Origin of the sequence: Pseudomonas sp. P1.31 (assembly GCF_001269815.1) — a bacterium.
In the GTDB taxonomy this organism is placed as follows: Bacteria; Pseudomonadota; Gammaproteobacteria; order Pseudomonadales; family Pseudomonadaceae; genus Aquipseudomonas; species Aquipseudomonas rustica.
The window spans coordinates 343,556-390,212 of the sequence record NZ_LHVN01000003.1 but is presented as its reverse complement, the minus strand read 5'-3'; the positions used below and the strand labels follow the sequence as shown (position 1 = coordinate 390,212).

Sequence of the window (46,657 nt, the reverse complement as noted above, 5' to 3'; positions counted from 1 at the left end):
CAGGCTGCGATCTTTTGATGTTGTTTTTCAAGATCAAAAGATCGCAGCCTGCGGCAGCTCCTACAGGGAATTGTGGGTAATAAAAGCCCCGGGACTTGCGTCGCCGGGGCTGTGTATAACGTGCGAAGAATCAGTGCCCGCCCAGATAGGCGTTACGCACCTCCTCATTCACCAGCAACTCTTTACCGGTACCGGTCAGGCGAATCTCGCCGTTGACCATCACATACGCCCGATCCGACAGCTTCAGCGCATGGTTGGCGTTCTGCTCGACCAGGAAAATCGTCATCCCGGTTTTCGCCAATTCCCGCAGGGTCGCGAAAATCTGCTTCACCACGATCGGCGCCAGGCCCAGGCTCGGTTCATCGAGCAGCAACAACTTCGGCCGGCTCATCAACGCCCGGGCAATCGCGAGCATCTGTTGCTCACCACCGGACATGGTCATCGCCCGCTGTGTCCGCCGCTCTTCCAGTCGCGGGAACAGCGCGAACATGCGCTGCATGTCCTCTTTGGCGTACTTGTCGCCAATCGGGATGGTGCCCATCAACAGGTTTTCCTCGACGGTCATGTCAGGGAACACCCGCCGTCCTTCCGGTGACTGCGCGATGCCATTGGAAGCGATGTAGTGCGAGGACTTCTGGGTGATGTCGACGCCTTGATAAATGATCTGCCCGCCGGCTGCACGCGGCTGGCCGAAAATCGACATCAGCAGCGTCGATTTACCGGCCCCGTTAGAGCCGATCAGGCTGACGGTTTCCCCCTCGTTGATCTGCAGCGAAACACCTTTGAGCGCCTGGATCGGTCCGTAGAACACGTCGAGGTTTTTGAGTTCGAGGATCGGTTGCGTCATACCAGTTCCTCTTCGTCGGCGCCGAGATACGCCGCAATCACTTTCGGATCATTACGAATCGCTTCAGGCCCGCCTTCGGCGATGACGATGCCGTGATCCAGCACCACGATGTGGTCAGAAATGCTCATTACCATGCCCATGTCGTGTTCGATCAGCACCACGGTCAGATCGTGCTCGTCGCGCAGCAGCCGGATCATCGCGCTCAGCGCCTCGGTTTCCTGAGGGTTGAGGCCGGCGGCCGGTTCGTCGAGGCAGATGATCTGCGGCCGCGTGCACATGGCCCGGGCGATCTCCAGACGGCGTTGCTGACCGTAGGAAAGTTCACCGGCGAGACGGTTGGCGCAGTCCACCAGATCGACCACTTCCAGCCAGTAGAACGCAACATCCAGTGCGTCGCTTTCAGCCTTGCGGTAGCCCTTGGTGTTAAGAATGCCGGCGAGCATGTTGCGGTTGACCCACATGTGTTGGGCCACCAGCAGGTTTTCCAGCACCGACATTTCCTTGAACAGACGAATGTTCTGGAATGTCCGCGCCAGCCCCGCACGGTTCACCAGGTGCGTGCCACCGAACATCTTGTAGTACATGCGACTGAGGAAGGATTTCGGCGAAACGAAATCCGACGCTTTGAACGACTCGCCCAACAACTGGATGACGTTGGTCTGCTGGCCGCGCACGTTGAGCTCGATCTTGCCGCCGGAGGCTTTGTAGAAACCGGTCAGGCAGTTGAACACAGTGGTTTTGCCAGCGCCGTTAGGGCCGATCAAGGCGAAGATCGAGTTGCGTTTGACCTTCAGGCTGACATCGCTCAAGGCCTTGATGCCACCGAAATGCATCATCAGTTTTTCAACAGAGAGTACGACTTCACTCATGGCGCAGTCCTCTCATAGTGAATGGCACCTTTGCGTGGAGTGACCCCGGTACGGCTGATGCGGATCAGCCCACGTGGTCGCCAGATCATCATCAACACCATCAGGATGCCGAACAGCAGCACGCGATATTCAGCGAAGCCGCGCAGCAGTTCCGGGGCGACGGTGAGTACGAAGGCTGCAATCACCACGCCGATGGTCGAGCCCATGCCGCCGAGGACGACGATGGCCAGGATCAGTGCCGATTCGAAGAAAGTGAACGAGGTCGGGTTAACGAAACCTTGATAGGTGGCGAAAAACACACCGGCCAGACCCGCCGTCGACGCGCCAATGGTGAACGCGGAAAGCTTGACCAGCACGTGGTTGAGGCCCATCGAACGGCAGGCGATTTCGTCTTCACGCAAGGCTTCCCAGGCACGGCCGACCGGCATCTTCACCAAACGGTGTTTGATGTACAGCACAGCTAATACCACGAGGAACAACACCGCATAGATGAAGTAGTACTTCACGTCCGGGTTGTAGGCGATGCCGAAGAACTCATGGAACGGCACCCCGCCATCCTTCGCCCGTTTGCCGAACTCCAGACCGAAGAACGTCGGCAGTGGCGCCGGCATGCCGTTCGGGCCGCCAGTCAGCGACAACCAGTTGTTAAGGATCAGGCGAATGATTTCACCGAAGCCCAGGGTCACGATCGCCAGATAGTCGCCGTGCAGGCGCAGTACCGGAAAACCGAGGATGCAGCCGGCAAGGCCCGCAGTGATCGCCGCCAGCGGCAGCACCGTCCAGAAGCCCAGACCGAGGTACTGATAACCGAGCGCCAGACCGTAGGCGCCGATGGCATAAAACGCCACGTAACCGAGGTCGAGCAGACCGGCCAGACCGACCACGATGTTCAGCCCCAATCCCAACAGCACGTAGATCAACCCGAGGATGACCACGCCCAGCAAATAGGAGTTGGAAACAAACGGCACGATGACAGCCAGCACAATCAGCAGCGGGATGATCCAGCGCAGGCTCGATTTGTGATCGGCTGGCAGTACATGCACACCCGACCCGGTGCTCTCGAAGCTGTCGAGAATTTTCAGGCCTTTGGGGGTTTGCAGGAACAGGCTGAGGGCAAACCGGCCGATCATGATAACGCCAATGATCCACGCCACACGGGTCGATTCGAGGTTGAAGCTGTAACCGTCGAGGACGACGCCGACAATCGGCCCGAATACGATCAGGGCAATCAGGCCGGCAAGAATCGCCTCAACCAGACTTTTTTTGATATCGATGGTTTTTTTGGTGGTTGAAGACATCGCTTACACCTTCGACACAAGAGGACGGCCCAACAGGCCCTGCGGCCGGAAGACCAGAACAAGTACGAGCAGCGAGAAGCTGAACACGTCTTTGTAGTCGGAGTTGACCAGGCCGGAGAACAGCGACTCGGAAATCCCGAGAATGATCCCGCCGAGCATCGCACCGGGCAGAGAGCCGATACCGCCGAGCACCGCAGCAGTGAATGCCTTGATGCCGATGATGAAGCCGGCATAGAAGTCGAACGTGCCGTAGTTCATGGTGATCAACACACCGGCCAATGCCGCCATGGCTGCACCGATGATGAACACGTAAGAGATCACGCGGTCGGTGTTGATCCCCAGAATCGAGGCCATTTTGCGGTCTTGCTGAGTGGCACGGCACATGCGCCCGAGCTTGGTGTACTTGATGATGTAGGTCAGTACGCCCATGCCGACGAACGCGGCCACCAGAATGAAGACTTTGGTGTAAGTCAGTTGCACGAAGCCGGTGCCGATGTCGACACGCCACGCGCCAGTCAGCAAGGTTGGCACGCCTTGTTGTTTCGCGCCTTGAGCGATCTGTGCGTAGTTTTGCAGAATCAGGGAGATACCGATGGCGCTGATCAGCGGTGCCAGTCGGGTGGAGTTGCGCAGGGGTTTGTAAGCGACTCGTTCAATGACCCAGCCATACACCGCCGTGACGACGATGGTGAAGATCAGTGTGCCGAGCATCAGCAGCGGGAAAGATTCGATACCGAAGTAAGCCAGCAGAGCCAGACTGATTGCCGCCAGGTAAGCAGAAATCATGTAAACCTCGCCGTGAGCGAAGTTGATCATGCCGATGATGCCGTAGACCATTGTGTAGCCGATGGCGATCAGGCCATAGACCGACCCGAGGGTCAGACCGTTGACCAGTTGCTGCAGGAAAATACCATCCATAACGCAATCTCACGCAGTGAGAACCTGCACGCCTGTGGACGTGCGGCTCTTCTAGGGAAAATACAGATTTACGTCGGAGCAATGTCAGCCACGATCAGCCTGACCACCACCGCCCCCTGTAGGAGCAAGGCTTGCCCGCGAAAGCGATTCAACATTCAACAAATGCTGTCGCCTGTCAGTCCGTCTTCGCGGGCAAGCCCGGCTCCTACAAAGGAACCGTGGGATCAACTGATCGCGTCAGCCCTTACTTCTGTTTTTCCAGCTGGTGATATTTGCCGTCCTTGTCCCACTGGTAAACCACGTAGTCGGAGACTTTCAGGTCGCCCTTCGAGTCCCAGGCTTTTTCGCCCATGACGGTTTTCACCGGGTTTTTCTTCAGCCAGGCAGCCGCTTCTTCGCCCTTGTTGGACTTGGCGCCGTTGAACGCTGCGGCCAGGGTTTGTACCGAAGCGTAGGCGTACAGGGTGTAGCCCTCAGGCTCGGTGCCGGCCTTGCGGAACGCGTCTACCACTGCCTTGCTCTCTGGCAGCATGCGTGGGTCGGCACCGAAGGTCATCAGCACACCATCCACGAATTGCGGGCCACCCGCGGTGGTTACCAGTTCATCGGTCACAATGCCGTCATCGGACATGAACTTGACGTCTTTCAGGCCTTGCTCACGCAGTTGACGAACCAGCGGACCGGCTTCCGGGTGCAGACCACCGAAGTAGACGACATCGGCGCCAGCGCCACGGATTTTGGTGACGATGGTGCTGAAGTCTTTTTCGCCACGGGTCAGGCCTTCATACAACACTGGCGTCACGCCACGCTTGACCAGTTGGGCCTTGGTGGCATCCGCCAGGCCTTGGCCGTAGGTGTCTTTGTCGTGCAACACAACGACTTTTTTACCCTTGAGCACATCGACGATGTAGTCGCCGGCAACGATACCTTGCTGGTCGTCACGCCCGCACATACGGAACATGGCGCTGAGGCCGCGCTCGGTCACTTGCGGGTTGGTGGAACCCGGGGTGATCGCGATTACGCCGGCTTCGTCGTAGATTTCCGAGGCTGGAATGGTGGAAGACGAGCAGAAGTGGCCGACCACGCCAGCGACTTTCTGATTGACCAGATCCTTGGCGACCGTTACCGCTTGTTTCGGTTCGCAGGCGTCATCGCCTTTGACCAGAACGATTTTTTCCCCGTTGACGCCACCTGCCGCGTTGACCGAATCGGCCGCCGCTTGTGCACCCTTCATGTACTGCTCGCCAAATGCCGCGTTGGCGCCCGTCATTGGACCCGCTACACCGATTTTGATATCAGCCTGAGCAAACGCGGAAACACCCAACGCAGTAGCCACTGCGAGGGCCAGAAAGCCTTTCTTGTAAAACGTCTGGGACATGAGGTGGTGCTCCAAGGTTTTTTTTAGTTGGCACTGCGACTTCACTTCACTGAATGCGCAGAGCAAGGGCCGTGCCATCGGTTTTTTATTCTTCAAAAAGTCGCTGCTTTCTTGTTATTTCGACTGTTTCGTTCCCATTTTCATTGGGCGTGCAACCGTCTAAACCGCGGAAGGTGAAACCATTTATTTTTTCAGGCGCAACCCGCATGCGCCATCATTGCAACCGCGGCACCAAACGACGTGCAACCAGCCTGTAACAGCCCGCGTCACCGAACTGCACACTGCTGGTGCGGGACTGCTACAACCCGCACCATTACAGGCTAGTCGCTGCATCGAAAAGCGCCGCTTCCGGCAACATAATTCAACACTCAAATCACGATGCGCAGGCACTGGCCCGCGTGATACAGCGAGAACCCGGCCTCGTACAGGCAACTGCGCAAGCCCACGCCCGCCAAGGGCTGCATCGGTGCAAAGGGAATTGGCAGGGCCTCGGCATTGCCGTTGCACAAGTAATCGGCGAAGGCTTTGCCGACCACCGTGCCAGTGGTGACGCCACGGCCGTTATAGCCCGTGACAGCGACTAGACCCGGTGCCGGCTCAAACAGACGCATCAGGTGATCGGGCGTAAACGCGATGCGCCCGGTCCAGGTGCATTCCCATTCGACGGGTTTCAGTTGCGGGAAGTAATGCTGCTGCACCCGATCGGCCCAGGCCTTGAGAAACCAGGCCGGTTTTTGATTACCGTTGCCGAGGCTGCCGAGCAATAACCGCCCTTCTTTATCGCGGCGGATGCTGCTCAACACCTGGCGGGTATCCCACGAGCCTTGCCCACCCGGAAGAATCTCCTGCGCAGCGTCTTCGGTCAGCGGCACCGAAGCGACCTGATAGTAATAACCGGGGAAGAAATTGCGTTTGAGTTCAGTCCAGTCGCCCTCGGTGTAGGCGTTGGAAGCGATGACCACTTGTTCGGCGAGTACCGAACCGTGCTCGGTTTGCACCGACCATTTCGCGCCCTGACGCTCGAGTCGAGTGACCGGTGAATGGTCGAACATCTGCCCGCCGAGGCCGAGCACCGCGTTCGCCAGCCCGGTGACATAAGCCATCGGATTGAGCGTGCCGGCGCGACGATCGAGCAGTGCGGCGGCGATTTTTTGCGTCCCGGTGGCTTGTTCGCAAGCCTTGCCGGTGAGTAGCTCGACCGGTGCGCCGCGACGTTTCCATTGTTGCTCGCGACTGCGCAGATCGGCCTCGCCCTTGGCGTTGTGCGCCATGTGCAGCGTGCCTTCGCGGCGCAACTGGCAATCAATGTTGTACTTGTCCACAAGGCTGAACACCAGCGCGGGCGCGGCCCCGAGCATGCGATTGAGCTGACTGCCGACCGCTTCACCGAAACCGGCTTCGATCTCGTCCGGTGGAATCCACATGCCGGCGTTGACCAACCCGACGTTGCGCCCGGAACCGCCATGGCCAGCGCGATGAGCCTCCAGCACGCAGACGCTTTTGCCCTGTTCCAACAGATGCAGCGCGGCGGACAACCCAGTAAACCCGGCGCCGATCACACAGACATCGACTTTGACTTCACCCTTGAGCGCCGTGTTATCCGGCCTTTGCGGCGTAAGTTTTTCCCACAGACATTCTTCGCGTAACGGCATTGCCAGACTCCAACAGAAACCTAACCAAATGCGCTTGTGGGGCCGCCAAAAGATCGCAGCCTTCGGCAGCTCCTACAAAACCGCAGCCTGGCGCCACCTATGTAGGAGCTGCCGAAGGCTGCGATCTTTTCAGTTTTTCCTCCATCCTCAGTCGAACGTAATGCCCTGCGCCAGCGGCAACTCCAGCGAGTAGTTCACGGTGTTGGTCTGGCGGCGCATGTACCCGCGCCAGGCATCCGAACCCGATTCACGGCCACCACCCGTTTCCTTCTCACCACCAAACGCACCACCAATCTCCGCACCGCTCGGGCCGATGTTGACGTTGGCGATCCCGCAATCACTGCCCACCGCCGACATAAACTGCTCAGCCTCGCGCACGTCAGTAGTAAAGATGCACGACGACAACCCTTGCGGCACCGCGTTGTTCAGGCGCAGTGCTTCCTGGAAATCTTTGTAACCAACCACGTACAGAATCGGCGCGAAGGTTTCGCTGCACACCACATCGCTCTGCTCCGGCATTTCAACAATCGCCGGCGACACGTAGTAAGCATTCGGGAACTGATCTTCCAGTTGGCGCTTGCCGCCAAACACCCGACCGCCCTCGCTCAACGCCTGCTCCAGCGCGTCCTGCATGTTTTCGAAGCTGTGCTTGTCGATCAGCGGGCCGACCAGATTGCCTTCCAGCGGATGGCCGATGCGCACTTTCGAGTACGCGGCTTTCAGGCGGGTGACGATTTCTTCTTTGACCGACTCATGGGCGATCAAGCGACGCAACGTGGTGCAACGCTGGCCGGCGGTACCGACGGCGCTGAACAGAATCGCGCGCACCGCCATGTCGAGATCGGCGCTTGGGCCAAGGATCATCGCGTTGTTGCCGCCCAACTCCAGAATGCTGCGGGCAAAACGCGCGGCGACTTTCGGCGCCACTTCGCGGCCCATGCGCGTGCTGCCGGTGGCGCTGATCAGGGCGACACGCGGGTCATCGACCAACGCTTCGCCGGCATCGCGACCACCGATGATCACTTGGCAAAGATTCGCCGGTGCATCGGTAAAATTCTTCACCACACGGTCGAACAGCGCTTGGCAGGCCAGTGCGGTCAGCGGGGTTTTCTCCGACGGCTTCCACACCACCGGGTTGCCGCAGACCAGCGCCAGCGTGGTGTTCCACGCCCACACCGCGACCGGGAAGTTGAACGCGCTGATCACACCGACCACGCCCAGCGGATGCCAGGTTTCACGCATGTGGTGGCCCGGACGCTCGGAAGCGATGGTCAAACCGTACAACTGACGGGACAGGCCGACGGCGAAATCGCAGATGTCGATCATCTCCTGCACTTCGCCCAAACCTTCCTGAGTGATCTTGCCCGCCTCCCACGAAACCAGTTCGCCGAGGTCAGCCTTGTATTCACGCAACACCTCGCCGAATTGACGCACCAGCTCGCCGCGACGCGGGGCCGGAATCTTGCGCCATTGCTCGAACGCATGATCTGCGCGACTGATGTGCTGCTCGACTTCGGCCGGGCCTTCCCAGTTCACGGCAGCAATGCGGCTGCCGTCGATCGGCGAATGCACCGGCACTTTGCCGTTCTGATAAAGGGCCGGGTTCACACCAAGACGATCAAGCAATGCGGCAACCATGGGTCACTCCTCAAGCAAAAAACTGAATGTGTGCGGTCGCCATTTCACGACCGGGCAGGCCATTAGTTGTAGCTTCACAATGGCGAGGCAACAAACGACCTTTACGCGAGATATCATTCCGTTTATTCATGCTGAGCATAGAAAGACAAGAAAAGGATCGGCCATGCTGAACAAACGCCACTTGCCCTCGATCACCGCCCTGCAATGCTTCGAGGCCGTGACCCGGCACCTGAGCTTCACCCGCGCCGCCGAGGAACTGAACCTGACCCAGAGTGCGGTGAGCAAGCAGGTCGCGCAGCTTGAGGAATTGTTACAACACTTGTTGTTCCTCCGCGTGCGTCGACGTTTGCAGATGACCCCGGCCGGGGATTTGTACTTGGTGGAAGTACGAAAAATCCTCACGCAGGTGGAGATGTCGACGCATTACCTGCGTTCCTACGGCGGCGAGACCGAAGTCCTACGCGTATCGACCCCGTCGACCTTCGGCGCGCGTTGGCTGGTGCCGCGCCTGAAAGGCTGGCGTTTGCGCCATCCGTCAATTCATCTGGATTTGTGCAACGAGCAAGAGGCCGATGATTTGCTGCAAGGGCGCAGTGACCTGGCTTTCTATTACGGTCAAGGCTCGCGACCGGGGACTGAGTGCCTGAAGTTGTTCAGTGAAGAACTGGTGCCGGTGTGCGCGCCGAGCAGCCTGCCGGATACGCCGTTCACTGATCCGACGCAACTCACCGATCTGGTCTTGCTGCAAAATGCCTCACGCCCACAGGCGTGGCACGACTGGTTCGACAGTCAGGGCTACCAGACCGAACACAGCTATCACGGCCCACGTTTTGAAACCTTTTATATGTGCATTCGCGCCGCACAGGTGGGTTGTGGCGTGGCGCTGTTGCCGAGGTTTCTGGTGGAAGAGGAATTGGCCGACGGCAAACTGGTCATTCCCTGGCAGCATGCGATGCCGAGCACTGACGCGTACTATCTGGCGTACCCGGAGCACGCGGCGGAAGTGCCCAAGGTGCGGGATTTCGTCAAATGGATGCTCGAACAGATCGACAATCCCCTGTAGGAGTTGCCGAAGGCTGCGATCTTTTGATCTTCAAACCCAACATCAAAAGATCGCAGCCTTCGGCAGCTCCTACGAAAATTTGTCATACGATCACAAACAGGCCATCCACAACCTGAGCCTGGGCGAGACGCGCACGCAGATCGGCATCAATGGCGCAATCATCAGGGTTGTACAACCGGACACGACGATAGGCTGCGGCCCGATCAATTTCCTGCCCCAAATATTCCCAGACCACCCTTGAACAGGAAGGCGCGCGATGATCAGCAGCCGAAACGCCAAGCTTCAATCCATTTAACCGTGTAATGCAGCTTTTGAAACTTGGGATGAGAATAGTTTGACTGATTTCGTTTGAAGTCAGCGATTCATAATCTACGAAAAAAAGGCGATCTCGCAGGTAATAAGCAACACCTTTATATCGATATCGTTCAAACCCACCTTCTACCCCAGACATCTGTAACTGCTCATTTCGCTCATACACTATGTCATCGCCTTCTTCCCGCACATGCACAAGCGAACACAGAATGGAACCCGGTTCAGTCATCGCATGGTAGTACTCGTGGTAATACCCCGTGTGAGCCTTCAGTTCTGGTGAGGATTGTTTGCGCAGGTATTTCAAAACTCTTTGTGAGACCGTTTCTTCATCGAAGAGCCTGGCTTTGCTGGTTTTTACGCCAATCAATGCAATGAACTGCTCGCTTGGCAGGCGTATTTCAAATTCTTCCACACCAAAAAAATCGCAAATCCGCTTGAGGTTAAAAGGTGCGGGCATACTATTCCCACAAAGATACTTATTAAATTGCCCACGATTAATACGAACCTTCCTACAGACCTCTGCGACAGATCTGTAGTGACTACACAGAAACCTCAAGTTTTCGGAAAAAAATTCACACATAAATCACTCAGCAAGAAACCCGGGAGAACTCACCATAGCAGCAACCAGCATCACATTTGAGCAACTTGCGAAATTGCATCGGATGAAATATGGCTGGATATTACGACTCCTGAAAGGCTTCAGGACTGGCGACACCATTAATTCGCCAGCACTAACAAAGCAAGGAGCTTGGAATGCTAGACATCATCAACGACTTTCTGTCAGGCAAGGTATTAATACCTTTAGTGCTTGGCCTGGGAAGCTACTTCACTGTCCGATCCGGATTTGTTCAGTTGAGGTATTTCCCCCATATGTTTGGCGTATTACTCGGCAGTTGGCGCGGCAACAGCCATCACTTGAGTTCATTTCAGGCGCTTATGCTCAGCCTTGCCGGGCGAGTCGGCACGGGAAATATCGTCGGTGTCGGGATCGCGGTAAGCATGGGCGGGCCCGGCGCAGTGTTCTGGATGTGGATGACTGCTCTTCTGGGTATGTCGAGCAGTTTCTTCGAATGTACGCTGGGACAACTCTATAAGCGTAGCGATGGCAAAGGCCTCTACCGAGGGGGCCCGTCCTGGTACATCCAGCACGGTCTGGACAAGCGCTGGCTCGGCATGATCGCAGCCGTACTATTGCTGGTGACTTTTGGGTTTGCGATCAACGGCCTCGAATCGCATGCGGTATCGCATTCACTAAAAGATGCGTTTGGCGTGGCGCCGATCTGGTCAGGGCTCGGACTTGCGCTGTTGCTGGGGGTCGTTTTCATTGGCGGGATAAAGCGCATAGCGGCAGTTGCTGACCTTCTGGTACCTATTAAAGTTCTCGCCTACATCAGCGTGACGGCCTACGTAATGGTTCTGCAGTTCGACCAGGTTCCGGCGATGCTCATGACCATTATCAACAGCGCGTTCGGGCTGGATCAGGCCTTTGGCGGGCTGGTGGGCAGCGCAATCATCATGGGGGTGAGACGCGGAGTGTTCTCCAACGAGGCAGGACTGGGAAGCGCTCCAAATGTCGCATCAGTAGCGAAGATCGGCCACCCGGTTGCACAAGGCGTCGTACAAGCCCTGAGTGTCTTCATCGATACATTCATAATCTGCACCTGTACCGCGCTACTGATTTTGCTATCGGGTTTCTACACGCCAGGATTTGAAGGTGACGGGATTGCGCTGGCACAAAATTCGCTCGCCGCCGTCGTTGGGGAATGGGGACGGATGTTTATCAGCGTCGTGCTTGCGCTCTTCGTATTCACGGCGATGCTTTACAACTATTACCTGGGAGAAAACAGCTTGCGGTTCATCTTGGGTGAGCCTCGAAAGACGCTGCTCTTGTACCGTGCGCTGGTATTGATATTAGTGTACTGGGGCTCCGTCGAAGACCTGTCCACTGTTCTGGCTTTTGCAGACATCACCATGACGCTGCTCGCGCTTGTTAACCTGGTAGCGATGTTCTTGCTCTTCAACATCAGCATGCGTGTTGTGCGCGACTACGACGAACAACGCCGTGCCGGAGTCAAGAAGCCCATTTTCGACTCAAGTAAATTCCCGGATCTGGATATCGATCTTTTGGCCTGGCCGCCGGGATATAGCTGCCCAGACATAAATACTCATAGCGAGAACGTTATTTCTTCGAGCACCAGCAAACAGACTGCCAAACGTTAAACAGAACATGCAAAGTCATTAAATCAATTAATGGCTTTGCAGCCACTACATCAAATCCACCTAAAAATAAAATCTCAAGAACCCTGCTTTCTTCGAGCCGTCACGCCCGGAACAAACAGAAGGAGTTTATCCCATGAATCGCTTTTACCCCCTCAAAGCCAATGCAACTGATACGCCGACATACTTCATAGACTCACATGCCACACCCAATCAGTTATTTGAAGATGCCTGTTTCAGAATCCGCGCTTCCGCAGGTCTTTTGGAGGCCTTCACATTAGTCACCCTCAAGGGCACCAACGATTCTGATTTTTATAAACTAATACTTCCAGCGTACGTGCTACTTCAGGACGGCGTCGACACACTGGAACAGATCACCTTCAAAGGAGGCGTCATTCATGTATAAAATCGTAACCCAAGAAATGCTCAGAGCTGCTTTGGTTAAAGCAGTTGAAATCAATCTGATACCCAAACACTCCCTGCTGGCCGATTATTTAAAAAGCGGGGCACAACTCGAACAAGTCATTCAAGCTGCACTTGAGGCGCAACCGAAAATAGCTAAATTTTGTGGACTGAGATGCATGGCCTCAGAGGATCTTTCACCCGAGAGCAAAAAAGCGCTGGCAATCCCCACCACTGATATGCGCCACTAGCGCCATTGATTTTTACCGCGCCACAGCGCGGCGCACCTGGAGACCGTTTATGAGCGAGAGTGTGTTTGCCGATCGCATCGTGCAGAACCTGCTCGACACCGACTTCTACAAACTGACGATGATGCAGGCGGTGCTGCACAACTACCCCAACGTTGAAGTCGAATGGGAATTCCGTTGCCGCAACAGCGAGGATCTGCGCCCGTATCTGGCCGAGATCCGCTATCAGATCGAACGCCTGGCCGAACTGAGCCTGAGCGCCGATCAACTGAATTTCCTTGAGCGTATCTCCTTCCTGAAACCGGACTTCCTACGCTTTCTAGGTCTGTTCCGCTTCAACCTGCGCTACGTGCACACCGGCATAGAGAACGGCGAGCTGTTCATCCGCCTGCGCGGGCCGTGGCTGCATGTAATCCTTTACGAAGTGCCGCTGCTGGCGATCGTCAGCGAAGTGCGCAACCGCTATCGCTACCGCGAAACCGTGCTCGAGCAGGCGCGCGAGCAGCTCTACCGCAAATTCGACTGGCTGACCGCCAACGCCTCGGCCGACGAATTGTCGCAACTGCAAGTAGCCGATTTCGGCACCCGCCGCCGGTTTTCATACCGCGTGCAGGAAGAAGTGGTGAACGTGCTCAAGCACGATTTCCCCGGGCGTTTCGTCGGCACCAGCAACGTGCATCTTTCGCGTGAACTCGACATGAAACCGCTGGGCACCATGGCCCACGAATGGATCATGGCCCACCAGCAACTCGGCCCACGGTTGATCGACAGCCAGATCGCCGCGCTCGACTGTTGGGTGCGTGAGTACCGGGGTTTGCTGGGCATCGCCCTCACCGACTGCATTACCACCGATGCCTTTCTCGGCGATTTCGATCTGTTCTTCGCCAAGCTGTTCGACGGTTTACGCCACGACTCCGGGGATCCGGTGGTGTGGGGCGAAAAATGCATCGCGCATTACCACAAGCTCGGCATCGACCCGATGAGCAAGACGCTGGTGTTCTCCGACAGCCTGACCCTGCCCAAGTCGCTGGAGATCTTCCGCGCGCTGCACGGCCGGATCAACGTCAGCTTCGGCATTGGCACTAACCTCACCTGTGACATTCCGGGTGTCGAACCGATGAGCATCGTGCTTAAAATGACTGCCTGCAACGGCCAACCGGTGGCGAAGATCTCCGACGAGCCAGGCAAGTCTCACTGCAAAGACCCGAATTTCGTCGCCTACTTGCGACACGTGTTCCAGGTTCCTGCCGATTCCAGTTCATCTAGCAAGGAGTGAATTCATGCAAGCCGTACAGCGTGAGATTGCTGAACAGCTCAAAGTGCAACCGCCGTTCGCTGACTACAAAGCCCTGCAGGCCGAAGTCGCCCGGCGCATCGCCTTTATTCAGGATTGTCTGGTCAATTCCGGGCTCAAGACGCTGGTGCTCGGCATCAGCGGCGGCGTCGATTCGCTGACCGCAGGCCTGTTGGCCCAGCGCGCGATGCGTGAGCTGCGCGACCAGACCGGCGATAACAGCTACAAATTCATCGCCGTGCGCCTGCCGTACGAAACCCAATTCGACGAGCACGACGCCCAAGCCTCGGTGGATTTCATCGCCCCGGACGAACGCCACACCGTCAACATCGGCCCGGCCGTGAAGTCGCTGGCCAGCGAAGTCGCCGCGTTCGAAGGCAAACACGCAGTATCGGTGGACTTCGTGCTCGGCAACACCAAGGCGCGGATGCGCATGGTCGCTCAGTACACCATCGCCGGCGCAGCGCACGGCCTGGTGATCGGCACCGACCACGCGGCGGAAGCGGTGATGGGCTTCTTCACCAAATTCGGCGACGGCGCCTGCGATCTGGCACCGCTGAGCGGTCTGGTGAAAAATCAGGTGCGCGCGATTGCCCGCAGCTTCGGCGCGCCGGAATCGTTGGTCGAGAAAGTGCCGACGGCGGATCTTGAAGATTTGTCGCCGGGCAAACCGGACGAAGCGTCGCATGGCGTGACGTATGCCGAGATTGATGCGTTCCTGCACGGCGAGCCGGTGCGCGAGGAAGCCTTCAAAATCATCGTCGACACTTACAACAAAACCCATCACAAACGTGTGATGCCATTCGCCCCATAAGTCGCGACGGTGCCTGTAGGAGCTGTCGAGTGAAACGAGGCTGCGATCTTTGATCTTGATCTTCAAAACCAGATCAAAAGATCGCAGCCTTCGGCAGCTCCCACATTGAGCGCATATTCACGCTATCTTATTTCGGCTTTTTGACCAGAATTCGCCAAGGCTCTGAAGGCACGCCATCTGCGCCACGAACAGTAAACTCGTGCGAGCCGGCCAAAATACCTGCGCGCTTCACGCTCCAGTTATTGCCGGTATCGACTTTCATAGTCGCAATCACCGCCCCATGGTCCAGTAAATCTACAGCCTGCTCGCGCTCCCCCTTGCCGACAAAAAACAAATCGCTATGCACAGTGCTCCCACCGTTTTCGATATCCCCGCTGGAATCCTTGACGTTGGTGATTTCTGAACGAACAGGCGTGTCGACAAAAATCTTCCAAGGCTCAGATCTATGTTTGTCAGCTGTCATCACCACATAGTAGTGATAGCCCTGCCGCTGATTTTGCACAGAGAACGCAAAGCGACCGTTGCTATCGACTATCCCGGGAGCAGCCGCTAACGCGGTTGAGTCATACAGCTCGGCCTTTTGACCTGGTTGCGCAACGCCTTTTATGTTCAGGTTCGGATCCTTGCTCTCACCCCCATTGGCAATCAACTGTCCTTCACTGTTTTCTACGTTCACGATTTGGGTCTGGCTATCCGCGACCATTCCATTGAGCGTTGGTTTCGACGTAGGTTGTCCGCTTAGCTTCTCTTGATCGGTCATGTGAAAATTCCTTTTTCGAGCGGTGGGCGCACACTGTGTTGTGGGCGCCCAGCCATCAGATGCCGGATCGACAATTGCGTCTACTGTCAGAATTTACAGGTGAGCGCTCTTTCCCGACCAATGGATAACGGACACAAAAAAACGCCGCTGCGATAACCTCGCAGCGGCGTTTTTTTAAAGCTTCAGCGTCTGATTATTTCAGCGTCACAGTGCCTTTCATCATCGAGATGTGGCCTGGGAACGAGCAGAAGAAGCCGTATTTTTCAGCGGCGTCCAGCTTCGATACGTCGAAGGTCAGCGAATCGGTTTCTTTGGCGCCGATGATTTTGGTGTGGGCGATTACGCGGGCGTCGCCGTCTTTCAGGTAGTTCTTGTCGATGCCGGCGGCCAGGCCGTCGGTGGCGATTGGCTGCATGTCAGCTTCTTTGCTGATCACCAGGTTATGGCCCATGACGTTCTTCGGCAGGCTGCCGGAGTGGGTCAGTTCGACGGTGAAGGTCTTGCAGCTCTTGTCGATCACGATTTCCTTGGTGTTGAAGGACATCTGATCGGTGGAGTCAACGGTGGTTTTGCACTCGGCAGCCATCAATTGGCTGCTGGCCAGCGCCAGCAGGGATACCGCAACAACTTTGGAAAACATGGTGAATCTCCAAGGCAGGGTTAACAAAAACACTAATGGTGGAAAGACTGCCTGAAATCTTCGCAAGTTCCTATGACTTGCGTCAAAAATTGTATACAACTTTCAGGCTATGACACTCATCGACACAATCTAACGGCCAGAATTCCCGCCCCGCCCTATGATCGGCGCATCTACTGAAACGGAGTGCCTGTCATGTTCTTTAACGGTCTGTTGTGCAGTTTGCTCGCCGCCTACGCCTGTGGCGCCAGCGGTACCTTTGAAACACCGGAACGCGAAGTTTAGCCCTTGGATCGAGGCGTGCCAGCCATTACCCTGTGTCGGATTGACCCAGGAGAAAAGCATGTCTCTGAAATCCGTTTGTGTATTTTGCGGTGCCAACGCCGGTACTGATCCGGCTTACACCGAAGCTGCCGTTGCGTTAGGCAGAGCCCTCGCCGAGCGTAAGCTGACGCTGGTTTACGGCGGTGGCGCCGTGGGTTTGATGGGGATTGTCGCCGACGCCGCACTGGCCGCTGGTGGCGAAGTGATCGGCATCATTCCGCAGAGCCTGATGGACAAGGAAATCGGTCACAAAAGCCTGACACGTCTGGAAGTGGTCGACGGCATGCACGCGCGCAAGGCGCGGATGGCGGAGCTCAGCGATGCGTTTATCGCCCTGCCCGGCGGCCTGGGCACGCTGGAAGAATTGTTTGAAGTCTGGACCTGGGGCCAGCTCGGCTATCACGGCAAACCGCTGGGTCTGCTCGAAGTGAACGGTTTTTACAGCAAACTCACTGCTTTTCTTGACCACATCGTCGGCGAAGGCTTCGTTCGCGCGCCACACCGTGACATGCTGCAAGTGAGCGAATCGCCGCAAACGCTGCTCGACGCCCTGGATAACTGGAAGCCGACCGTCACGCCAAAGTGGGTCGATCAAAAACCCGGTTAACCCTCGGACGTCGATACAGGGCAGAATACGCGCCGCTCAACCTCACCTTCGACCTAGAGGAACGCCCATGGCCAAACCCAATTACTCCTTCGCCAAACGTCAACGCGACTTGGCAAAGGAACAGAAGAAAGAGGAAAAGCTTCAGCGCAAGAAGCAAACCGCTGAAGAAGCAGCACTGAACCCTGAGGGTGAAGTGGCACCGGAAGATGATGTTGATGCAACCGAAGCACCGAAAGATCAGGCGCCTGACGCCTGAACCCCACCGGGTTTGATGATCGAATCAGACCCTGCGGATTTGTGACGGGGCTGGCGGTTTCGCTGCCGGCCCTCACAGCCCTTCCCCTCCCAAGTGCACCCAAATTCCCATGTGGGAGCGAGCCTGCTCGCGAAAGCGCTGTGTTAGCCACTTTATGAGTTGACTGACCTGACACCTTCGCGAGCAGGCTCGCTCCCACAGTTTTGATCGCCGTTAGTCCATGGGCATCACGGTGACGCGCACTTCCGGGTCGTGGTTGCCGCCGCCGAGGATTACACCGCGTAGCGGCGAAACATCTGAAAAGTCCCTGCCCCACGCCAAAGTGATGTGCTCCAGTGCCGGCTGCACGTTATTGGTCGGATCGAAATCCACCCAGCCCAACACCGGGCAAAACACCGACACCCACGCATGCGACGCATCGGCGCCGATCAGGCGTGGCTGCCCCGGTGGCGGCTGAGTCAGCAGATAACCACTGACGTAACGCGCCGCCAAGCCTCGCGAGCGCACACACGCCAGCATCAAGTGCGCGAAGTCCTGACACACCCCGCGCCGCCGCTCCAGCACTTCTACCAGCGGCGTCGCCACTTGGGTCGCTTCGGCATCGAAGGTGAATTCGCTGAAAATCTTCTGCATCAACGCCTGCACACCGAGCATCAATGGCTGCCCCGGCGCAAAGCAGCTTTGCGAGAACTCGACGAAGCTGCGCTTCAAATGCACATACGGTGACTGAAAGCGGTAGCGACACGCCTCAAGTATCTCCGCGGACAACGGCAGGCTGCTGTAGGTCAAAGCATCGCGGGTCTGCTCCCACGCCGGCGACTGCTTAAAATCCAGCACCGGCCGCGCCAGCACTTCCACCGTCAGCCGCGCGTTGACCTGCAATTCATCATGCGGGCGCTCGAACGCCAGTCGCGTCAGCGGATTACCGAACACATCCAGTTCATCCCGCCGTGCCGTCGGCTCCGGGCTGATTAATAATTTTTGTTCAGTGCAGCGCTGCCAAGTGCACTCGCGCGGCCATAGATGTGCCAATTGCTGCGCCAGCGACACCGGGCTGTCGTAGTGGTAACAGGTGTCGTGGAGGATCTGGTAATGCGCGCTCATCAGACGGACACCGTGCGTTGGCTGACATCATCGACGTGAGCGAAATGGCGCAGGGCCAGACGATCAGATACTTGCCCGCTGGCCTCAGCAATCTCTTGCAGCAGATCCGCCAGACCATTGAGCGCGGCGCGCACGCTGGTGTCACCGAACAGCGGATTTTCCAGACAGCCCAGATCGAAACGCGCCAAACGCTCGACCAATTGCGGCAATCCTGCCTCCCGCGGCGCACCGAAATCCTCGTTCAGGCGTTTCAACGTGCGCGTCACCAGTTTCAGCTGGAACAACACCGCGTGCGGGTTCTGCTCATCCAGCAGCAACAGATCCAGCACCGGGATCAATTGCGCCACCGCCAGATAACGTGAGCGATAGGTGATGCTGCTGTTACCCAGTTCCAGTAGCCATTCCAGCCCCGACTGATCGAAAGCGCCGGCGCCGCGCAAAAATGCCGCGAGACTGCTGCTGAGAAATTGCAGGCGTTCGATGCGCCGGCCAATCATCAGAAAGCGCCAGCCTTCATCGCGGGTCATGTCGTCGAGGGCAAACCCAGACAGCGCCGCCAGCGACATCACCAGTCGGTTGAGAAAATCCAGCAACTCGCCGAAGTCCGGCTCGTCGGTATCCAGCTCCATCGCTTCGCGCTGCAACTCGACCAGCGCCTGCCAGTTCTCCCGCGAAAGTTTGCCGCGCACCTGCGAAGCCGCCCACTGCAAGCGTTGCAGGTTGGAGCGCAGGCTGAATGACCAGTCGTCACCCAGCAGGGCAGCCAGCAGCCGCTCCGGCAATTCGCCTTCGTCCGGCAACAGCGCCAGCCGTTCGCCAAGATCGACAGCGGCCTGCAACGCTTGCGGGTCATCGCCGTCGACATACCGCGCGAGCATGATGCGCAGCAAGCGCGCACTGTCGTCGCAGCGCTCGCAATAACGGCCGAACCAGAACAGGTTTTCCACCACCCGCGACGGCAAATAGGGATCGCGGCGGACGAGGTCATGTACGCCGACATTGCGCTGAGTTTTCCACTGCTCACCGCTCGGCGGTCGTTCGCCCAGCACCCAGGTGTCCTTGCTCGCGCCGCCGCGCTGCATCGACACCACTTCGGCATCGGCCTCGGCGGCCACGCGGGTCAGCCCACCGGGCAGCACGCGATAACCGTCGCGACTGGCCACGGCGTACATGCGCATGCCGATCGCCCGAGGTTGCAACTGACCGTTCTCAGCCTGCCAGATAGGCGCGTGGGACAGCTGAGCCAATTCTTGCGCGACGTAGGCGTAAGGGCGCGCCTGCATGCGCTCGGCCAGCGCCTGTCGCTGTTTTTCACTCAAATCACGACCAAACACGGGTGCGAAGGTTTGCGAGGGAAACGCTGGTTTGATCAACAGTTCCGGAAGTTTCTCCAACGCCTGCGCCAACACCGGCGCCTCGCCACACCACCACGTGGCAATCGATGGCAGGATCAGTTCTTCGCCGAACAGGTATTGATTGATCTTCGGCAGAAACCCCAGCAACCCCGGCGATTCCAGCACGCCGCTACCCAACGCATTAGTCACCAGCACACGGCCCTGACGCACGGCTTCAAGCAATCCGGGCACGCCGAGTGCCGAGTCCGTGCGCAGCTCCAGCGGGTCGCAGAAATCGTCGTCGAGCCGCCGCATGATCGCGTGTACCCGACGCAGGCCGCTGAGGGTTTTCAGGTAGACCGTGGCATCGCGCACGGTCAGGTCGCCGCCCTCGACCAGTGGATAACCGAGCTGGCGAGCCAGGTACAAATGTTCGAAATAGCTTTCGTTGAAGCGCCCCGGCGTCAGCAACACGATCAGCGGCGCGTCATCGTCGCAGGGCGCCTGACGGGCCATGGTTTCCTGCAAGGTACGAAAAAAACCGGCCAGATGTTGCACCTTCAGGTCGCGGTACAACTCGGGGAAGGCACGGGAAACGATGGTGCGGTTTTCCAGTGCATAACCGGCACCCGATGGCGCCTGAGTGCGATCGGCCGTCACCCACCAGCGGCCGTCCGGCGTGCGCGCCAGATCCACCGCGTAGAGATGCAGGAAAGCCCCTTCCGGTGGCGCAATGCCCTGACACGGCCAGAGAAAATTGTTGTGGCCGAAGACCAGTTCCGCCGGCAGCAACCCCTCACTGATCAGCTTTTGTGGGCCATAAAGATCGGCCAGCACAGCATTGAGCAGACGCGCCCGCTGAGCGATCCCCGCCGACAACTGCTGCCATTCATCCGCCGCAATCACATGGGGCAGCAGATCCAGTTCCCACGGCCGATCCGCGCCTTTGGGGTCGGCATAGACGTTATAGGTGACGCCGTTTTCCTGAATCTGCCGCGCCAGCAACGCTTGCCGCTGCAGCAGTTGCGCCGGGCTGCTGCGCTGCAACTGATCGAACAGCCGCTGCCAATGCGGGCGCACCGCTCCACTGCCGTCGAGCAGTTCGTGATAAGTGCCCGCCGTGAGCGGGTAGCGGTCTAGCAGGTCAGGCATGGAAAGCTCGGCAGACAGCAAGGAACGGTCAGACTAACGCAGGCACATGACGCCCGGATATACGAAAAATCTAAGCGTCGCGTACGATTTGGAAACGTCGTAAATCGATTGTCATCGGTAGCTCGTCAGTGATTTCCACCTTCGGTATAGGAAGTTTCCCTGGCGTGTGTCCGACGCGGAAGAATCGCGCCATACGTCGGCTCTCCGCTTCGTTAGCGTTAACCGGCAGCGTCTCGTAATTACGCCCGCCGGGATGCGCGACGTGGTACTGACAACCGCCCAGTGATCGACCCATCCAGGTGTCGAGCAGGTCGAACACCAGCGGTGCATGTACGGGTATCGTCGGTTGCAGGCAGTTGGCCGGTTGCCAGGCGCGGTAACGCACACCGGCGACAAATTCGCCGACGCGCCCGGTCGGGTGCAACGGCACCGCGATGCCATTACAGGTCAGCAGATAACGCTGCGGCGGCAAGCCTTTTACCTTGACCTGCAAGCGCTCCAGCGATGAATCGACATAACGCACCGTGCCACCAGCAGCGCCCTCCTCGCCCAACACATGCCACGGTTCCAGCGCCTGACGCAGTTCCAGTTCGATGCCATTGACGGCGTAATCGCCGACCTTGGGAAAACGAAACTCCAGATGCGCCGCAAACCATTCCGCCCGCAGTGGATAACCGGCGTTGTTCAGTTCGACGATGACGTCGGCGAAGTCCTGCTCGATAAAGTGCGGCAACAGGAAGCGATCGTGCAACTCAGTGCCCCAGCGCGCCAGTTTCGTGGGCGCATAAGGTTCGCGCCAGAACCGTGCGACCAGCGCCCGCAGTAATAATTGTTGAGCGAGGCTCATGCGCGCATGCGGCGGCATTTCGAACGCGCGCAACTCCAGCAAGCCGAGACGCCCGGTGGCGCCATCCGGCGAATACAGTTTGTCGATGCAGAACTCGGCACGATGAGTGTTGCCAGTGACGTCGATCAGCAAATTGCGCAGCAGTCGATCGACCAGCCACGGTGCGCATTCCTCGCCCGGCTCCGGCATCTGCGCGAAAGCGATTTCCAGCTCATACAGCGCGTCATTGCGTGCCTCGTCGACACGCGGCGCCTGCGACGTCGGGCCGATGAACAAGCCGGAAAACAGATACGACAATGACGGATGGTTGTGCCAGTAACTGATCAGGCTGCGCAGCAGATCCGGACGTCGCAGAAACGGTGAATCCGCCGGCGTCGCGCCGCCGAGCACAAAGTGATTGCCGCCGCCGGTACCGGTGTGGCGGCCGTCGATCATGAATTTCTCGGTGGTCAGGCGGGTTTGCCGCGCTTCTTCATAGAGGAACTCGGTGCGCTCGACCAACTCGTCCCACGTCGCCGATGGCTGCACGTTGACCTCGATCACGCCCGGATCGGGGGTGATGCGGAAGTTGCTCAGGCGTTGATCGCTAGGCGGCTCGTAGCCTTCCAGCAAGACCGGACAATGCAGTTCTTCGGCGGTGGCTTCGATGGCCGCGACCAGTTCCAGATAATCTTCGACCCGCTCCAGCGGCGGCATGAACAGGTACAAACGCCCTTCGCGGGCTTCGGCACAGAACGCGGTGCGGGTCAGCCAATCGGCGGATTCGTCGATTTTTGGCGCGCGCTCATCAGACGTCGCCGGTTCGCCGTGAAGGTTGAGTTGGGTGGTTTGCGGAAGCTCGGGGAAATCCTGATTTGGATCCTGTGGATGAATAAACGGGTACTCGGCGGCTTTCACCCACGGCTGCGAACCGAGCGGCAGGCGATAACCCAGTGGCGAATCCCCCGGCACCAAGCGGCAATGCTCGTCTCGCAGGAACCAGCGGCCGCTTTGCCATTGATCACCCTTGGCTGTGCGCGCTAACGGCAGCACTTGGCCGATCACCTTGTTCAGGCCCTGACTGAAGACCTTGCGCAGGCGTGCGCGCTCCAGCGGCTCCTCCAGGCGCGAGTCTTCGGCGCTGACGTTGCTCGGCAACGTGCCCTCGCGCCACAGGTAATAGAAGTTGTCCTCGTAGGCCGGGAACACAAAACGTGTAGGCAATTTCAGGCGTTCGGCGACACTGGCGAGAAAACGCCCGGCCAATTCACCTGTGGCGCCGTAATCCTGCTGCTCGTCAGCGATCAGCGCATCGTTGTGCCAGACCGGCACGCCGTCGCGGCGCCAGTAGCAATTGAGCGACCAGCGCGGCAGTTGTTCGCCCGGATACCACTTGCCCTGACCGAAATGCACCAGGCCCTTCGGTGCGTAGTGTTTGCGCATGCGCTGGAACAATTCCGCAGAGAGACGGCGCTTGTCCTCGCCCAATGCAGCGGTGTTCCACTCGGCGCCGTCCGGGTCATCGATGGACACGAACGTCGGCTCGCCGCCCATGGTCAGGCGCACGTCATCGGCTAACAGGTCAGCATCGATCTGCCGACCCAGCGCTTGAATCGCCAGCCATTGCTCATCGGTGTAGGGCTTGGTGACGCGCGGCGCCTCCCAGATCCGCTCCACCGACATTTCGTGGCTGAACACGCATTCGCAGGGTTCGACCAAGCCACTGATCGGCGCCGCCGAGGACGGATCGGGACTACAGGCCAACGGAATATGTCCTTCACCGGCGAACAGTCCGGACGTGGCGTCCAGACCAATCCAGCCGGCGCCCGGCAAATACACTTCGCACCAGGCATGCAGGTCGGTGAAATCCACTTCAGTCCCGGACGGGCCGTCGAGGCTTTTCACATCGGCGGTCAGTTGAATCAAGTAACCGGAAACAAACCGCGCGGCCAAGCCGAGGTTGCGCAGCAGTTGCACCAGCAACCACGCCGAGTCGCGGCAAGAGCCTGAGGCGTGTTCGAGGGTGTGCTCCGGGGTTTGCACGCCCGGTTCCATGCGGATCAGGTAGCCGATGTCTTCGCTGAGGCGCTGGTTGAGTGCGACGAGGAAGTCCACCGCTGGCAGCGGCGTGCGGTCGATGGCGTCCAGATAGGCTTTGAATTTTGGTGTCAGTGGCAGGGTTTCGAGGTACGGCGCCAGTTCCTTGCGCTCATCGGCGGCGTAGGCGAAAGGGATTTTCTCGGCGTACGGTTCGAGGAAGAAATCGAAAGGATTGAACACGGCCATTTCGGCCAGCAGATCGACTTCAATGCGCAACTCGTCGGTTTTTTCAGGGAAGACCAGCCGCGCGAGGTAGTTGCCCTGCGGGTCTTGCTGCCAGTTGATGAAATGCTGCTCGGGCGAGACTTTCAGCGCATACGACAGAATCCGCGTGCGGCTGTGGGCGGCCGGGCGCAGGCGAACGATCTGCGGGCCGAGTTCGACAGCGCGGTCGTAGCGGTAATGCGTGACGTGATGCAATGCGACATGAATCGACACGGCGTGCCTCCTGCGAGCCTAAGCGTATTCGAAAGCGCGCAAGACTTATGCCATGCAGAGGCTTGGGCGCTTTCCCGGAATGCTTAGGGCAGTACAGCACCAAAATCGGGCGATGCGGGGAAATGGTTAGGCGAAGTTGCGCCTAAATGTGGCGAAGATCAAAAGATCGCAGCCTGCGGCAGCTCCTACAGGGAAACGCGAATCCCACTGTAAGAGCTGCCGCAGGCTGCGATCTTTTGACTCAAAAAAAACGCCAACCCGAAGGTTGGCGTTTGCTTTAGCGCGGTACGACCGGCTTGCGGGTCGGTTTCGGCCCTTTGCCTTTCGCGGCGTCCTTACGTTCCTTGGCCGCCTGCTGGTTACGGGCAAATGCCGCCGCCTTGGCCTGCTCACGCTTGTCCCACGGATTACCACCATCACTGGCACGCGGCGGCAGACCGGTGTGCTGGGTGAGGATCTTGGTGGTCTTCTCTTTGCCTTCTTTCGCCACTTTATGGCTGCCAGCAGGCGTCGAGTTCTTGCGACGGGCGCTCTGGTAGCTGTCGGTGGTCGGCTGGTGCGTCGGGATCAACTGATCCTTGCCCGAACCGATCAGGTCGCCGCGACCCATGCGGATCAGCGCTTCACGCAGCATCGGCCAGCCTTTCGGGTCGTGATAACGCAAGAACGCCTTGTGCAGACGACGCTGCTCTTCGCTCTTGACGATATTCACGCCGTCACTCTTGTAAGTGACCTTGCGCAGCGGGTTCTTGCCCGAGTGGTACATCGCGGTGGCGGTGGCCATCGGCGACGGGTAGAACGCTTGCACCTGGTCGGCGCGGAAGCCATTGCCCTTGAGCCACAGGGCCAGGTTCATCATGTCTTCGTCGGTGGTGCCCGGGTGGGCGGCGATGAAGTACGGAATCAGGTACTGCTCTTTGCCCGCTTCCTTGGTGTACTTCTCGAACATGCGCTTGAACTTGTCATAGCTGCCGATGCCCGGTTTCATCATCTGGTTGAGCGGACCTTCCTCGGTGTGTTCCGGGGCGATCTTCAGGTAACCGCCGACGTGGTGGGTCACCAGCTCTTTGACGTACTCCGGCGACTCGACCGCGAGGTCATAACGCAGGCCGGAGGCAATCAGGATCTTTTTCACACCCGGCAAGGCACGGGCGCTGCGGTACAGCTGAATCAGCGACGAGTGGTCGGTGTTCAGGTTCGGGCAGATGCCCGGGAATACGCAGGACGGCTTGCGGCACGCGGATTCGATTTCCGGCGTTTTGCAGGCGATGCGGTACATGTTCGCGGTCGGGCCACCGAGGTCGGAGATGACGCCGGTGAAGCCTGGCACCTTGTCGCGGATCTCTTCGATCTCGCGAATGATCGACTCTTCGGAACGGTTCTGGATGATCCGGCCTTCGTGCTCGGTGATCGAGCAGAAGGTGCAGCCACCGAAGCAGCCGCGCATGATGTTCACCGAGAAACGGATCATGTCGTAGGCAGGGATCTTCTCCTTGCCGTACGCCGGGTGCGGAACACGTGCGTAAGGCATGCCGAACACGTAGTCCATTTCTTCGGTGGTCATCGGAATCGGCGGCGGGTTGAACCAGACGTCGACTTCGCCATGCTTCTGTACCAGCGCGCGGGCGTTGCCCGGGTTGGTTTCGAGGTGCAGCACGCGGTTGGCGTGGGCATAAAGCACCGCATCACCGCGGACTTTTTCCATCGAAGGCAGGCGGATCACGGTCTTGTCACGAGTCATGCGCGGGCTGGCCAGAATCTGTACAACCTTGGCTTCCTGCGGATCGTCGACCGGGCCCTTTTCCTGTTCAATGGCGCAGGCCTGGGTGTCCTGGGTGTTCACGTACGGGTTGATGATCTTGTCGACCTTGCCCGGACGGTCAATGCGCGTCGAGTCAACTTCGTACCAGCCTTGCGGCGTGTCACGACGGATGAACGCGGTGCCGCGCACGTCGGTGATGTCTTCAATCTTGTGGCCGTAGGACAGACGCTGGGCGACTTCGACAATCGCGCGCTCGGCGTTGCCGTACAGCAGAATGTCGGCGCAGGCGTCGATCAGGATCGAGTTACGCACGCGATCCTGCCAATAATCGTAATGGGCGATGCGGCGCAGGGAGGCTTCGATGCCACCAAGAACGATCGGCACATTTTTGTAGGCTTCTTTGCAGCGCTGGCTGTAGACCAGGCTCGCGCGATCCGGACGTTTGCCGGCCATACCGCCCGGGGTATAGGCGTCGTCGGAACGGATTTTTTTGTCGGCGGTGTAGCGGTTGATCATCGAGTCCATGTTGCCGGCCGCGACGCCGAAGAACAGGTTCGGCTCGCCGAGCTTCATGAAGTCGTCTTTGGACTGCCAGTTTGGCTGGGCGATGATCCCGACGCGGAAGCCTTGCGACTCCAGCAGCCGGCCGATGATCGCCATGCCGAACGATGGGTGATCGACGTAGGCATCACCGGTGACGATGATGATGTCGCAGGAATCCCAGCCAAGCTGATCCATCTCCTCCCTGCTCATCGGCAGGAATGGCGCTGGCCCGAAACATTCGGCCCAGTACTTTGGATAGTCAAATAACGGCTTGGCTGCTTGCATGTCGATAACCGGTGTTGGCTTTCATTGAATTTCGCGGGCGCGGAATATAGCACAAATTTTGACCAATTCCGACGGCTGTGGTCGGAAATTGTGCCGACGCCATTCGCGAGCAGGCTCGCTCCCACATTTGAACGCATTCCAAATGTGGGAGCGAGCCTGCTCGCGAAGAGGCCAGATCAGGCGCCGAAGATTACTCGTCGTCGTCGAAGTTATAGCTGCCCGGCGCAAGGTTTTCGAAACGGGTGTACTTACCGATAAACGCCAGGCGGATAAAGCCGATTGGCCCGTTCCGTTGCTTACCGATAATGATTTCGGCGATGCCTTTATGCTCGGTCTCCGGGTGATACACCTCGTCCCGGTACACGAACATGATCACGTCAGCATCCTGCTCGATTGCTCCGGATTCCCGGAGGTCGGAGTTGATCGGGCGTTTGTTCGGCCGCTGCTCGAGGGAACGGTTGAGCTGCGACAGCGCCACCACCGGGCAGTTGAATTCTTTGGCCAGGGCTTTCAAGGAACGCGAGATTTCAGAAATCTCGTTGGTGCGGTTGTCGCCGCCGGAACCCGGAATCTGCATCAATTGCAGGTAGTCGATCATGATCAGACCGATGTCACCGTGCTCACGCGCCAGACGCCGGGTTCGCGCACGCATTTCCGACGGGCTGATACCGGCGGTGTCGTCGATGAACAGCTTGCGGTCATTGAGCAGGTTGACCGCCGAGGTCAGGCGCGGCCAGTCGTCATCTTCCAACTGACCGGAACGCACCTTGGTCTGGTCGATGCGGCCCAGCGAGGAGAGCATACGCATGACCAGCGATTCGCCTGGCATCTCGAGGGAATACACCAGAACGGCCTTATCGCTGCGCAGTACGGCGTTTTCCACCAGGTTCATCGCGAAGGTGGTTTTACCCATCGACGGACGACCGGCGACGATGATCAAGTCAGCTGGCTGCAAACCGCTGGTCTTCTCGTCGAGGTCGGTGTAGCCGGTGGACAGGCCAGTAATCGCGTTGTCGGTGTTGAACAGCGTGTCGATGCGGTCGATTGCCTTGGTCAGCAAATCGTTCACGCCTACCGGGCCACCGGTTTTCGGCCGGGCCTCGGCAATTGCAAAGATCTGACGCTCGGCTTCGTCGAGGATTTCCTCGGCGGTGCGCCCTTCCGGATTGAAGGCGCTGTCGGCGATCTCGGTGCTGATGCCGATCAGTTGGCGCAACGTCGCACGCTGGCGGACGATCTGCGCATACGCCTTGATGTTGGCGACTGACGGTGTGTTTTTCGCCAGTTCGCCGAGGTAACCGAGGCCGCCCACCTGCGAGGTCTGACCTTCCTTGTCCAATTGCTCGGCAAGGGTCACGACGTCGATCGGCGAGTTCTGATCGGCCAGCTTGGCGATCGCACGGAAGATCAGGCGGTGGTCATGTCGATAGAAATCACCGTCGGAGACTTGATCGAGCACGCGTTCCCAGGCGTTGTTGTCCAGCATCAGACCACCGAGTACAGCCTGTTCGGCTTCGATGGAATGCGGCGGCACCTTCAGGGCAGCGGTTTGCAGATCGTATTGCTCGGGAGCGGAGATATCGTTCATGGCCACTTGAGTTTGGTTGAAAATCAGGAATTGCAGAAAGACAAAGGGCACGACCTGTAAACAGGATCGTGCCCGATGTTAACCGTCTGACGGGCAAGCCGCCAGCCGATCAGGTATTGCTTAAGCTGCTACCACGACAACGCGTACGGTGGCTTCAACTTCGGCGTGCAGGTGCACAGCCACGTCGAATTCACCTACGTTGCGGATGGTGCCGTTCGGCAGACGAACTTCGCTCTTCTGCACTTCAACGCCGGAGGCGGTCAGTGCGTCAGCGATGTCGTGAGTACCGATCGAACCGAACAGCTTGCCTTCGTCGCCAGCGGTGGCAGTGATGGTCACTTCCAGCTCGGCCAGTTGGGCAGCACGGCTTTCAGCCGATGCTTTACGGTCTGCAGCAGCTTTTTCCAGCTCGGCACGACGCTCTTCGAACGCAGCGATGTTCGCTGGGGTCGCGGCGGTAGCTTTGCCGTAAGGCAGCAGGTAGTTACGACCGTAACCGGCCTTAACGTTTACTTTGTCACCCAGGTTGCCCAGGTTGGTGACTTTTTCCAGAAGGATCAGTTGCATGTGAAAATCCTCTAACTTTTAACCTTCACCGTTCGCGCTGTCGGTGTCTTTCGACACGTGACGACCGCGAAAATCAATCAGGCTGTCGACAATGGCCAAAACCACGAGCAACGGATAGATCAGCTGCATGAACAGCAACAGCGTGACGTACAACCCCACCAGCCAGAAACCGGCCAGTCGCTTCTGCCCGACCAGCCCGTGAATCAAGGCAAGTCCGGCGAACACCAGCGGTACACTGCACAACGGCGTCAACATGGCCATCTGTGCACCGAGATTCGGGCCCAGAAGCATCAACGCCAGCAGTAACATCGCCGGCCCCAGCGGGATCCGTATGGCGCGAAACTCGCGACCAAAACCACCCGGGTTGTACAACAACGCCTGCCAATGACGCCCGACAATCAGGCTCAGCACGCTGACGATCTGCAACAACGCCGCAATCAGTCCGGTCAGGACTGGTGCAATCAGGGACGCGAAACGCGCTTGCTCTTCGACCGACAATTGCTTGTAGGTCTCACCGAGAAGCGCGGGCATTACCTTGATAAGGGCCTGCGCGAGCATCTCGATCTGGGCCGCAAACGCCGCCCCGAGCACCACTGAAAACACCACTCCTATTGCCACGCTGGCCAGCAGCGTACGAACCCAGGACTCACTTGCGCGCAAAATCAACGCAAGCCCCGAAGACCCCAGCAGCACCAGAAGTGCCCGTGGATCATCGGCGTACAACCACCAGACCAAGGCCGGCAGCAGTCCCAGCAACAGAACACCGAGGGCGTCTGTCAATCCGCGCCGCAGCAGCACAAGGCTCCCGGCGGCGGCACCCAACCAATACAACAACGGCAATGTTGCACATCCGGCCACTACGAGAGTGGCCTGCATGCGGCCGCGCATGATGAACTCAGCTAAGGCACGCATGCATTCAATCCTTTGCTACTTGTCGACTGCCCGGTCTCAGCGGCCGTGGCTGTCGGTGTAGGCCAGCAGGGCCAGGAAGCGGGCGCGCTTGATAGCGGTGGCCAGCTGACGCTGATAACGAGCTTTGGTACCGGTGATGCGGCTTGGAACGATTTTGCCGGTCTCGGATACGTAGGCTTTCAGAGTGTTGAGATCTTTGTAATCGATCTCCTTCACGTCTTCAGCGGTGAAGCGGCAGAATTTACGACGACGGAAGAAACGTGCCATTTGATAGGCTCCTTAAAAGGTCCGTGGATTACTCGTCAGCGTTATCGCTGTTGTCGCTGTCATCACTATCAGCGCTTTCAGCGCCTTCGTGCTCAGGACGGTCGCGACGCTCACGGCGCTCACTGCGGTTTTCTTCAGCCTTGAGCATCTCGGATTGGCCGGTAACGGCTTCTTCGCGACGGATGACCAGGTTACGGATCACTGCATCGTTGTAGCGGAAGTTGTCTTCCAGCTCGGCCAGGGCCTTGCCAGTGCACTCAACGTTCAGCATCACGTAGTGAGCCTTGTGAACATTGTTGATTGCGTAGGCCAGTTGACGACGGCCCCAATCTTCCAGACGGTGGATTTTGCCGCCGTCTTCTTCGATCAGCTTGGTGTAACGCTCAACCATGCCGCCGACTTGCTCGCTTTGATCCGGGTGGACCAAAAAGATGATTTCGTAATGACGCATGAATGCTCCTTACGGGTTGTAGCCTGCCGCTCAAAAACGGTCAGACAAGGAGTGAATGACACTTATGGACTTGCTGGCGCGGGGCACATGCGTGCCTGCCGTCACAGCAAGGGGCGCAATTGTAGAGAAGGGACAGAAGAGGTGCAAGGCAATTGGTGATTATTTGAACAATCACCAATGAACACCTGCAGGAGTTGCCGAAGGCTGCGATCTTTTGATTTTGTTTTTAAAGACAAGATCAAAAGATCGCAGCCTGCGGCAACTCCTACAGGGGGCTTATTTCTTGGCAGCAGGCTTGGCTTTTACGCCGCGCTGGCGCTGGGCTTCGAACAGGCAGACGCCCGTCGCGACCGAGACGTTGAGGCTGCTGACGCTACCGGCCATCGGCAGCTTCACCAGATAGTCGCAGTGTTCGCGGGTCAGGCGACGCATGCCTTTGCCTTCGGCGCCCATGATCAGAATGGTCGGGCCCGTCAGATCCTGGTCGTAGATGCTGACTTCAGCTTCGCCTGCTGTGCCGACAACCCACAGACCGCGCTGCTGAAGCTTTTCCAAGGTGCGCGCAAGGTTGGTCACGGCCACCAACGGAATCACTTCCGCCGCGCCGCAGGCCACTTTACGCACGACCGGCGTCAGGGTTGCCGACTTGTCTTTCGGCACGATCACCGCCAGCGCACCCGCCGCATCGGCCGAACGCAGGCAGGCGCCGAGGTTGTGCGGATCGGTCACGCCGTCAAGCACCAGCAGCAACGGTGCGCCGTCAGTGCGATCGAGCAGCTCGTCGAGCATCGCTTCGCCCCAGACCTGGCTCGGGCTGACTTCCGCGACCACGCCTTGGTGAACGCCTTCAACCCAAGCGTCCATTTCGCGGCGCTCGGCCTGACCAACCTGGACACGATTCTCGTTGGCCAGCTCAACCAGCGTCTGCACGCGCGGATCGTTGCGGCTTTCAGCCAGCCAGATCTGCTTGACGCGCTTCGGGTGGTGACGCAGCAACGCTTCTACCGCGTGAACGCCGTAGATTTTTTCCAACTGACTCATGACTTCGCCTTCGGTTTACGTGCCCCGCCACTTTTGGCTGGAGCAGAACCCGCTTTTGGCGGGCCTTTACGATGTTTGCTCGGTTTTGCTGACTTGCCGCCGGAGGCCTTTTCAGGCGCCGACCGCCCGGTCTTTCCCCCAGGCGCCGCTTTACCACCGTTTTTGGCGTCGGAAAGCAGAGCCTTCTTCATTTCACGGCTTTTACGCAGCTCGGCGTTTTTCGCCACAGCGTCGCTTGGACGATAGGCTTCGGGAGCTTTCTCTTTCGCTGGACGGCGACCTGCGGTTTTTGCAGGAGCCGCTTCGGCTTTTTCCTTCTCGGCTGGCGCAGCAGTTTCAGCACCACGTTTTTTGCGACCGATCGGCGCGCTGATGGTTTTTTCGGCCATCTCGAAGTCGATCTTGCGCTCGTCGAGGTCAACGCGCATGACGCGCACTTCAACGGTATCGCCGAGACGGAAGCTACGACCGGTGCGCTCGCCCGCCAAGCGGTGATGCACAGGATCGAAGTGGTAGTAATCGCCCGGCAGCGCGGTGACGTGCACCAAGCCTTCGACGTAGATATCAGTCAGTTCGACGAACAGACCAAAACCGGTCACCGCCGTGATCACGCCAGGGAACGACTCGCCCACGCGATCCTTCATGAACTCGCACTTGAGCCAGTTCACCACGTCGCGGGTCGCTTCGTCGGCACGGCGCTCGCTCATCGAGCACTGCTCGCCGAGTTGCTCCAGCGCCGCTTCGTCGTACGGATAGATACGCGCTTTCGGAATGGTCATCGCACCGGCACGGCGAACGTGCGGGGTGTCCTGTTTCGAATGGATCACGCTGCGGATCGCGCGGTGCGTGAGCAAATCCGGGTAACGACGGATCGGCGAGGTGAAGTGGGTATAGGCTTCGTAATTCAGGCCGAAGTGGCCCTGATTGTCAGCGCTGTACACCGCTTGGCTCAGCGAACGCAGCATTACAGTCTGGATCAGGTGGAAATCCGGACGATCCTTGATGCTCGCCAGCAATGCCTGGTAGTCCTTCGGCGACGGGCCGTCCTTGCCTTTATGCAGGGACAGGCCGAGCTCGCCAAGGAAGGCACGCAGTTTTTCCAGACGCTCCGGTGGCGGGCCGTCGTGAACGCGGTACAGCGCAGGAATTTCGTGCTTCTTGAGGAATTCGGCGGTGGCCACGTTGGCCGCCAGCATGCATTCTTCGATCAGCTTGTGCGCATCGTTACGGGTGGTCGGACGGATTTCGGCAATCTTGCGCTCGGTACCGAAGATGATTCGGGTTTCCTGCGTTTCGAAATCGATCGCGCCACGTACGTGACGAGCCGCCAGCAGAACCTTGTACAGCGCATAAAGCTGCTTGAGGTGCGGCAGAACGTCGTTGTACTCACCGCGAAGCTGACGCGCCTCGGTGACTTTCGGCGTTTCCAGCATCGCGCTGACTTTGTTGTAAGTCAGGCGAGCGTGGGAATGGATCACCGCCTCATAGAAGCAGTAGTCGGTCATTTCGCCGGACTTGGAGATGGTCATCTCGCAAACCATGGCCAGACGATCGACGTGCGGGTTCAGCGAGCAGAGGCCGTTGGACAGTTGCTCAGGCAGCATCGGCACGACGCGCTCGGGGAAGTACACCGAGTTGCCGCGCACTTGCGCTTCGTTGTCCAGCGCCGAACCGATTTTCACGTAGCTGGAAACGTCGGCAATCGCCACGTACAACTTCCAGCCGCCGGAGAACAGGCGCAGCTTGCCCGGTTTGGCTTCGCAATAAACCGCATCGTCGAAGTCGCGGGCATCTTCGCCGTCGATGGTGACGAACGGCAGATGGCGCAGGTCAACGCGCTTCTCTTTGTCTTTCTCTTCGACTTCCGGCTTGAGCTTGGCGGCTTCTTTCAGTACGGCTTCGGGCCAGACGTGCGGAATGTCGTAAGTGCGCAGGGCAACATCGATTTCCATGCCCGGCGCCATGTAGTTGCCGACCACTTCGACCACATCGCCTTGCGGCTGGAAGCGCGGCGTTGGCCAGTGGGTGATTTTCACCTCGACGAACTGACCGATCTGCGCGTTGGCGTTACGGCCCGGCGTGACCAGCACTTCTTGCTGGATCTTCGGATTGTCGGCAACGACAAAACCGATGCCGCCTTCTTCGAAGTAGCGACCGACGATGGTTTCGTGAGCACGCGAGACCACTTCGACGATCACGCCTTCGCGGCGACCGCGACGGTCAAGACCGGAAACACGGGCCAGCGCCCGATCACCGTCAAACACCAGACGCATTTGCGCCGGGCTCATGAACAGGTCGTCGCTGCCGTCGTCCGGCACCAGGAAGCCGAAACCGTCACGGTGACCGCTGATGCGACCGAGGATCAGGTCGAGCTTGTCGACCGGCGCGTACGTGCCGCGGCGGGTGTAGATCAGTTGAGCGTCGCGCTCCATGGCGCGCAGGCGGCGGCGCAGGGCTTCGATCTGGTCTTCTGTGGTCAGACCAAACTCTTCGACCAGTTGCTCGCGGGCAGCAGGCGAACCCCGATCGGCGAGGTGCGCCAGGATCAGTTCGCGGCTAGGAATAGGGTTTTCATATTTTTCCGCTTCACGAGCGGCCTCGGGATCGAGGGACTGCCAATCGGCCATTAGAGAGTTTTCACCTTGTCTATATGCGGGTTAGTTTGGCATAGGCGCCATGAAACGGGAAATTTCCGACTCTATAAGGCGCGTATCCGGGGCTGTAGCGTTGCTTGAAAGCCGTTTTGACCACCGCCGGTAAAAAAAATCATGTTTTTTGCTGAGAGGGGTTTACAGTTAAAAAGACGCTCCGTATAGTGCGCGCCATCGACGACGCACAGCGTTGCCGATACTGCCCAGATGGTGAAATTGGTAGACACGCCAGCTTCAGGTGCTGGTGACCGCAAGGTCGTGGAAGTTCGAGTCTTCTTCTGGGCACCAATTTAGAGTTTGAGACTAGATCAGTTTCAAGACTCACACAAAAACCCGCGAAAGCGGGTTTTTTGCATTCTAAGGAACGCTTTTGTTAAAACCGATTTATTAAAATTAAATCAGGGGTTTACAGATCAAAAAGCGCTCCGTATAGTGCGCCACATCAACAGCGGCAACGCTAGCGATGATTGCCCAGATGGTGAAATTGGTAGACACGCCAGCTTCAGGTGCTGGTGACCGCAAGGTCGTGGAAGTTCGAGTCTTCTTCTGGGCACCAATTCAAATTCAAGGTTACGGCCTTGGATTTCACAAAAACCCGCGAAAGCGGGTTTTTGCGTTTCTGCCCTCCCGAAAACCAGAATCCCTGTAGGAGCTGCCGAAGGCTGCGATCCTTTGACCCTGTTTTTCAAAGAGCAAGATCAAGAGATCGCAGCCTTCGGCAGCTCCTACGGTTCAACGAAGTCGTCGTATCAGAGCTGGCGGCCTCTCGCAAGGCGCACTTGAGAAACAATATCGTTTATCATTGTTGCAAGTTTTTGCAATGCGACAGTGAGGAACCCTGCGAATGACGTTTCGAAATACCCTGCGCCGAGGCCTGACCTTCACCCTTCTCGGCCTGGCGCTCGCCACTCCCCTCACCCAGGCTGCCGATGCGGTTTCCCTGACTCTCTATAACGGCCAGCACAAGGAAGTCGGCGACGCGATCGCCAAAGCCTTCGAAGCCAAAACCGGCATTCACGTCAATGTCCGCAAAGGCAGCAGCAATCAGCTCGCCAGCCAGGTCATCGAAGAAGGCGACCGCTCCCCCGCCGATGTGATCTACACCGAAGAATCGCCGCCGCTGAACAATCTCGGCGAACTCGGCCTGCTGGCGAAAACCGATGACGCCACTTTGGCTGTGCTTCCGGAAAAATATGTAGCCGGCAACGGCACCTGGATCGGCGTCACAGCGCGCGTTCGCGTGGTTGCCTACAACCCGAAACTGGTCGATGAAAAAGACCTGCCGAAATCGGTGATGGAATTCTCCGATCCGAAGTGGCAAGGCAAAGTCGGTTTCGTGCCAACCAGCGGCGCGTTCCAAGAACAAGCCGTAGCGATCATCAAGCTGCACGGTCGTGACGCTGCCGAAGAATGGCTGACTGGCCTGCGCGCATTCGGCAAAACCTACAGCAACAACATGGTTGCCCTGAAAGCTGTGGAAAACGGCGAAGTCGCTACCGTGCTGGTGAACAACTACTACTGGTTCGCCCTGCAGCGCGAGAAAGGCAAACTCGACTCGAAACTGCATTACTTCACCGGCGGCGATGTCGGTGGCTTGATCACCGTATCCAGTGCTGCCGTGCTGAAATCCAGCAAGCATCCAAAAGAAGCCCAGCAATTCCTCGCCTACATGGCCAGCGAAGAAGGTCAGCGCGTGATCACTCAGACCACCGCCGAATACCCGCTGCACAAAGGCATGGAATCGGATCGCGGGCTCAAGCCGTTCAGCGAGCTGGAAGCGCCGAACGTAACGCCGGCCGATCTGGGCAATGCCGAAGAAGCGCTGGAACTGGAACGTGAAGTTGGCTTGAACTGATGGCCGCATCGTTATCCGCCCCCGCCTCGCGCGGGGGTTACGTACCAAAGCGCAAGCGGCCGTCGATCTGGCTGGTGCTGCCAGTGTTGCTGCTGGTAGTGCTCAGCCTTTTGCCGCTCGCCTACGTCGGACTGAAAGCCTGGCAGGCCGGTTGGGCCGAGGCGCTGCACTTGCTGTGGCGCCCGTACGTGTTCGGCCTGCTGCGCAATACGCTGGCATTGATGGTTGGCGTGACGATTACCTGCGGCGTGATCGGTCTGTCGCTGGCGTGGCTGCTGGAACGCAGCAATCTGCCGGGGCGGCGCCTGTGGGGCGTGATTCTGTGCCTGCCGTTCGCGGTGCCGGCGTTTGTCAGTAGCTTCACCTGGGTCTCCTTGAGTGCGCAGTTCGAAGGGCTCGGCGGGGCGATTCTGGTGATGAGCCTGTCGAAGTATCCGCTGATCTTTCTGCCGGTAGCGGCAACCCTGCGCAATCTCGATCCCTCCCTTGAAGAGTCCGCACGCACCCTCGGGCAGAATCGCTGGGGGGTGTTTTTCCGCGTCACCCTGCCGCTGCTCTGGCCTTCGCTGTTGGCCGGTTCGTTGCTGATTGCCTTGCACATGTTGGTGGAGTTCGGCGCGCTGTCGATCATCGGCCTGCAAACCTTCACCACGGCGATCTATCAACAGTTCGAGCTGGAATTCAGTAACGCCAACGCGGCGATGCTTTCTGCGGTGCTGCTGGCGCTGTGCCTGGTGTTGTTGTGGCTGGAGCTGCGCGTGCGTGGCAAAGGCCGGCATGTGCGCACCGGGCAAGGCGCGGCGCGTCAGGCTGAGCAAGTTCGATTGGGTCGCTGGGCTTCGCTGGGTCAGTTGTATTGTCTGGCGCTGGCGATTGTCGGCAGCGGGATTCCGCTGGGCATGCTGGCCTACTGGCTGGCGGTCGGTTCGTCGGCAGCGTTTCCGGTGGCGGCGATTACTGAAGCATTGCTGTCGTCACTGGCACTGTCGCTCGGTGGCGCGGCGCTGTGCCTAGTACTGGCGGTGCCGGTCGGGTTGTTAGTGGTGCGTTACAAGGGCCAACTGGCGATCTGGGCCGAACGCCTGCCATATCTCTTACACGCGTTGCCGGGCTTGGTAATTGCGCTGACGCTGGTGTATTTCGCCCTGCATTACGTGCCGGCGCTGTACCAGACTTCGGGGTTGTTGCTGATCGCTTATGCGCTGCTGTTTCTGCCGCTGGCGCAGGCACCGATTCGTACTGCACTGAACAAGGCTGCGCCGCAGCTTGAAGAGGCTGCGCGTACGCTGGGTGCTTCGTCGTTCACGGCGTTTTGCCGGGTGACATTGCCGATTATTTTCCCGGCATTGGGCGCGGCGTTTGCGCTGGTGTTTCTCGATGCGATGAAGGAATTGACGGCGACGCTGCTGCTGAGTCCGACCGGGCTTAACACGCTGGCGACTGAGGTCTGGGCGCATACCGCGAATGTTGAGTTTGCGGCTGCGGCGCCTTATGCGGCGTTGTTGATTTTGGTGTCCGGCTTGCCGGTGTATCTGTTGACGACGCGGATGTATTTGAGCCGCTAAAAGATCGCAGCCTGCGGCAGCTCCTACAGGAGATTAATGTAGGAGCTGCCGCAGGCTGCGATCTTTTGATCCTAAGCCCTGAACTGCCCCAGACTCGCCTTCAACTGCGCAGCCAACCCATCCAGCACCTTGCCACTCGCCGTGGTTTCCACCACTGCCTGCGCCGCTTTCTCGGCCTGCGCATGAATCGTCTCGACCCGCCCACGCACCGCCTGCGCACCCTGCGCCTGATGCGCCGCTGCCTGCGTCGCCAGACCAATCGCCGCATGCACCTGCTCAACCGAGGCCTGCACCGATTGCTGCAACCGCGCACTGTCGCGCAACACCAGCAAGCCTTCGCTAGCCTGACGCCCGGCCTGACCAATCGCCTCAACCGCCTCACGCGCACCCTGCTGCAAAGCAACAATGTGCGCCTGAATATCGCCGGTAGAGCTTTGCGTCTTGCTCGCCAACGCACGCACCTCATCCGCCACTACCGCGAACCCACGCCCGGTTTCACCCGCGCGCGCCGCTTCAATCGCCGCGTTCAGTGCCAGCAAATTGGTCTGCTCGGCGATCCCGTGGATCACCGTCAGCACCACTTCAATCTGTTCACTCTGCTGCGCCAGTCGCTGAATGACCTTCGCTCCGGTGTCGACCTGCCCGGCCAACGCCTCAATCAAGCCGCCGACCTTGGCCGACGTGCGCGTGTTCTCATCAGTGGCCTGACGAATATCCACCACCTGCTTCAACGCCGCCTGCATCGCTTGGCTTTCCGACTGAGCCTCGTCGGCCATTTGCGACAGTGCGCGCAGACTCTCCGCCACTTCATCACGCTGCATCCCGGCCGCCGCATCGGCGCCAGCATTGCGCAGGGTCATCGCGCCGATCTCCACGCCGGTACGCTGGGCGACATCGCCCGCCTCGCGCACGATCGGCTGCAACTTATCGACAAAGCGATTGACCGCCGAAGCCATGTCGCCGATTTCGTCCTTGCTGTTGATCTGCACCCGCTTGGTCAGATCGCCCTCGCCCGCTGCCAGATCATCCATCGCGGCATTGAGCATCTTCAGGCGATTGACCACGCGATGGCCCAACACCACGGCCAGCAACAGCAGCACGCCGCAACCGACCAGCGCCAGGCCCAGACCGATTCTCCAGCGCAGCGTCGCCGCTGCCTCTTGCACGGTGCTGGCGGTATTGGCTTTCATTTCAGCAGCGGTGGATTGCGCCGATTGCAGACGCGCTTGCATGGCTTTCGCGCTATCGGCGGCGGCACCTTGAAGGCTGTCGCCGACCAGTTGATCACTGCTGGCGATCAGCGCCGAGAAACGTTTATCCAGCGCGGCCAGATCGGTTTCCACCGACGCCGTGGAAACGCCCATCAGCACCTTGCCGATTTCCACGCCGTTGGGATTGATCGAGGCTTCAAGGTAGTAAACCGACGGATCGTTCTTCGCCGCATCCAGCACCTTATCCAGCGCACGCTCGCCTTGGCCTTTTTCCAGCAAGGCTTTGTTGATCGGGTTTTCGCGGTTGAGATAACGGGTCAGGTGCTGGCCGGTGGCATCGTCGTACACCACAAACAGCACATTGGGATTGCGCTGGGCACGACGAGCGAACTCGGAGAGGGTCGGCACGTCGCTGTCCCACATCGCGCGCGGCGCAACGGAGGCGAGCAGTTGCGCCATGTCATTGGCCGAATCCTTGAGGTCTTTTTCCAGGGTCGCACGCAGCTGTGCCTGCTCATCCTTCAGACGCGTGGACAAACCGGCGGTCAACCGCTGGCGGGTGCTGCTGGAAAGGTTGTCCAGGCTCGACGTGACTTCACGTCCGGCCTGCTCTAGTTCACCAGAGAGTTTCTGGCTGTCGGCACCGAGGCGCACGCCCAGATCGGCTTCCAGCGCCGTGACGGTGCTCCGTGTCAGGGCGACGGCCACCAGCACTTGCACCAAAAGGGCGATACCAAGGGTAACGAATACCGGGCGCAACAAACGGCTTTGTAACAGTGAGAGAACGGCCGACACTGTGAATACCTCTACTTCTGACGCCATTAATTTGATGGCACTCTTGTAGGAAGTTTCACAGCAAAGGTCATGCCGTCCGACAGGCATAAACGACAAAGGCCCCGATTAAGGGGCCTTTGTTTTTTACATCAACGACTTATCAAGCAAACGGATGACGCAGAACGATGGTTTCGTTGCGATCCGGGCCCGTCGAAATAATGTCGATCGGTGCGCCGATCAACTCTTCAACGCGCTTGATGTAGGCACGAGCGTTAGCCGGCAGCTCTTCCAGGGTTTTTGCACCCACGGTCGATTCAGTCCAGCCCGGCACTTCTTCGTACACAGGCTGCAGGCCTACGTAGCTGTCAGCGTCGGTCGGAGCAACGGCGTTGCCTTGCGCGTCTTTGTAGCCGACGCAGATGTTGATGGTTTCCAGACCATCGAGTACGTCCAGCTTGGTCAGGCAGATGCCCGAGATGCTGTTCACATCGATAGCGCGACGCAGGATAACGGCGTCGAACCAGCCGCAACGACGGGCACGACCGGTGGTAGCGCCGAACTCGTGACCTTGCTTGGCCAGGTGCGCGCCGACTTCGTCGAACAGCTCAGTCGGGAACGGGCCCGAACCGACGCGAGTGGTGTAAGCCTTGGTGATGCCCAGGATGTAGTCCAGGAACATCGGGCCAACGCCCGAACCAGTCGCCACGCCACCGGCGGTGGTGTTGGAGCTGGTCACGTACGGGTAGGTGCCGTGGTCGATGTCGAGCAACGAACCCTGGGCGCCTTCGAACATGATGTCTTTGCCGGCGCGACGCAGGTCGTGCAGCTCGGCAGTCACGTCGAGCATCAACGGCTTGAGCAGCTCAGCGTATTCCTTGCACTCGGCCAGAGTCTTTTCGAACTCGATCGCCGGCTCTTTGTAGTAACCGACCAGCATGAAGTTGTGGTAATCCACCAGTTCACGCAGCTTGTCTTCGAAGCGCGGCATGTTCAGCAGGTCGCCAACACGCAGGCCACGACGAGCGACCTTGTCTTCGTACGCCGGGCCGATGCCGCGACCGGTAGTACCGATCTTCAGCTCGCCACGGGCCTTTTCACGAGCCTGATCCAGCGCTACGTGGAAGGACAGTATCAGCGGGCAGGACGGGCTGATACGCAGACGCTCGCGCACCGGTACGCCTTTCTCTTCCAGCTTGGTGATCTCGCGCAGCAGGGCGTCAGGTGCAACCACCACGCCGTTGCCGATCAGGCACTGCACGCCTTCGCGCAGCACGCCCGACGGGATCAGGTGCAAAACGGTTTTTTCGCCGTCGATCACCAGGGTGTGACCAGCGTTGTGGCCACCTTGGTAGCGCACTACGGCGGCAGCATGTTCGGTCAGCAGATCAACGATCTTGCCTTTGCCCTCATCACCCCATTGGGTGCCCAGGACTACGACATTCTTACCCATAACACTTGTCCTCATTCGCGCAAACTTGGTGCCGGCGATGGCCGGCAGGAAAACTCAAGAAGCCAGTGGCGAAACTTGCCAAAGCCCGTTCTGCTGAATCAATTGCCGGTCGCAGTCCGCATCACGGGCGGCGGCCAAAGGTTGTCCAGGCAACGCCTGAACGACACGCTGACCCTCACTGCGCAACTGGCAAACCTGCTGCCAGAGTGCCGCATCCGTACTGTCAGGCATCCAGATACCGCCAGACGGTAGCTCGATCTCAGCACGCCCCAGGGTCACCAGGGTTTTCAAATCGGTGGAAAAGCCTGTCGCCGGACGGGCGCGACCAAAATCGGCGCCGATGTCGTCGTAGCGACCGCCCTGAGCGATGGACTGGCCAACGCCCGGCACGAACACCGCGAACACCACACCGGTGTGGTAGTGGTAGCCACGCAGCTCGCCCAGATCGAAGTACAGCGGCAGCTCCGGGAAGCGCGCCGACAGACGCTCGGCGATCGCCAGCAAATCTTCCAGTGCTGCCAGAACCGGCGCCGGCGCATTCGCCAGACGCTCGCGGGCAGCGCTCAACACTTCACGGCCGCCGCACAGATCAACCAGCGCACGCAGCATGCCGGACAGATCGGCCGGCAGACCTTCGGTCAAGGTAATGACCTCGTCGATGGCCTTGCGTTGCAGCGCATCGAACAACTGCTGCTCGACTTCACCAGACAGACCGGCGGCACGCGCCAGACCACGGTAAATGCCGACATGCCCCAGATCCATGTGCACATCCGGCACATCGGCCAGTTGCAGCATGGCCAGCATCAGACTGATCACTTCAACGTCGCTGCTCGGACTGGCGTCGCCGTACAACTCGGCGCCCAACTGAATCGGGCTGCGCGAGGACGACAATGCACGCGGTTGCGCATGCAGCACGCTGCCGGCGTAGCACAGACGGCTCGGGCCTTCGCGACGCAGGGTGTGCGCATCGATGCGCGCCACTTGCGGCGTGATGTCCGCCCGGAAACCCATCTGCCGGCCCGATTGCGGGTCGATGACCTTGAAGGTACGCAGATCCAGGTCCTGGCCCGCGCCGGTCAGCAGGGATTCCAGGTACTCGATATGGGGAGTCACGACAAACTCGTAACCCCAGCTCTGGAACAGATCCAACACCTGACGACGCGCGACTTCAATGCGCGCCGCCTCCGGTGGCAGTACTTCTTCGATGCCATCTGGCAGCAGCCAGCGGTCTACCGTTGCCATTACGCCATTCCCCTTTGATCCGGGCGGCCAGCACGAGGGCGAGCCTTGAGTGAAGCAGAAAATGATCAGTCCGTTCAAAACGCACGCGCATGAACGACGCAGCGAAAGGCCTGTCAGCGGCTTCGCCCATCACTTTCCTCGAAAAACGGTCGGGCCATTCAACCCGATGCCTGCAACAAAAAACAGCAATCAAACGTGCAGACGCAAAAAAGCCGGGAATTTCCCGGCTGCCGCATCATACACACGTTTTCCGAAAGGATCACCCCGCCCGAGGTTTTAGCCGCCGGGCGGAATGATTCAGGTCAACGTCGTATCAAGGCTTGGACTTTTCCAGGTAGCGGAAGAAGTCACTGCTTGGGTCGAGGACCAGGACGTCGGATTTGTTCGCGAAGCTTTCACGGTAGGCGCGCAGGCTACGGTAGAAACCGTAGAACTCCTGATCCTGACCGTAGGCCTTGGAGTAGATCGCAGCAGCCTGGGCGTCACCGTCACCGCGAACCTCTTCGGATTCACGATAGGCTTCAGCCAGCAGCACGCGGCGTTGACGATCGGCGTCGGCACGGATGCCTTCTGCCAGCTCGTTACCCTTGGCGCGGTGCTCGCGAGCTTCACGCTCACGCTCGGTGCTCATACGTTCGAACACGCTGCGGTTTACTTCTTTCGGCAGATCGATGGTTTTGACCCGGACATCGATAACTTCGATACCCAGCTCTTTTTCCGCCATCGAGTTCAGCGATGCGGTGATGTCAGCCATCAGTGCATCACGCTCACCCGACACCACTTCGTGCAGGGTGCGCTTACCGAACTGGTCACGCAGACCGGATTCGAGACGGCGGGACAGACGCTCGTCGGCGATTTGCTTGAGGCCGGAAGTTGCGGTGTAGAAGCGCTCGGCATCTTTCACGCGCCACTTGGCGTAGGCATCAACCATCACGGCTTTCTTTTCCAGGGTCAGGAAGCGCTGTGTCGGTGCATCCAGCGTCATCAGACGTGCGTCGAATTTACGCACCTGGTTAACGTAAGGCACTTTCACATGCAGGCCCGGCTGAACATCAGCCTGAACCACGCGACCGAATTGCAGCAGCACCGCACGCTCGGTCTGAGCGACGATGTAGAAGCAGTTCCAGCCCACCAGTAGCACAACGACGCCAACGATCAGGGCGATCAGCGATTTATTGCTCATCAGCGGGTCTCCCTTGTGCGCGTCTGCGGCAGGTCAGTGACGTGCGGCGCGGCATCCGTGTTGTTGCTGGCAGCGGCCGAACCGGTGACCGGCGCATTGCTGCCCGAGCTGTTCTGAATCATTTTGTCCAACGGCAGGTACAACAGGTTGCTCTGGCCGTTCTTGTTACCGGTCACGAGTACCTTGCTGGTGTTGCTGAAGACTTCCTGCATGGTGTCCAGGTACAGACGCTCGCGGGTGACTTCAGGTGCCTTGCGATACTCGGCGACCAGTTTGGTGAAGCGATCCGCCTCACCCTTGGCACGCGAGACCGTTTCGTCACGATAACCGTTGGCATCTTCGATGATGCGCTGGGCCTGACCACGGGCTTCCGGCACGACGCCGTTGGCGTAGGTTTCAGCCTGGTTGCGCGAACGCTGCTCGTCTTCACGGGCGCGGATCACGTCATCGAAGGCTTCCTGCACTTCACGCGGGGCTGCCGCGTTCTGTACGTTGACCTGAGTCACAGTGATACCGGTGCGGTAAGTATCGAGGAAGCGTTGCAGACGCTCCTTGATTTCGCTGGCCATCAATTCACGACCTTCGGTCAGCACCTGATCCATGGCGGTCGAACCCACCACGTGGCGCAGGGCGCTGTCGGTCGCATGTTGCAGGCTGATTTCCGGCTGATCGACGTTCAGCACGAAGTCCTGCAGGTTGCTGATCTTGTACTGCACGGTCAGCGGCACTTCGACGATGTTCTCGTCTTCGGTGAGCATCTGGCCCTGCTTGGTGTACGCACGCTCACGCGTTACGTTTTCCATGTACTTCTTGTCGATCGGCGGCAGGTAGATGTTCAGGCCCGGGCCAACAGTCTCGTAGTACTTGCCGAAGCGCAGCACCACGGCCTGCTCCTGCTCGTCGACCACATAGACCGCGCTGTACAGCCAGATAGCCGCCAGCACGACGAGGACGATGCCGATCAGACCGCCGAAGCCGCCACGGCTTTTGCCGGAACCCCCGCCGTCATCACCGCGTTTTTTACCACCACCGAACAACCCGTTCAGGCTTTCCTGCAGCTTTCGGAAGGCCTCATCGAGATCTGGTGGCCCCTTGCGGTCGCCGTTATTGCGGCGTTTGCCACCCCAAGGATCCTGATTATTCGAGTTGCCACCCGGCTCATTCCAAGCCATAGCGCTCTCCATCTGATAAAGCAAAGACGCACCCACGGCGCGCCGACCAATGCTACAGAATGCCTGCCGTCACGGCACAACCGCTTCTTCAGGCTTTTATTGCAAAGTGTGTTGCTCGATGAATTCCATCGGCTGCAATCCTTCGCGGCTTACCAGTCGATTCAGCTCGACCCGGGGCAAACGAACGGCCAGCAAACTGATGCCTTCTTCGTCGTGTTCTTCTTTCTGTACCGCACCGAGCTCGAAAAACTGCGCACGCAGTCGGGCGAATCGTTGCGGCAAGCGCAGGGTACCGACAAACAAATCACTGCCGAGCAATTCGGCGATGGCTTGTTCAAGCAATTCCAGACCACTGCCATCACGCGCCGAAAGCCAGACCCGCTGGGGCTTGCCGTTTTCGTCGCGCTGGATTTGTGGCTCAACGCCTTCAAGCAAATCGAGTTTGTTATAGACCTCGAGGATCGGCAAGTCCTGGGCACCAATCTCGCCCAGCACCACCATCACCTGCTCGATCTGCAACATGCGATCCGGTTCTGCTGCATCGATCACGTGCAACAGCAGATCGGAGTTGCTCGACTCTTCGAGGGTAGACCGAAATGCTTCAACCAGCTTGTGCGGCAAGTGACGAATGAAGCCCACCGTGTCCGCCAGAACAATCGGCCCCAGGTCGTCGATGTCGAGACGGCGCAGGGTCGGATCCAGCGTGGCGAACAATTGGTCGGCCGCGTAGACGTCGGATTTCGTCACGTTGTTGAAGAGTGTGGATTTGCCGGCGTTGGTGTATCCCACCAGAGAAACGGTCGGGATATCCGCACGGGAACGGCCGCGACGCGATTGCTCGCGCTGGCTGCGCACCTTCTCGAGCCGGCCCTTGATCTGGCGCAGGCGAACCCGCAGCAAACGGCGGTCGGTTTCGAGTTGGGTCTCACCCGGGCCACGCATGCCGATACCGCCACCTTGACGCTCAAGGTGAGTCCAGCCACGAACCAGGCGGGTGCTCATGTGGTCAAGCTGGGCCAGTTCGACCTGGAGCTTGCCTTCATGGGTACGGGCGCGTTGGGCGAAAATATCGAGAATCAGGCCGGTACGGTCGATCACGCGACACTCGAAAACACGTTCGAGGTTACGTTCCTGACTGGGCGTGAGGATGTGATTGAAGATCACCAGATCGGCTTCTTCAGCCTTGACCAGGTCGCGCAGTTCCTCGACCTTGCCGCTGCCAATCAGGTATTTGGCGGTTGGCCGATGACGCGGCACGTTAAAAAACGCAACGGTCTCGGCGCCGGCCGAATTAGCCAATTCCTGAAACTCCTGCGGATCTTCGCGCGCCTCAGGGTCCTGTCCATCCAAGTGAACGAGGATTACTCGCTCACCACCACCGTGGCGCTCAAAGAACAAAGGAGACTCCTATCAGGCGTTACCTGGCTCAGCGTCACCTGCTTCGGATTCGGTTGCGCTAGGCAGACGAATTGGACGAACCGGCACTACTGTCGAGATAGCGTGTTTGTAAACCATCTGGCTCACGGTGTTTTTCAGCAGGATCACGAACTGGTCGAACGACTCGATCGTGCCTTGCAGTTTGATACCGTTGACCAGGTAGATGGAAACCCCAACTTTCTCTTTACGTAAAGTATTCAAGTAAGGGTCTTG

At 58.7% G+C, this 46,657-nt stretch carries 38 protein-coding genes and 2 tRNA genes (1 of these 40 only partly in view); 12 read left to right on the top strand and 28 right to left on the bottom strand.

The features are described 5' to 3' along the window. Positions 1-130 precede the first annotated feature (130 nt). From AD669_RS02480 to AD669_RS02450, 7 genes are all read right to left on the bottom strand, one after another. Positions 131-847: an ABC transporter ATP-binding protein gene (locus AD669_RS02480; RefSeq protein WP_053116799.1), complete on the bottom strand. Its 717-nt coding sequence runs from the start codon at positions 845-847 to the stop codon at positions 131-133. Next, on the bottom strand, positions 844-1,716 hold the full coding sequence (locus AD669_RS02475; RefSeq protein WP_053116798.1) for an ABC transporter ATP-binding protein: 873 nt from the start codon (positions 1,714-1,716) through the stop codon (positions 844-846). Before AD669_RS02475 ends, AD669_RS02480 begins: the two co-directional genes overlap by 4 nt. Continuing rightward, a complete protein-coding gene (gene livM, locus AD669_RS02470) occupies positions 1,713-3,014 on the bottom strand; it encodes a high-affinity branched-chain amino acid ABC transporter permease LivM (RefSeq protein ID WP_053116797.1) in 1,302 nt (433 codons plus the stop codon). The genes AD669_RS02475 and livM overlap by 4 nt, the downstream gene beginning before the upstream one ends. Before the next feature lie 3 nt (positions 3,015-3,017). Beyond that, positions 3,018-3,932, bottom strand: a complete 915-nt coding sequence (locus AD669_RS02465) for a branched-chain amino acid ABC transporter permease (protein WP_053116796.1) — start codon at positions 3,930-3,932, stop codon at positions 3,018-3,020. A gap of 244 nt (positions 3,933-4,176) precedes the next feature. Beyond that, complete coding sequence (locus tag AD669_RS02460) at positions 4,177-5,310, bottom strand: ABC transporter substrate-binding protein (protein WP_053116795.1); 1,134 nt, start codon at positions 5,308-5,310, stop codon at positions 4,177-4,179. A gap of 368 nt (positions 5,311-5,678) precedes the next feature. After that, positions 5,679-6,962, bottom strand: coding sequence for an FAD-binding oxidoreductase (locus AD669_RS02455; protein ID WP_053116794.1), 1,284 nt, complete (start codon positions 6,960-6,962; stop codon positions 5,679-5,681). Positions 6,963-7,109: 147 nt separating this feature from the next. Beyond that, positions 7,110-8,600, bottom strand: a complete 1,491-nt coding sequence (locus AD669_RS02450) for an aldehyde dehydrogenase family protein (protein ID WP_053116793.1) — start codon at positions 8,598-8,600, stop codon at positions 7,110-7,112. Positions 8,601-8,763: 163 nt separating this feature from the next. On the opposite strand from AD669_RS02450, the gene AD669_RS02445 reads away from it, so the two are divergent. Continuing rightward, on the top strand, positions 8,764-9,663 hold the full coding sequence (locus AD669_RS02445) for a LysR family transcriptional regulator (RefSeq protein WP_053116792.1): 900 nt from the start codon (positions 8,764-8,766) through the stop codon (positions 9,661-9,663). Positions 9,664-9,745: 82 nt separating this feature from the next. Here the strand turns inward: AD669_RS02445 and AD669_RS02440 are convergent, their stop codons facing one another. Next, positions 9,746-10,555: a helix-turn-helix transcriptional regulator gene (locus AD669_RS02440; RefSeq protein WP_053116791.1), complete on the bottom strand. Its 810-nt coding sequence runs from the start codon at positions 10,553-10,555 to the stop codon at positions 9,746-9,748. 173 nt (positions 10,556-10,728) lie between these two features. On the opposite strand from AD669_RS02440, the gene AD669_RS02435 reads away from it, so the two are divergent. The 5 genes from AD669_RS02435 to nadE all read left to right on the top strand — a co-directional run bounded on the left by AD669_RS02435 (position 10,729) and on the right by nadE (position 14,950). Further along, positions 10,729-12,195, top strand: a complete 1,467-nt coding sequence (locus AD669_RS02435) for a sodium:alanine symporter family protein (RefSeq protein WP_053116790.1) — start codon at positions 10,729-10,731, stop codon at positions 12,193-12,195. 133 nt (positions 12,196-12,328) lie between these two features. Continuing rightward, complete coding sequence (locus AD669_RS02430) at positions 12,329-12,598, top strand: hypothetical protein (RefSeq protein ID WP_053116789.1); 270 nt, start codon at positions 12,329-12,331, stop codon at positions 12,596-12,598. Then, positions 12,591-12,845, top strand: coding sequence for a hypothetical protein (locus tag AD669_RS02425; RefSeq protein ID WP_053116788.1), 255 nt, complete (start codon positions 12,591-12,593; stop codon positions 12,843-12,845). Before AD669_RS02430 ends, AD669_RS02425 begins: the two co-directional genes overlap by 8 nt. 49 nt (positions 12,846-12,894) lie before the next feature. Next, the gene (gene pncB / locus AD669_RS02420) at positions 12,895-14,118 is read left to right on the top strand and encodes a nicotinate phosphoribosyltransferase (protein WP_053116787.1); all 1,224 of its coding nucleotides are present in this window, start codon (positions 12,895-12,897) and stop codon (positions 14,116-14,118) included. Positions 14,119-14,122: 4 nt separating this feature from the next. Then, positions 14,123-14,950 (top strand): ammonia-dependent NAD(+) synthetase, encoded by an 828-nt coding sequence (gene nadE, locus AD669_RS02415; RefSeq protein ID WP_053116786.1) that lies wholly within the window; start codon positions 14,123-14,125, stop codon positions 14,948-14,950. A gap of 127 nt (positions 14,951-15,077) precedes the next feature. Here the strand turns inward: nadE and AD669_RS02410 are convergent, their stop codons facing one another. Together AD669_RS02410 and azu are read right to left on the bottom strand one after the other, a co-directional pair. Further along, positions 15,078-15,710, bottom strand: a complete 633-nt coding sequence (locus AD669_RS02410; protein ID WP_053116785.1) for a hypothetical protein — start codon at positions 15,708-15,710, stop codon at positions 15,078-15,080. Between the two features lie 193 nt (positions 15,711-15,903). Next, on the bottom strand, positions 15,904-16,350 hold the full coding sequence (gene azu / locus AD669_RS02405) for an azurin (RefSeq protein ID WP_053116784.1): 447 nt from the start codon (positions 16,348-16,350) through the stop codon (positions 15,904-15,906). Between the two features lie 340 nt (positions 16,351-16,690). Between azu and AD669_RS02400 the strand changes: the two genes are divergently transcribed. Together AD669_RS02400 and AD669_RS02395 are read left to right on the top strand one after the other, a co-directional pair. Then, entirely contained in the window at positions 16,691-17,278 is a 588-nt protein-coding gene (locus tag AD669_RS02400) for a TIGR00730 family Rossman fold protein (protein ID WP_053116783.1), read from the top strand. A 67-nt stretch (positions 17,279-17,345) separates the two neighbouring features. Further along, positions 17,346-17,534, top strand: a complete 189-nt coding sequence (locus tag AD669_RS02395) for a hypothetical protein (RefSeq protein ID WP_034151625.1) — start codon at positions 17,346-17,348, stop codon at positions 17,532-17,534. Positions 17,535-17,747: 213 nt separating this feature from the next. Here AD669_RS02395 and AD669_RS02390 read toward each other — a convergent pair whose 3' ends face one another. The 11 genes from AD669_RS02390 to rnr form a co-directional block, all read right to left on the bottom strand. Further along, on the bottom strand, positions 17,748-18,638 hold the full coding sequence (locus AD669_RS02390) for a transglutaminase family protein (RefSeq protein WP_053116782.1): 891 nt from the start codon (positions 18,636-18,638) through the stop codon (positions 17,748-17,750). Further along, the gene (locus AD669_RS02385) at positions 18,638-21,124 is read right to left on the bottom strand and encodes a circularly permuted type 2 ATP-grasp protein (protein WP_053116781.1); all 2,487 of its coding nucleotides are present in this window, start codon (positions 21,122-21,124) and stop codon (positions 18,638-18,640) included. Before AD669_RS02385 ends, AD669_RS02390 begins: the two co-directional genes overlap by 1 nt. A 70-nt stretch (positions 21,125-21,194) precedes the next feature. After that, positions 21,195-24,488 (bottom strand): DUF2126 domain-containing protein, encoded by a 3,294-nt coding sequence (locus AD669_RS02380; RefSeq protein ID WP_053116780.1) that lies wholly within the window; start codon positions 24,486-24,488, stop codon positions 21,195-21,197. Between the two features lie 277 nt (positions 24,489-24,765). Then, positions 24,766-27,078, bottom strand: a complete 2,313-nt coding sequence (locus tag AD669_RS02375) for a YgiQ family radical SAM protein (RefSeq protein WP_053116779.1) — start codon at positions 27,076-27,078, stop codon at positions 24,766-24,768. A gap of 190 nt (positions 27,079-27,268) precedes the next feature. After that, a complete protein-coding gene (gene dnaB / locus AD669_RS02370) occupies positions 27,269-28,666 on the bottom strand; it encodes a replicative DNA helicase (protein ID WP_053116810.1) in 1,398 nt (465 codons plus the stop codon). 120 nt (positions 28,667-28,786) lie between these two features. Further along, entirely contained in the window at positions 28,787-29,233 is a 447-nt protein-coding gene (rplI, locus tag AD669_RS02365) for a 50S ribosomal protein L9 (protein ID WP_042557398.1), read from the bottom strand. A gap of 18 nt (positions 29,234-29,251) precedes the next feature. Then, on the bottom strand, positions 29,252-30,145 hold the full coding sequence (locus tag AD669_RS02360) for a hypothetical protein (RefSeq protein WP_053116778.1): 894 nt from the start codon (positions 30,143-30,145) through the stop codon (positions 29,252-29,254). A gap of 36 nt (positions 30,146-30,181) precedes the next feature. Then, positions 30,182-30,412 (bottom strand): 30S ribosomal protein S18, encoded by a 231-nt coding sequence (rpsR, locus tag AD669_RS02355; RefSeq protein WP_002551829.1) that lies wholly within the window; start codon positions 30,410-30,412, stop codon positions 30,182-30,184. Positions 30,413-30,440: 28 nt separating this feature from the next. Further along, positions 30,441-30,863, bottom strand: a complete 423-nt coding sequence (rpsF, locus tag AD669_RS02350) for a 30S ribosomal protein S6 (protein WP_003217491.1) — start codon at positions 30,861-30,863, stop codon at positions 30,441-30,443. 276 nt (positions 30,864-31,139) lie between these two features. After that, entirely contained in the window at positions 31,140-31,904 is a 765-nt protein-coding gene (gene rlmB / locus AD669_RS02345; protein WP_008078316.1) for a 23S rRNA (guanosine(2251)-2'-O)-methyltransferase RlmB, read from the bottom strand. Continuing rightward, positions 31,901-34,531 (bottom strand): ribonuclease R, encoded by a 2,631-nt coding sequence (gene rnr, locus AD669_RS02340; RefSeq protein ID WP_053116777.1) that lies wholly within the window; start codon positions 34,529-34,531, stop codon positions 31,901-31,903. The genes rlmB and rnr overlap by 4 nt, the downstream gene beginning before the upstream one ends. A 225-nt stretch (positions 34,532-34,756) precedes the next feature. Between rnr and AD669_RS02335 the strand changes: the two genes are divergently transcribed. From AD669_RS02335 to AD669_RS02320, 4 genes are all read left to right on the top strand, one after another. Then, positions 34,757-34,843: transfer RNA gene (locus tag AD669_RS02335), tRNA-Leu, on the top strand. Positions 34,844-35,024: 181 nt separating this feature from the next. Further along, positions 35,025-35,111: transfer RNA gene (locus tag AD669_RS02330), tRNA-Leu, on the top strand. 288 nt (positions 35,112-35,399) lie between these two features. Then, positions 35,400-36,410 carry an extracellular solute-binding protein gene (locus AD669_RS02325; RefSeq protein ID WP_053116776.1) on the top strand — a complete coding sequence of 337 codons (1,011 nt, stop codon included), beginning with the start codon at positions 35,400-35,402 and terminating at the stop codon, positions 36,408-36,410. Beyond that, the gene (locus AD669_RS02320) at positions 36,410-37,975 is read left to right on the top strand and encodes an iron ABC transporter permease (RefSeq protein WP_053116775.1); all 1,566 of its coding nucleotides are present in this window, start codon (positions 36,410-36,412) and stop codon (positions 37,973-37,975) included. Before AD669_RS02325 ends, AD669_RS02320 begins: the two co-directional genes overlap by 1 nt. A 71-nt stretch (positions 37,976-38,046) precedes the next feature. Here the strand turns inward: AD669_RS02320 and AD669_RS02315 are convergent, their stop codons facing one another. From AD669_RS02315 to hfq, 7 genes are all read right to left on the bottom strand, one after another. After that, complete coding sequence (locus AD669_RS02315; RefSeq protein ID WP_053116809.1) at positions 38,047-39,981, bottom strand: methyl-accepting chemotaxis protein; 1,935 nt, start codon at positions 39,979-39,981, stop codon at positions 38,047-38,049. Between the two features lie 139 nt (positions 39,982-40,120). After that, positions 40,121-41,410: an adenylosuccinate synthase gene (locus tag AD669_RS02310; protein ID WP_027921980.1), complete on the bottom strand. Its 1,290-nt coding sequence runs from the start codon at positions 41,408-41,410 to the stop codon at positions 40,121-40,123. 54 nt (positions 41,411-41,464) lie between these two features. Then, positions 41,465-42,652: an ATP phosphoribosyltransferase regulatory subunit gene (locus tag AD669_RS02305; protein WP_007915833.1), complete on the bottom strand. Its 1,188-nt coding sequence runs from the start codon at positions 42,650-42,652 to the stop codon at positions 41,465-41,467. 313 nt (positions 42,653-42,965) lie between these two features. Further along, complete coding sequence (hflC, locus tag AD669_RS02300) at positions 42,966-43,835, bottom strand: protease modulator HflC (RefSeq protein ID WP_053116774.1); 870 nt, start codon at positions 43,833-43,835, stop codon at positions 42,966-42,968. Continuing rightward, positions 43,835-45,007: an FtsH protease activity modulator HflK gene (hflK, locus tag AD669_RS02295; RefSeq protein ID WP_053116773.1), complete on the bottom strand. Its 1,173-nt coding sequence runs from the start codon at positions 45,005-45,007 to the stop codon at positions 43,835-43,837. The genes hflC and hflK overlap by 1 nt, the downstream gene beginning before the upstream one ends. Before the next feature lie 96 nt (positions 45,008-45,103). Beyond that, positions 45,104-46,405, bottom strand: coding sequence for a ribosome rescue GTPase HflX (gene hflX, locus AD669_RS02290; protein ID WP_053116772.1), 1,302 nt, complete (start codon positions 46,403-46,405; stop codon positions 45,104-45,106). Between the two features lie 12 nt (positions 46,406-46,417). After that, positions 46,418-46,657: the 3' portion of an RNA chaperone Hfq gene (gene hfq, locus AD669_RS02285; RefSeq protein WP_007902656.1), read on the bottom strand. The gene runs 21 nt beyond the window's last position; only the last 240 of its 261 coding nucleotides appear in the window; its start codon lies beyond the right edge, outside the window; its stop codon occupies positions 46,418-46,420.

Bases quoted from the DNA above. Each gene is read 5' to 3' on its own strand.
- AD669_RS02480 (WP_053116799.1), bottom strand. From the start codon at position 847: ATGACGCAACCGATCCTCGAACTCAAAAACCTCGACGTGTTCTACGGA.
- AD669_RS02475 (WP_053116798.1), bottom strand. From the start codon at position 1,716: ATGAGTGAAGTCGTACTCTCTGTTGAAAAACTGATGATGCATTTCGGT.
- livM (WP_053116797.1), bottom strand. From the start codon at position 3,014: ATGTCTTCAACCACCAAAAAAACCATCGATATCAAAAAAAGTCTGGTT.
- AD669_RS02465 (WP_053116796.1), bottom strand. From the start codon at position 3,932: ATGGATGGTATTTTCCTGCAGCAACTGGTCAACGGTCTGACCCTCGGG.
- AD669_RS02460 (WP_053116795.1), bottom strand. From the start codon at position 5,310: ATGTCCCAGACGTTTTACAAGAAAGGCTTTCTGGCCCTCGCAGTGGCT.
- AD669_RS02455 (WP_053116794.1), bottom strand. From the start codon at position 6,962: ATGCCGTTACGCGAAGAATGTCTGTGGGAAAAACTTACGCCGCAAAGG.
- AD669_RS02450 (WP_053116793.1), bottom strand. From the start codon at position 8,600: ATGGTTGCCGCATTGCTTGATCGTCTTGGTGTGAACCCGGCCCTTTAT.
- AD669_RS02445 (WP_053116792.1), top strand. From the start codon at position 8,764: ATGCTGAACAAACGCCACTTGCCCTCGATCACCGCCCTGCAATGCTTC.
- AD669_RS02440 (WP_053116791.1), bottom strand. From the start codon at position 10,555: ATGTGTGAATTTTTTTCCGAAAACTTGAGGTTTCTGTGTAGTCACTAC.
- AD669_RS02435 (WP_053116790.1), top strand. From the start codon at position 10,729: ATGCTAGACATCATCAACGACTTTCTGTCAGGCAAGGTATTAATACCT.
- AD669_RS02430 (WP_053116789.1), top strand. From the start codon at position 12,329: ATGAATCGCTTTTACCCCCTCAAAGCCAATGCAACTGATACGCCGACA.
- AD669_RS02425 (WP_053116788.1), top strand. From the start codon at position 12,591: ATGTATAAAATCGTAACCCAAGAAATGCTCAGAGCTGCTTTGGTTAAA.
- pncB (WP_053116787.1), top strand. From the start codon at position 12,895: ATGAGCGAGAGTGTGTTTGCCGATCGCATCGTGCAGAACCTGCTCGAC.
- nadE (WP_053116786.1), top strand. From the start codon at position 14,123: ATGCAAGCCGTACAGCGTGAGATTGCTGAACAGCTCAAAGTGCAACCG.
- AD669_RS02410 (WP_053116785.1), bottom strand. From the start codon at position 15,710: ATGACCGATCAAGAGAAGCTAAGCGGACAACCTACGTCGAAACCAACG.
- azu (WP_053116784.1), bottom strand. From the start codon at position 16,350: ATGTTTTCCAAAGTTGTTGCGGTATCCCTGCTGGCGCTGGCCAGCAGC.
- AD669_RS02400 (WP_053116783.1), top strand. From the start codon at position 16,691: ATGTCTCTGAAATCCGTTTGTGTATTTTGCGGTGCCAACGCCGGTACT.
- AD669_RS02395 (WP_034151625.1), top strand. From the start codon at position 17,346: ATGGCCAAACCCAATTACTCCTTCGCCAAACGTCAACGCGACTTGGCA.
- AD669_RS02390 (WP_053116782.1), bottom strand. From the start codon at position 18,638: ATGAGCGCGCATTACCAGATCCTCCACGACACCTGTTACCACTACGAC.
- AD669_RS02385 (WP_053116781.1), bottom strand. From the start codon at position 21,124: ATGCCTGACCTGCTAGACCGCTACCCGCTCACGGCGGGCACTTATCAC.
- AD669_RS02375 (WP_053116779.1), bottom strand. From the start codon at position 27,078: ATGCAAGCAGCCAAGCCGTTATTTGACTATCCAAAGTACTGGGCCGAA.
- dnaB (WP_053116810.1), bottom strand. From the start codon at position 28,666: ATGAACGATATCTCCGCTCCCGAGCAATACGATCTGCAAACCGCTGCC.
- rplI (WP_042557398.1), bottom strand. From the start codon at position 29,233: ATGCAACTGATCCTTCTGGAAAAAGTCACCAACCTGGGCAACCTGGGT.
- AD669_RS02360 (WP_053116778.1), bottom strand. From the start codon at position 30,145: ATGCGTGCCTTAGCTGAGTTCATCATGCGCGGCCGCATGCAGGCCACT.
- rpsR (WP_002551829.1), bottom strand. From the start codon at position 30,412: ATGGCACGTTTCTTCCGTCGTCGTAAATTCTGCCGCTTCACCGCTGAA.
- rpsF (WP_003217491.1), bottom strand. From the start codon at position 30,863: ATGCGTCATTACGAAATCATCTTTTTGGTCCACCCGGATCAAAGCGAG.
- rlmB (WP_008078316.1), bottom strand. From the start codon at position 31,904: ATGAGTCAGTTGGAAAAAATCTACGGCGTTCACGCGGTAGAAGCGTTG.
- rnr (WP_053116777.1), bottom strand. From the start codon at position 34,531: ATGGCCGATTGGCAGTCCCTCGATCCCGAGGCCGCTCGTGAAGCGGAA.
- AD669_RS02325 (WP_053116776.1), top strand. From the start codon at position 35,400: ATGACGTTTCGAAATACCCTGCGCCGAGGCCTGACCTTCACCCTTCTC.
- AD669_RS02320 (WP_053116775.1), top strand. From the start codon at position 36,410: ATGGCCGCATCGTTATCCGCCCCCGCCTCGCGCGGGGGTTACGTACCA.
- AD669_RS02310 (WP_027921980.1), bottom strand. From the start codon at position 41,410: ATGGGTAAGAATGTCGTAGTCCTGGGCACCCAATGGGGTGATGAGGGC.
- AD669_RS02305 (WP_007915833.1), bottom strand. From the start codon at position 42,652: ATGGCAACGGTAGACCGCTGGCTGCTGCCAGATGGCATCGAAGAAGTA.
- hflC (WP_053116774.1), bottom strand. From the start codon at position 43,835: ATGAGCAATAAATCGCTGATCGCCCTGATCGTTGGCGTCGTTGTGCTA.
- hflK (WP_053116773.1), bottom strand. From the start codon at position 45,007: ATGGCTTGGAATGAGCCGGGTGGCAACTCGAATAATCAGGATCCTTGG.